General features: G+C 48.6%; 49 protein-coding genes and 2 tRNA genes (1 of these 51 only partly in view). 36 read left to right on the top strand and 15 right to left on the bottom strand.

The features are described from left to right. The 5 genes from HMPREF9441_RS08790 to cysQ all read left to right on the top strand — a co-directional run. A protein-coding gene (locus HMPREF9441_RS08790) for a TolC family protein (protein WP_008620266.1) crosses the window boundary here: on the top strand, positions 1-514 show its 3' end. Its footprint begins 827 nt before the window's first position; only the last 514 of its 1,341 coding nucleotides appear in the window; its start codon lies beyond the left edge, outside the window; the stop codon is at positions 512-514. Positions 515-681: 167 nt separating this feature from the next. Continuing rightward, positions 682-755: transfer RNA gene (locus tag HMPREF9441_RS08785), tRNA-Asp, on the top strand. A gap of 121 nt (positions 756-876) precedes the next feature. Further along, complete coding sequence (locus tag HMPREF9441_RS08780) at positions 877-1,365, top strand: GNAT family N-acetyltransferase (protein ID WP_008620263.1); 489 nt, start codon at positions 877-879, stop codon at positions 1,363-1,365. 49 nt (positions 1,366-1,414) lie between these two features. Continuing rightward, entirely contained in the window at positions 1,415-2,929 is a 1,515-nt protein-coding gene (locus HMPREF9441_RS08775) for a TrkH family potassium uptake protein (RefSeq protein ID WP_008620261.1), read from the top strand. A 260-nt stretch (positions 2,930-3,189) separates the two neighbouring features. Further along, positions 3,190-3,999, top strand: a complete 810-nt coding sequence (gene cysQ, locus HMPREF9441_RS08770) for a 3'(2'),5'-bisphosphate nucleotidase CysQ (protein WP_008620258.1) — start codon at positions 3,190-3,192, stop codon at positions 3,997-3,999. A gap of 15 nt (positions 4,000-4,014) precedes the next feature. Here the strand turns inward: cysQ and tatC are convergent, their stop codons facing one another. From tatC to HMPREF9441_RS08730, 8 genes are all read right to left on the bottom strand, one after another. Next, positions 4,015-4,815, bottom strand: a complete 801-nt coding sequence (gene tatC / locus HMPREF9441_RS08765) for a twin-arginine translocase subunit TatC (RefSeq protein ID WP_008620257.1) — start codon at positions 4,813-4,815, stop codon at positions 4,015-4,017. After that, positions 4,808-5,026, bottom strand: a complete 219-nt coding sequence (locus tag HMPREF9441_RS08760; RefSeq protein WP_008620256.1) for a Sec-independent protein translocase subunit TatA/TatB — start codon at positions 5,024-5,026, stop codon at positions 4,808-4,810. The genes tatC and HMPREF9441_RS08760 overlap by 8 nt, the downstream gene beginning before the upstream one ends. A 5-nt stretch (positions 5,027-5,031) precedes the next feature. After that, positions 5,032-5,541 carry a hypothetical protein gene (locus tag HMPREF9441_RS08755; protein ID WP_008620255.1) on the bottom strand — a complete coding sequence of 170 codons (510 nt, stop codon included), beginning with the start codon at positions 5,539-5,541 and terminating at the stop codon, positions 5,032-5,034. Positions 5,542-5,579: 38 nt separating this feature from the next. Further along, on the bottom strand, positions 5,580-6,002 hold the full coding sequence (locus HMPREF9441_RS08750; RefSeq protein WP_008620254.1) for a DUF1893 domain-containing protein: 423 nt from the start codon (positions 6,000-6,002) through the stop codon (positions 5,580-5,582). Continuing rightward, positions 5,999-7,399, bottom strand: coding sequence for an aldo/keto reductase (locus tag HMPREF9441_RS08745; RefSeq protein WP_008620253.1), 1,401 nt, complete (start codon positions 7,397-7,399; stop codon positions 5,999-6,001). The genes HMPREF9441_RS08750 and HMPREF9441_RS08745 overlap by 4 nt, the downstream gene beginning before the upstream one ends. 15 nt (positions 7,400-7,414) lie before the next feature. Next, complete coding sequence (locus HMPREF9441_RS08740; protein ID WP_008620252.1) at positions 7,415-8,920, bottom strand: 4Fe-4S binding protein; 1,506 nt, start codon at positions 8,918-8,920, stop codon at positions 7,415-7,417. Between the two features lie 20 nt (positions 8,921-8,940). Beyond that, complete coding sequence (locus HMPREF9441_RS08735) at positions 8,941-9,501, bottom strand: flavodoxin (RefSeq protein ID WP_244949703.1); 561 nt, start codon at positions 9,499-9,501, stop codon at positions 8,941-8,943. Positions 9,502-9,604: 103 nt separating this feature from the next. Then, positions 9,605-10,498 (bottom strand): helix-turn-helix domain-containing protein, encoded by an 894-nt coding sequence (locus HMPREF9441_RS08730; RefSeq protein ID WP_008620249.1) that lies wholly within the window; start codon positions 10,496-10,498, stop codon positions 9,605-9,607. A gap of 171 nt (positions 10,499-10,669) precedes the next feature. On the opposite strand from HMPREF9441_RS08730, the gene HMPREF9441_RS08725 reads away from it, so the two are divergent. The 5 genes from HMPREF9441_RS08725 (at position 10,670) to HMPREF9441_RS08705 (ending at position 17,684) form a co-directional block, all read left to right on the top strand. Then, entirely contained in the window at positions 10,670-11,737 is a 1,068-nt protein-coding gene (locus HMPREF9441_RS08725; protein WP_008620247.1) for an efflux RND transporter periplasmic adaptor subunit, read from the top strand. Further along, positions 11,734-14,868, top strand: coding sequence for an efflux RND transporter permease subunit (locus tag HMPREF9441_RS08720; protein WP_008620244.1), 3,135 nt, complete (start codon positions 11,734-11,736; stop codon positions 14,866-14,868). Before HMPREF9441_RS08725 ends, HMPREF9441_RS08720 begins: the two co-directional genes overlap by 4 nt. Beyond that, positions 14,865-16,214, top strand: coding sequence for a TolC family protein (locus HMPREF9441_RS08715; RefSeq protein ID WP_008620242.1), 1,350 nt, complete (start codon positions 14,865-14,867; stop codon positions 16,212-16,214). The genes HMPREF9441_RS08720 and HMPREF9441_RS08715 overlap by 4 nt, the downstream gene beginning before the upstream one ends. 11 nt (positions 16,215-16,225) lie before the next feature. Next, positions 16,226-16,453, top strand: coding sequence for a winged helix-turn-helix domain-containing protein (locus tag HMPREF9441_RS08710; protein WP_008620239.1), 228 nt, complete (start codon positions 16,226-16,228; stop codon positions 16,451-16,453). Positions 16,454-16,631: 178 nt separating this feature from the next. After that, positions 16,632-17,684 carry a YeiH family protein gene (locus HMPREF9441_RS08705; RefSeq protein WP_008620237.1) on the top strand — a complete coding sequence of 351 codons (1,053 nt, stop codon included), beginning with the start codon at positions 16,632-16,634 and terminating at the stop codon, positions 17,682-17,684. 71 nt (positions 17,685-17,755) lie between these two features. On the opposite strand, the gene HMPREF9441_RS08700 is transcribed toward HMPREF9441_RS08705, so the two are convergent. Next, entirely contained in the window at positions 17,756-18,112 is a 357-nt protein-coding gene (locus tag HMPREF9441_RS08700; RefSeq protein ID WP_008620235.1) for a MarR family winged helix-turn-helix transcriptional regulator, read from the bottom strand. A 7-nt stretch (positions 18,113-18,119) separates the two neighbouring features. Beyond that, positions 18,120-20,582, bottom strand: coding sequence for a DsrE/DsrF/DrsH-like family protein (locus HMPREF9441_RS08695; RefSeq protein WP_008620233.1), 2,463 nt, complete (start codon positions 20,580-20,582; stop codon positions 18,120-18,122). A 205-nt stretch (positions 20,583-20,787) separates the two neighbouring features. Between HMPREF9441_RS08695 and HMPREF9441_RS08690 the strand changes: the two genes are divergently transcribed. Together HMPREF9441_RS08690 and HMPREF9441_RS08685 are read left to right on the top strand one after the other, a co-directional pair. After that, positions 20,788-21,828, top strand: coding sequence for an asparaginase (locus tag HMPREF9441_RS08690; RefSeq protein WP_008620232.1), 1,041 nt, complete (start codon positions 20,788-20,790; stop codon positions 21,826-21,828). 26 nt (positions 21,829-21,854) lie between these two features. Beyond that, the gene (locus HMPREF9441_RS08685; RefSeq protein ID WP_008620231.1) at positions 21,855-22,634 is read left to right on the top strand and encodes a ZIP family metal transporter; all 780 of its coding nucleotides are present in this window, start codon (positions 21,855-21,857) and stop codon (positions 22,632-22,634) included. Here the strand turns inward: HMPREF9441_RS08685 and HMPREF9441_RS08680 are convergent. Then, positions 22,626-23,501, bottom strand: coding sequence for a helix-turn-helix domain-containing protein (locus HMPREF9441_RS08680; protein ID WP_008620230.1), 876 nt, complete (start codon positions 23,499-23,501; stop codon positions 22,626-22,628). The genes HMPREF9441_RS08685 and HMPREF9441_RS08680 overlap by 9 nt on opposite strands. Before the next feature lie 219 nt (positions 23,502-23,720). Here HMPREF9441_RS08680 and HMPREF9441_RS08675 point away from each other — a divergent pair, with 219 nt between their 5' ends. The 11 genes from HMPREF9441_RS08675 (at position 23,721) to HMPREF9441_RS08625 (ending at position 43,818) form a co-directional block, all read left to right on the top strand. Continuing rightward, on the top strand, positions 23,721-26,288 hold the full coding sequence (locus HMPREF9441_RS08675) for an endonuclease MutS2 (RefSeq protein WP_008620229.1): 2,568 nt from the start codon (positions 23,721-23,723) through the stop codon (positions 26,286-26,288). Positions 26,289-26,429: 141 nt separating this feature from the next. Further along, positions 26,430-28,091, top strand: a complete 1,662-nt coding sequence (locus HMPREF9441_RS08670) for an AMP-binding protein (protein ID WP_008620227.1) — start codon at positions 26,430-26,432, stop codon at positions 28,089-28,091. A gap of 41 nt (positions 28,092-28,132) precedes the next feature. Next, a complete protein-coding gene (locus HMPREF9441_RS08665; RefSeq protein ID WP_008620225.1) occupies positions 28,133-30,952 on the top strand; it encodes a M16 family metallopeptidase in 2,820 nt (939 codons plus the stop codon). A 906-nt stretch (positions 30,953-31,858) separates the two neighbouring features. After that, the gene (locus tag HMPREF9441_RS08660; protein ID WP_244949702.1) at positions 31,859-33,124 is read left to right on the top strand and encodes a DUF3575 domain-containing protein; all 1,266 of its coding nucleotides are present in this window, start codon (positions 31,859-31,861) and stop codon (positions 33,122-33,124) included. Continuing rightward, complete coding sequence (locus HMPREF9441_RS08655; protein WP_008620217.1) at positions 33,121-34,323, top strand: hypothetical protein; 1,203 nt, start codon at positions 33,121-33,123, stop codon at positions 34,321-34,323. Before HMPREF9441_RS08660 ends, HMPREF9441_RS08655 begins: the two co-directional genes overlap by 4 nt. A gap of 32 nt (positions 34,324-34,355) precedes the next feature. Next, positions 34,356-35,663: a hypothetical protein gene (locus HMPREF9441_RS08650; RefSeq protein WP_244949701.1), complete on the top strand. Its 1,308-nt coding sequence runs from the start codon at positions 34,356-34,358 to the stop codon at positions 35,661-35,663. Between the two features lie 57 nt (positions 35,664-35,720). After that, positions 35,721-37,121, top strand: a complete 1,401-nt coding sequence (locus tag HMPREF9441_RS08645; RefSeq protein ID WP_008620214.1) for a fimbrillin family protein — start codon at positions 35,721-35,723, stop codon at positions 37,119-37,121. An 18-nt stretch (positions 37,122-37,139) separates the two neighbouring features. After that, complete coding sequence (locus HMPREF9441_RS08640; protein WP_008620212.1) at positions 37,140-38,357, top strand: fimbrillin family protein; 1,218 nt, start codon at positions 37,140-37,142, stop codon at positions 38,355-38,357. Between the two features lie 117 nt (positions 38,358-38,474). Next, positions 38,475-39,008, top strand: coding sequence for a DUF3575 domain-containing protein (locus HMPREF9441_RS08635; RefSeq protein ID WP_008620210.1), 534 nt, complete (start codon positions 38,475-38,477; stop codon positions 39,006-39,008). A 42-nt stretch (positions 39,009-39,050) separates the two neighbouring features. Beyond that, positions 39,051-41,687 carry a hypothetical protein gene (locus tag HMPREF9441_RS08630; protein ID WP_244949700.1) on the top strand — a complete coding sequence of 879 codons (2,637 nt, stop codon included), beginning with the start codon at positions 39,051-39,053 and terminating at the stop codon, positions 41,685-41,687. A gap of 61 nt (positions 41,688-41,748) precedes the next feature. Further along, entirely contained in the window at positions 41,749-43,818 is a 2,070-nt protein-coding gene (locus HMPREF9441_RS08625; RefSeq protein WP_244949699.1) for a hypothetical protein, read from the top strand. A gap of 91 nt (positions 43,819-43,909) precedes the next feature. Here HMPREF9441_RS08625 and HMPREF9441_RS08620 read toward each other — a convergent pair whose 3' ends face one another. Both HMPREF9441_RS08620 and HMPREF9441_RS08615 read right to left on the bottom strand, forming a co-directional pair. Continuing rightward, positions 43,910-44,602 carry a hypothetical protein gene (locus HMPREF9441_RS08620; RefSeq protein ID WP_230315486.1) on the bottom strand — a complete coding sequence of 231 codons (693 nt, stop codon included), beginning with the start codon at positions 44,600-44,602 and terminating at the stop codon, positions 43,910-43,912. 82 nt (positions 44,603-44,684) lie between these two features. Further along, positions 44,685-44,758: transfer RNA gene (locus tag HMPREF9441_RS08615), tRNA-Thr, on the bottom strand. A gap of 285 nt (positions 44,759-45,043) precedes the next feature. Between HMPREF9441_RS08615 and HMPREF9441_RS08610 the strand changes: the two genes are divergently transcribed. Genes HMPREF9441_RS08610 through HMPREF9441_RS08560 form a run of 11 tightly spaced genes read left to right on the top strand, consistent with a single transcriptional unit; the run spans position 45,044 to position 54,858 of the window. Beyond that, on the top strand, positions 45,044-45,604 hold the full coding sequence (locus HMPREF9441_RS08610; protein WP_008620199.1) for a DUF4199 domain-containing protein: 561 nt from the start codon (positions 45,044-45,046) through the stop codon (positions 45,602-45,604). Positions 45,605-45,606: 2 nt separating this feature from the next. Next, positions 45,607-46,560, top strand: a complete 954-nt coding sequence (locus tag HMPREF9441_RS08605; RefSeq protein ID WP_008620197.1) for a glycosyltransferase family 2 protein — start codon at positions 45,607-45,609, stop codon at positions 46,558-46,560. Between the two features lie 18 nt (positions 46,561-46,578). Next, positions 46,579-47,079 (top strand): DUF6452 family protein, encoded by a 501-nt coding sequence (locus tag HMPREF9441_RS08600; protein WP_008620195.1) that lies wholly within the window; start codon positions 46,579-46,581, stop codon positions 47,077-47,079. After that, entirely contained in the window at positions 47,036-47,737 is a 702-nt protein-coding gene (locus HMPREF9441_RS08595; protein WP_009392507.1) for a DUF6048 family protein, read from the top strand. The genes HMPREF9441_RS08600 and HMPREF9441_RS08595 overlap by 44 nt, the downstream gene beginning before the upstream one ends. Positions 47,738-47,759: 22 nt before the next feature. Beyond that, complete coding sequence (locus tag HMPREF9441_RS08590; protein ID WP_008620192.1) at positions 47,760-48,338, top strand: manganese efflux pump MntP; 579 nt, start codon at positions 47,760-47,762, stop codon at positions 48,336-48,338. Then, complete coding sequence (locus HMPREF9441_RS08585; RefSeq protein ID WP_008620191.1) at positions 48,329-49,360, top strand: FAD:protein FMN transferase; 1,032 nt, start codon at positions 48,329-48,331, stop codon at positions 49,358-49,360. Before HMPREF9441_RS08590 ends, HMPREF9441_RS08585 begins: the two co-directional genes overlap by 10 nt. Before the next feature lie 11 nt (positions 49,361-49,371). Continuing rightward, the gene (locus HMPREF9441_RS08580; protein WP_008620190.1) at positions 49,372-50,046 is read left to right on the top strand and encodes a Crp/Fnr family transcriptional regulator; all 675 of its coding nucleotides are present in this window, start codon (positions 49,372-49,374) and stop codon (positions 50,044-50,046) included. Positions 50,047-50,063: 17 nt separating this feature from the next. Next, the gene (locus HMPREF9441_RS08575) at positions 50,064-52,142 is read left to right on the top strand and encodes a M3 family metallopeptidase (protein WP_008620189.1); all 2,079 of its coding nucleotides are present in this window, start codon (positions 50,064-50,066) and stop codon (positions 52,140-52,142) included. A gap of 7 nt (positions 52,143-52,149) precedes the next feature. Continuing rightward, positions 52,150-52,599 (top strand): deoxycytidylate deaminase, encoded by a 450-nt coding sequence (locus HMPREF9441_RS08570; protein WP_008620188.1) that lies wholly within the window; start codon positions 52,150-52,152, stop codon positions 52,597-52,599. A gap of 14 nt (positions 52,600-52,613) precedes the next feature. Continuing rightward, positions 52,614-54,263, top strand: coding sequence for a S41 family peptidase (locus tag HMPREF9441_RS08565; protein WP_008620187.1), 1,650 nt, complete (start codon positions 52,614-52,616; stop codon positions 54,261-54,263). Positions 54,264-54,321: 58 nt separating this feature from the next. Then, positions 54,322-54,858, top strand: a complete 537-nt coding sequence (locus HMPREF9441_RS08560) for a 5-formyltetrahydrofolate cyclo-ligase (RefSeq protein WP_008620185.1) — start codon at positions 54,322-54,324, stop codon at positions 54,856-54,858. Between the two features lie 7 nt (positions 54,859-54,865). Here the strand turns inward: HMPREF9441_RS08560 and HMPREF9441_RS08555 are convergent, their stop codons facing one another. Together HMPREF9441_RS08555 and recF are read right to left on the bottom strand one after the other, a co-directional pair. Next, positions 54,866-55,156 carry a DUF721 domain-containing protein gene (locus HMPREF9441_RS08555; RefSeq protein WP_008620184.1) on the bottom strand — a complete coding sequence of 97 codons (291 nt, stop codon included), beginning with the start codon at positions 55,154-55,156 and terminating at the stop codon, positions 54,866-54,868. After that, positions 55,153-56,250, bottom strand: a complete 1,098-nt coding sequence (gene recF, locus HMPREF9441_RS08550) for a DNA replication/repair protein RecF (protein WP_008620182.1) — start codon at positions 56,248-56,250, stop codon at positions 55,153-55,155. The genes HMPREF9441_RS08555 and recF overlap by 4 nt, the downstream gene beginning before the upstream one ends. 177 nt (positions 56,251-56,427) lie before the next feature. Between recF and HMPREF9441_RS08545 the strand changes: the two genes are divergently transcribed. After that, positions 56,428-57,105, top strand: coding sequence for a tetratricopeptide repeat protein (locus tag HMPREF9441_RS08545; RefSeq protein WP_008620179.1), 678 nt, complete (start codon positions 56,428-56,430; stop codon positions 57,103-57,105). A 22-nt stretch (positions 57,106-57,127) separates the two neighbouring features. Continuing rightward, the gene (gene ribH / locus HMPREF9441_RS08540; RefSeq protein ID WP_008620175.1) at positions 57,128-57,622 is read left to right on the top strand and encodes a 6,7-dimethyl-8-ribityllumazine synthase; all 495 of its coding nucleotides are present in this window, start codon (positions 57,128-57,130) and stop codon (positions 57,620-57,622) included. Positions 57,623-57,671 lie beyond the last annotated feature (49 nt).

The following is a 57,671-nucleotide window of genomic DNA, read 5'->3' as shown; positions in this document are numbered from 1 at the left end:
GGCCGACTATAAAAAAATCATGTCCCGCGACTATCCTTACGTACGTCTGAATGCAGGATACGGATACACTTTAAACCGCTATGAACTGTCCTCTACGAAGAAACGGGACAACTGGGGGCTGAATGCAGGTATCACCATCGGTTTCAACCTGTTCGACGGCAAACGGAAAATGCAAAAAAGAAATGCGCAACTGGCCATTGAATATGCCGAACTGGAACGGGAAGACCTGAAACTGTCTTTGAAATCGGATTTGAGCGACTTGTGGCAGGCCTATCGCAACAACTGGCAGGTGATGCTGATGGAACGCCAAAACCTTGTGGCCGCCCAGGAAAATTATGAATATGCCAATCTGCGCTACATGAAAGGAGATCTTTCCGGATTTGAAATGCGAGAAGCCCAACAAAGCCTTTTGGATGCGGAAGAACGACTTCTGGTTTCGGAATACGATACCAAAATGTGCGAAATCTCTTTGCTCCAACTCAGCGGAAAGGTTCTGACTTATTTAAATGAATAAAGACAGCAAAAACGAAAAGAGGACAGCGTAAAATCTAAGTTTGCGGAGGAAAAACGACAGAAAAGACAAACGAAGCGAAGAAAAAAACGCCAAAAAGTTTGGTTCATCCATTCGTTTTATCTACCTTTGCACTCGCAATCAGGAAATCGCCTGATTCCTCTTTTAAAGGTGCGTTAGTTCAGTTGGTTAGAATACATGCCTGTCACGCATGGGGTCACGGGTTCGAGTCCCGTACGCACCGCTTAAAACTCTGAAGTACAGTTACTTCAGAGTTTTTTGTATCCTCTTGGCGAATAATTCCTCCCGAAAGGCTGTAATGACAGGCGTTTTTCGTATTTTTGCATATCAAATAAAAATCAGTCATGATCAGATATGCAAAGCTTAGCGACGCTAAAGCCATCGCAGACATCTATAATGAATATATCCTACATAGCGTGGCTACCTTTGAAACTGAAGCCGTTTCTGAAGACGAGATGCGCCGACGCATTGCCGACATCTCTTCCCAGTTTCCTTATTTGGTATTCGAAAAGGACGGACAGGTCGTCGGATATGCCTACGCCCATTTGTGGCAGGAAAGGGCCGCTTATTGCCATACGTGGGAAACGACCGTCTACGTCTCTTCCTCGTCCGCCCGCCAAGGCATAGGACGACTATTGATGTCACGGCTGATTGAGGAATGCCGGAAATCAGACTGCCATGTGCTCATTGCCTGTATCACCCACGGAAATGAATCCAGCTATGCCCTGCACCGCAAACTCGGATTTAAACAAGTAGCCTTTTTCGAAAAAGTAGGTACCAAATTCGGAAAACGTTTGGATGTCACAGACTGGGAGTTGATACTACGCCCGTGAGCCTGTTACCCAATACTTCTATTTCATATTCCATATCCATTCACCTTATATGAGCCAAACGACTTACGACTTTCAATCCAAGGAAAACAACGGCCATGCGCCCCTCAACAATATCATCAACGCCAAACTCATCGCCTACGTAATCGGCATCCTGCTTTGGGTGGAGGGCGGCATGCTCCTCGTCTGCATGGGTGTCTCCTTGCTGTACCGCGAAGACAGCTACAAATATTTTTTGTACGCTGCGGGTATCAACTTGATTACCGGAGGAGGACTGACGGCTTACGGCAAAGGTGCCAAAACCTGGATGACACGCCGCGACGGCTATTGTATCGTAACCCTCACTTGGTTGATGTTCACCATTCTGGGCATGCTTCCGTTCCTGATGAGCGGTGAAATTCCGTCCGTAGCGGGTGCCTTCTTTGAAACGATGTCTGGTTTTACAACTACCGGCTTCACCGTGCTCGACCATATCGACTCCATGCCCAAAGGTATGCTTTTCTGGCGTGCCCTGACTCAATGGGTGGGCGGTTTGGGTATCGTATGCTTCACCATAGCCTTGCTGCCCATATTCGGCGGAGGCAACCTACAGCTTTTCAGTGCAGAAGCCACGGGCGTGACACACGACAAACTGCACCCCAAAATCAGCATGACCACTAAACTCATCTGGACCGTGTACATCATCCTGACCGGTTTGTGTATCGGTTTACTTTGCCTCGGAGGCATGAACCTGTTCGACGGGGTGTGCCATTCGTTCAGCATTATGGGAACCGGAGGCTACTCTACCAAACAAGACAGCATAGCCTACTGGGACTCTCCTTTCATTGAATACGTCACCTCAGCCTTTATGGTCATCGCCAGTCTGAATTTCTCCCTGCTGGTTTTATGCCTGCAAGGCAAATTCGGCAAATTCTTCAAAGACGGTGAAACACGATGGTTCCTGGGTTCCGTATGTGTCATCACACTCCTCATCACGGTCAGCCTGTTCTTCCAACGACAATACCCACTCGAAGAAGCTTTCCGCAAGGCACTCTTCCAAGTCTCTACCATCCATACCTCTTGCGGTCTCGTGACCGACGACTATACTTTATGGCCTCAATTCACCTGGCTGCTCCTGATTTTTGCCATACTGGCCGGAGGATGTACAGGTTCCACAGCCGGCGGTATCAAGAACATGCGTATCATGATTCTGTTTCACGCCATTAAGAACCAATTCAAAAGGCTTATTCACCCCAATGCCATTCTGCCGGTACGAATCAACAAACATGTTGTGCCCCTGCCCTTATTGAATACCGTCACGACTTTCACGCTTTTTTATCTGTTATGTGGCTTTGCAGGATGTTTCCTGCTTACATTTTTCGGAATTGACTTTCTGGAAGCCCTGACCTCTTCTCTCTCTGCCATGGGCAATACCGGTTTAGGCTTCGGCTATTATGGTCCGGCTTACACCATGAGCAGCATGCCCGACGTGTGTCAATGGATCATGTCTTTCCTTATGCTTATCGGTCGTCTGGAACTGTTCAGTGTGCTGATTCTGTTTAGTCCGGTTTTCTGGAAAGAGTGGTAGTATTTTCGTTTTTTTCATTCCGAACCCATTCAGAAGGTATCCATAAACGTTTTGAATACAGATTTTGTATTTCAAGTCCGAGTTTTACACCGATTTTCATTATCTTTGTTCACACGAAGATAGAATGCGGCTCGGCATAGCCAAATCAGAAAACTTCGTTTTCATTTGTCTCTGCACTCGCCTTTCACTATCTTTGTAAGTATGGAGATCGTGCGCTTACCTTTTGCCGTCTTTACTAAAACATTTACAACAGAAACATCATGCAAAACGAATTATTATCTTGTGCTATCAGGGCTGCCCTACTTGCCGGAAAGGACATTCTGAACATTTACAATGACCCCAAGGCAGATTTTGCCATCGAACGCAAAGCAGACAACTCCCCACTGACCATAGCCGACAAACGTTCCCATGCCCGTATCATGGACGAACTGGATGCCACCTCCATTCCCGTATTGAGCGAAGAAGGCCGGTTGACAGACTATAATATACGAAAAGGATGGAAAACCTTATGGGTGGTAGACCCTTTGGACGGCACAAAAGAGTTTATCAAACGGAACGGAGAATTCACGGTCAATATTGCACTGGTAGAAAACGGCATCCCCGTATTGGGGGTAATTTATGTACCGGTCAGCCGTACGCTCTATTTCTCGGAAGACAGTATCGGAGCTTACAGGATAGAAGGGATTGATGCCCGTTCCGCCGGCCTTTCTCCCGACGATCTGATGGAAAAGGCAGACCGGTTGCCTCTGGAACAGGCCGACACGAAAGGCTTTGTGATCGTAGCCTCCCGCTCCCATCTTTCTCCCGAGACGGAGGAATACATCCGTAAGCTGGAAAGCGAATACGGACACGTAAACCTCATCTCTTGCGGAAGTTCACTCAAAATATGCCGGGTGGCAGAAGGCTCGGCAGACATCTATCCGCGTTTCGCCCCCACGATGGAATGGGATACGGCAGCCGGACATGCCATTGTACGGGCTTCCGGAAAAAATATATACTTGACGGATGAAAGAACACCGTTACATTACAACAAGGAAAACTTATTGAACCCGTGGTTCATCGTGAAATAAGAAAAGAGGCGTGATTCAACGCCTCTTTTCCGTTAAAGCCACCAAATAGATACCGGCCTCGTAAAGCATCCACATAGGCATGCCTACCAATAATAGCGTAAACACATCGGAGGTTGGAGTGATTACAGCGGCCGCCACCAAAATCAATACGATGGCATGTCGACGGTACCTACGCATAAATGAAGCCGTAAGGAATCCAAGACGTGCCAAAAGCCAACAGAGAATAGGTATCTCGAACACGATACCCATCGTAAGCGTCATCATCAGCAACGTATCCATATACGACTCCAACGTAATGGTATTTTCTACTTCCGCACTCACTTGATAAGTGCCGAGAAAACGAAACGTGAGCGGAAAGATGAGAAAATAATTCAAAGCCGCACCCGAAAGAAACATCAGATACCCCGCCCCTACCGTGCGTACGGCATACCGTCTCTCGTGGGTGTACAAAGCAGGGGAGACGAAACGGAACAACAAATAAAGCAAGTAAGGCGAAGCACAAAATACTCCGGCATACAATGCCGTCCGCATGTGGACGACAAACTGGTTCGCCAATCCCGTATTAATCAGTTTTACCGAAAAATCATCGGGTATCATCCCTTCCACCCCCAAAAACTGGCCTCTGTCGCCCATCAACCGATAGGTAACGAAACCGGCCTCTTTCGGTGCCAACACGACCCGAAAGAGACTTTCCTTGAAGAAGAACGCCACAAGCGCACAAACCACCGTCACAGCCAATGCCTTGAGCAGACAGTCGCGCAAAGCATCGAGATGTTCCCAAAATGTCCCGGTAGCCCCTTCGTCCGGATTATTCATCTTTTGCTTTCCGTTCTTCCGTTTTTTCACTCTCGACCTCTTCGACCTTGTCACTCTTGTCCTGCGGAGTTTCCACCCCGTTCATCCCGTCTTTAAAGCTCTTCACACCCTTTCCCAAACCTTTCATCAATTCGGGAATTTTCTTACCTCCGAAAAACAGCAAGACAATCAACAGGATAAAGAGAATTTCTTGCGTACCGATTCCAAACATAACCTTTATTTATAAATTACATATTTCACCATCCAATAACCACCCGCTATCTGTAAAGCCATTCCGGGCAAGCCGATACGAAAATCCTGTACGGCCAAGCCGAAATCTCCTGTCATAGCCCATTCTCCCAAGGTACCAAGCACTTGATAGAACAACACTACCGATGCCAAAAGCAGGACACTGACCCGGCGGAAACGGGAAGCCGCATAACCTGCCGCCAAAGCCAACAGCACCGACTTCAACAGAATAGCCGGTAATACCGCTGCTGCGGGCATACCGAACCACCACGAGTTGACGCACGGCGAGAGAACCGCTGTCAGCAATCCCACGCGCCAACCGTATTTATAAGCCCCAACCAACGTGAAAAAATAAATAGGCAACCAAGTCACGCCTCCTTGCGGAACCAAATGAAACAGTTGCGGCAATACGATATTGCCGACAGCGAACAACACGGCCAGCCAATAAGTCCGCTTCTCGGTATAGCCCGGAGCGTAAAGTCTTACAGTATTTTCCATATTCTTATTCCTTCTTTATGTTATTATATTATTGTATTTCATATCCGCAGACGTTCCACAAAACCGGCTATCAGAGGCAGGCATTCTTCTGCCGTCTCCTTATCGCGGCAAAGCGTTTCCACCGGGCACCAACCGTTTCCCGCACGATTCCGTATAGCGGAAACCAACCGTCCGTAAGACACTGAGATTCCCGTTTGAAACAACAGTCCGTAAGCCGGCTCGCTAAGCACGTCGGCATATACTCGCCTTACCCGTCCCAATACCATGAGTGCAGCAGCTCCCTTCCCTACGACCTTATCGGCCACATCGGCACCGAGAAGCAGGCCGGACTGTTCCCGCAACAGGGCATACAGGTCTTCCACTCCCCGCCGCTCAAAGGTGTAGATTTCCCCGTTACGAAGCACACAAGAACACTTCCGCTCATGCAACAAGTCTATCAAATCTTGCAACTCTTCTTTCATAAAGTCCCCTGTTTCAGTTGTTCCACAAAACGGTCTATACGATGCAACTCAGCCGGAATGTCGATACTTTGCGGACAATGAGGCACGCACTGACGGCATCCGATACAATGGTCGGCCTGCCGCAAACGCGGCACACTCCGGTCATACCCTACCAAAAAAGCACGGCGCGCCTTCCGGTAGTTCTCTTCTTGCGCACTTTCCGGCACGTTGCCCTGATTGACGCACTTGTTATAATGTACCAAAATAGACGGAATATCAATGCCGTAAGGACAAGGCATACAATATTTGCAATCATTGCAGGGCACAGTGGGATACTGCATCATCAGGTCTGCCGTGTCGAATAAGAATGTCATTTCCTCGTCTGTCAAAGGTTGCAACGGGCAGTACGTATGCAAATTATCCTCCAAATGTTCCATATAGGTCATGCCACTCAACACCGTAAGTACATCGGGAAAAGTCCCGGCAAAGCGGAAAGCCCACGAAGCTACACTGCGCTCCGGCTCACGTTGCTTGAGACGAGCCACGACATGGTCGTGCACCTTTGACAAACGGCCTCCTAAGAGCGGCTCCATGATTACAGCCGGGATCTTGCGCTTAGCCAATTCGTCATACAAATATTCTGCATTCGTATTCCGCTCGTTGATTTCCTTGGCATGCCGCCAGTCCAAATAGTTTAACTGTATTTGCACAAAATCCCATTGATACTCGTCGTGCCGTGAAAGCAAATAATCGAACACCTTGATGTCGCCATGATAGGAGAATCCCAGATTACGGATACGCCCGGCTTTCCGTTCTTCGAGCAGGAAATCCAGAAGCCCGTTGTCCATGTAACGGGCATTGAACTCCTTCATACCGTCTCCCATCCCTACACCGTGCAACAGCATGTAGTCTATATAATCCACTTGCAATTCTTTCATCGAGTTACGGTACATGGCCAACGAAGCTTCACGACTCCACGTGGCCGGAGCGAAATTGGAAAGTTTCGTGGCAATGAAATAACTCTTGCGCGGATGGCGACTCAAAGCAATTCCCATGGCACGCTCCGAACGCCCTTTGCAATAAGCGGGGGAGGTATCGAAGTAATTCAACCCGTGAGCCAACGCATAGTCCACCTGGCGGTTCACCATTTCCTGGTCTATCTCGTCTCCGCCCTCTTCTCCTTCCTTTTCAATCGTCGGGAGGCGCATGCACCCGTAGCCCAATATCGAAACTTTGTCTCCGGTAGAAGGATTCGTACGATAAGTCATTTTGTCCGTAGGTATTTCTCCCGACAGGCTGCCGGAAGCCGTTTTCCGCTCCGGACGGCAACCGTAAAACGCAGCCGACGTGACTGCCGCACCGACTCCCAAAAGCTTCAGAAACTTACGTCGGTCCATATCTTTTTTAGTCTTTTCCATGTTGCAGCACTTTGATTAAATGAAACGATGGGTCTCATGTCCCTCTACATAAATGGCACTGAACGGGCGTGCCGGACAAAGATTTTCACAGGATCCGCAACCGATGCAACGCTCTTCATTCACGACCGGGAGTCGGGGAGAATCAGGGATTCCGGACACGGACGGCACCATTTGGATGGCTCCCGACGGACAATGACGGGCACAGTTTCCGCATTCCACACCGTCTGTATTCACCACACAATTCTCATATACGAACACGGCATGACCAATCTGTACGGACGATTTTTCAGCCACCGTCAGGGAGCGTATGGCACCGTTCGGACAAACCTCGGTACATCTTACACATTCCGGACGGCAATACCCGCGTTCGTAAGACATTTCAGGCTGCATCCACGTTTCTATCGAAGAAGAAGGACGCAAGACATCATTGGGACAAGCCGATACACACAACTGACAGGCCGTACAATGCGAAGCAAAATTGTGTACTCCTTGCGCTCCTGCCGGTTTTAAGTGCACCTTACGCTCCGGAATCTTTTTCTCCTCTATCACGGCCAACCCACCGTCTACTTTCTTTTCCTGCGCCCTTATCCAGGAACCGGCCGCAAACCATGAAGCTACGGCCAGAAAACTGCGGCGGCCATTATCCGGTCCCCCCTTTTCCGGAGCCACTTGGGCTACAGCCGACGGACGGACATAATGTATAGCTTTCTTAGGGCATTTGTCTATGCAGTTCATACAAGCCACGCAACGGCTGTAATCTATCTTATGTTCCTTAATATGGATGCACGACGCCTTGCAATTACGTTCACACAAATTGCAATTCACACACTTTGAAGTGTCTATCACCGGTTTTAACCAGGCATAACGGGACAGGAAACCTAATAGCGTGCCAACCGGGCAAATCGTGTTACAATAAGTACGCCCGTTCCGCCAAGCCAACACGGACAGCACAACGAAAGTCAGCAAAGCCACGCCTAATACGGAAAGCCCTTTCATCCAGACCTCCGCTTCATAAAAAGCATAACTGTCCATACGCTCGGCCATATAGGCTAACAAATTGTTTCCCCAACGATAAAAAGGAGCCAGCAGATTGGAAGCCATACGTCCGTAAGCACTATACGGCTCCAACAGGCCTGCCCACCCCATAAGTCCAGTTGCACCGGCCCAAAGTCCGGCACCACAAACGGCTACAAACAAAGCCAACACCCCGTATCTCAACCATGACAGAGCCGGAGAATAGCGGAAACGGTTCTTTTTGTACTTGCCTCCCATACGGGAAACCACGTCCTGAAACACCCCGAGCGGGCAAATCACGGAACAATACACCCGTCCGAAGACGCAAGTGAGCAGCACCAAAGCTACAACCACTCCGAGATTCAAAGCCAACAATGCCGGAATGAATTGTATCTTGGCCAACCATCCGAACCATCCCTGCACGACTCCCGTAAAGTCAAGAAATAACAGTGTGACAAGGACAAAACAGATACATGCCGCAACTTGCCTGATTCTTTTCAATCTCATAACCACTTTTTTAACCCTTTCTATTTCATACCGATTTCTTCCAACCATCGTTCCACCTTCGGGCGAGCATCCCCCACCGTCCCACCATGGCAAATAAAGCCTTTCTTCAAATCAGCCTTACCCGCATGCCGGGCAAAATCACTAAAGCATTTTTGCTCCCCACCGCCGCCATGCGTACAGAAAGGTATCACCGTTTTTCCAGTCAGGTCATACCCCTCCAAGAAACTCCAAATAGCCATTGGTGCCGTTCCCCACCAGTTCGGAAAACCCACATAAACCACGTCATAGGCATCCATATCTTTGACTTTGCTTTTCAAAGCCGGACGCGCATCAGCCTCCTTTTCCTTCTTAGCATACTCCGTACACGACCGATATTTTTCCGGATACGCTTTTACAGTCTCTATCTCGAAAAGGTCTCCACCCGTCAGTTCTTGAATCTGATGAGCCAAATTACGTGTATTCCCCGACCATGAAAAATACGCAACCAACACTTTCTTCGCATTTGCCGTATGCTGTGCACCGGCTTCCAAGCCTATCATCGCCCACATCATGAGAAATACTCCTAAGAATTTTGTTTTCATACCCAATACTTTTTTCGTTCGTCGATTCATTTCTTTACACCTGCAAAAATAGAACATAATCCCCAACGCTCCGATATACGGATTACGGATATCCTTACCCTTTTTACTGATTGTCAAAAACAACCTCTTTCCGAGGATAAAAAGAACGTTCACGATATTCTTTCGGAGACATACCTACATATTGCTTGAAATACTTTCCGAAAAACGATTGCGTACAGAAATTCAACCTGACTGCAATTTCCTTAATGCTCAACTCCGAACACTCCAATAGCTGTTTGGCTTCTGAAATCACCATCTGTATGATCCATTGCAAAACACTACGCCCGGACTTTTCTTTCACAACCGAAGAAAAGTAACGTGCCGAGAGGTTCTGTCTTTCCGCATAGAAAAGAACTTCGCGCTCTGCCCGGTAATGATTGAACAAATCAACAATGAAACGTTGAAAAATAATATCTTTCTGTGTCCGTTGTACAGGATGCATCGGCCGGTTGGTATAGTATATCATCAGCAATTCATAAAATAATGCTTGCCCGCCGGCTTTGATCAACTCGACTTTCAAGGAACGGCATTTTGAACTGCCCACTTGCCCATCTCCTTCTTTTATCCTACGCATATAAAGTTCCAAAAGTTTATCCACATACCGACACTGCGCATCTGTCAGCGTAATACAAGGATGGTCGCGCATGAACAAAATATCCTGTACATTCAACACTTTATTACTGATAGGCAAAATATAATCCACATCCACCTCTACCACGACACCGTCTATTTCTCCACCGACACGCAATACGCGTACCAAAGCCGAAGCCACATAAAAACAAATATCTCCCGGCTTTATTATATAAGGTGTATTGTCTATTTCCAATTCCACTTCTCCCGCACGACAAAAGAACACACCGCATCGATCAAGCGTGGAACGCAAATGTCCCCACTGAGAACCATATATTTTCCAATCGGACAAACGGCTTACCCGTATAGGAATCATAGCTTGCTCCATCCTTAATTATTAATAAAACTATTCATTGGAACAAAATAAATATAATTCTGAAAAACTTTAGTCACATCGGTAGTTAAAAACATACAAATCAGACAAAAAATAAGCCCTTTAGAACTTTCAAATATCCGACAAACCCGATATATTTGCATGTAGAACCAGAGAACTATTTTTATGAAGAAGTTTAATGTTATCATAGGAGGATTTATCCTTTTTTTATTCACAGCTTGCTCACACACGCGACAGGAAAGTAGTCGTTTACAAACCGTAAAAACAGACACCGTGATTTCCGCCGCCGAACAGAGTATCCTTCAATATCCGGGTAAAGTAAAGGCAGCGGAAGACGCCAGCCTGTCATTCAGAGTCAGCGGAACCATCCGTAGAATATACGTAAAAGACGGAGCACGGGTACGAAAGGGGCAACTCCTGGCAGACCTCGACCCTACGGATTACCAAATACAACTGGATGCCACGGAGGCAGAATACCTACAAGTGAAGAGTGAGGCAGAACGAGTCATGGCTCTCTACAAAGACGGAGGTACCACACCGGCAGCAAACGACAAGGCAGAATATGGACTAAAACAAATCACAGCCAAATACAATCACCATAAAGACCAATTGTCCTACACGCGATTGTGTGCACCTTTTGACGGCTATATAGACAAACATCTATTCGAACCCTACGAAACAGTAGGTGCAGGCATGCCGGTCATTACCATGATCGGCGACGGACGGACGGAAGTGGAAATCAATCTGCCTGCTGCCGAATATATACGCCGCGGGCAATTCAAACAATACTATTGTACATTCGATATCTATCCGGACAAGCATTATAGTCTTCAACCACTCTATATCATTCCGAAAGCTAACGCCAACCAATTGTATACCATGCGCCTAAGACAGGAAGATACCGACCAGCCTCAACCGTCTCCCGGCATGAACACCATGGTGACCATCCTCTGCGATACAGCAGAAAATGCCCCGATGTCAATCCCGGGAAGCGCCATATTGTACGAAGACGGCAAAACAAATGTTTTCCTTTACGATGCCGCACAAAAGAAAGTTTATAAACGTAACGTAACCCTCATCGGGCTACAAACCGACGGCAGAGCGACTATCATTTCGGCACAAATCAAACCGGGAGACCTCATCGTCTCTTCGGGCATCCATCACATTCAAGACGGAGAAAGCGTAATGCCCCTACCGGCCGTCAGTAAAACCAATATCGGAGGATTGTTATGACAGACATCAGCAAATGGGCTTTTAAAAACCGTAATCTGGTCTATTTCTTTATTGCGGTTCTTTTGGTCGGCGGAGCATGGTCATGCTACGAAATGAGTAAATTGGAAGATCCCGAAATCAAAGTCAAAACGGCCATGATTGTCACCACTTATCCCGGTGCTTCCGCCCACCAGGTAGAACTAGAAGTGACCGATGTTTTGGAAAAAAATATCCGTAACATGGGAGGCATTGACAACATAGAAAGTTATTCTTATAACGACCTCTCACTCATTCAAGTGGAACTGCTGACCACCGTCAAGGACGACGAAGTGGAACAATACTGGGATCTTCTCAGACGCAAAGTAGAAGACGTACGGAATACGTTGCCCGCCGGAGTCTCCGCACCGATAGTAAAAGATGATTTCGGAAATGTATACGGCATGTTTTATGCCCTCACCGGAGACGGTCTGAGCGATCGTGAACTGTCTGACTATGCAGAACTCATCAAACGAGAACTCACTGTACTGAAAGGAATTGACCGCGTAGAACTGTATGGCAAGCGACCGGAATGTATCAACATATCTCTACTACAAGACCGTATGGCCAACCTCGGTGTAAAACCGGCTGAAGTGTTGGCAACTCTAAATGGACAGAACCAAACCACTTACACCGGATATTACGAAAATGGAGACAACCGTATCCGTGTTACGGTAAACAATAAGTTCCAAACAGTGGAAGACATCGGCAACATGCTCATACAAGGACATGACGACGACCAACTTCGCCTACGAGACATTGCCCGCATCGAAAAAAATTACGAATCGCCCACACGGAATGAGATGTTCTACGACGGCGAACGTTCCATCGGTATCCTGATAGCAGCTTCCACAGGATCGGATATCGTCAAAGTGGGAAGTGCCGTTGAAAAGGAACTATCCCAACTGAAGGACAAACGTTTGCCGGCAGGAGTTGACTATCATAAAGTATTCTATCAACCGGAACGTGTCGGAGATTCTTTAGGAACTTTCGTCGTCAATCTGGTCGAATCTGTCATTATCGTAGTGTTCATCCTCATGCTGACCATGGGATTCAAAAGCGGATTGATTATCGGAATCAGCTTAATCGTCACAGTATTCGGTTCCTTCTTATTTCTGGAAACCATGGATGGCACCATGCAACGTGTGTCATTAGCTGCATTCGTATTGGCGATGGGGATGCTTGTAGACAATGCCATCGTCATCGTAGACGGCATCCTGGTAGACCTGAAAGCCGGGAAAAACAGAATGGAAGCCATGACGGCCATCGGACGGCAAACATCAATGCCTCTATTGGGAGCTACACTGATAGCCATTATCGCTTTCCTCCCCATCTTCATGTCTCCTGACACGGCTGGCGTCTACACGCGAGACTTATTTATCGTTCTGGCCGTATCCTTACTATTAAGTTGGGTGCTGGCCCTGGTGCATGTACCCTTAATGGCCGAACGCCGTCTTCATCCAGAAGTAGAGCAAAACGTCTCCGGCAAACGGGTTTACAAAGGTTGGCCGTATGCCCTTTTGCGTAAGTCACTCTCTTTCGGCCTGCACCACCGCTGGAGCTTTGTGCTGTCCATGATTGCTTTGTTAGGATTGTCAGCCTGGGGCTACCGTTACATGCGGCAAGGTTTCTTCCCCGACATGGTGTATAACCAAATGTATATGGAATACAAATTACCGGAAGGTACCAACTCATCCCGTGTGGCACATGACCTGGAAGAGATAGAAACCTACCTGAAAAGCCGCAAAGAAATCACGCACGTAACCCGTTCAGTAGGAGGAACTCCCGGCCGTTATAATTTGGTGCGCAGCATTGCCAACCCCTCATTATCGTACGGAGAATTGATTATCGATTTCACCTCACCGGAAGAGTTGGAAAATCACATGGACGAGATTCAAGACTACCTGACAGCCCACTATCCTGACGCTTATGTCAAGATGAAACGCTACAATCTGATGTTCAAGAAATATCCTATCGAAGCACAATTCTTGGGTCCGGATCCAGCCGTACTTCACAGGCTGGCCGACAGTGCACGGGTCATCATGGAAAAAAGTCCGGAGGTAAGACTTATCACCACCAACTGGGATCCGCAAATACCGGTACTCACAATCGAATACGACCAACCGGCTGCACGTACATTAGGATTAAGCCGAAATGATGTCAGCATGTCATTACTTACAGCAACCAGCGGCATTCCCATCGGTTCATTTTATCAAGGTATTCATCGGGACAACATTTACCTACGTTGCCTAAACGAAAAAGGGAAACCTATAGAAGACCTGAACAACGCCCAAGTGTTTTCTTCCTTACCTTCGCTGAACGGGCTCCTCAACGAGGAAACCATGGTGAAACTGAAATCCGGAACCTTGTCAAAAGAAGAACTCGTGGAAAGCCTGATGGGCAGTACGCCATTAAAGCAAATCAGCAAAAAAGTAGATATACGTTGGGAAGATCCGGTCATTCCACGTTATAACGGACAACGTAGCCAAAGCGTACAATGTTCTCCGGCTCCGGGAATAGAAACGGAAAAGGCTTGGCAAAGCATCGCCCCTTTAATAGAACAGATCGTTCTTCCAGAAGGTTATAGTTTGGAATGGCAAGGAGAAAAAGCGGCCAACAACCAGTCTATGGAGTACTTGTTCCGCAACTTCCCTTTCGCCATCATCCTCATGATTACCATCCTGATTATGTTATTCAAAGACTATCGGAAACCGCTTATCATCTTCTGCTGTCTGCCTTTCATATTAGTCGGTGTCGTAGCGGTCATGCTCATAACCGGAAAGACCTTCAACTTTGTTGCCATCGTAGGTACCTTGGGACTTATCGGTATGCTTATTAAAAACGGAATTGTACTGATGGACGAAATCACATTGCAGCTCAATCGAGGGACAGAACCTACCACAGCACTCATCGACAGTGCACAAAGCCGGTTGCGACCGGTCATGATGGCTTCGCTTACCACGATTCTGGGTATGATTCCCCTGTTGACGGATTCCATGTTCGGCTCATTGGCAGCTTCCATTATGGGCGGCCTGTTGTTCGGCACACTCATTACCCTCTTATTTATTCCTATACTTTATGCTTTATTCTTCCACATCAAACAGACTGACGCATGAAAAAGATCATCATTTCTATCCTATATATAACATGTCTCATTCCCCAACTTCGTGCACAAGAGACATTAAGCCTGAAACAATGTAGGGAAATGGCTTTGACTCATAACAAAGAAATGGCAGCTTCTTTCCAACAGACGGAGAGTGCACGCTACACGATGAAAAGTTATAAAGGAAATTTCTTTCCTAATTTAACTGCCAATGCCACCGGCTTGTATAGCACCGCCGACGGTGGATACAGTTCCGGAAGCGGACAACTCCCCATCTTCTCTTCCACGGGACAACTCCAACAATTCGCCTTCTTCCCGGGTATAAACCTCGACTATAAAATCGGACCGATGTTTCTGGGTGGCATACAATTGGAACAACCACTCTATATGGGCGGAAAGATTCAAGCAGCCTACCGGATGTCTGTATTGGGAAACGAAATGGCACAAATTAATGAAACACTGACGGCCACCCAAGTCATCATGAAAACAGATGATGCCTACGTCTCGATGATAAAAGCACAAGAGATGAAAAAAGTGGCAGAAAAATACCAAACCGTCCTCACAGAACTTTTGAACAATGTAGAAAGTGCACACCGTCACGGCCTAAAGCCGCGTAACGACGTACTCAAAGTCCAAGTCAAACTCAATGAAAGTGAACTTGCCGTCCGCAAAGCCGATAACGCCCTCCGGCTGGCTACCATGAATCTCTGTCATCTGATAGGCAAACCGTTAGATACCCCCATCCGTATTTCAGAAGATTTCCCAGAAATTGAGCAACGAATGGAAATACAAATCTCCGACATCTCTGCACGCCCGGAATATGTACTACTCGACAAACAGGAAGACATGGCACGGCAACAAATCAAGCTGAACCGCAGCGAATTAATGCCCAAAGTCGGATTGCAAGGCGCATTCAACTACCTGCACGGCTTTGAACTAAACGACGAAACCTTCTTCAAAGACGGCAGTTTTTCCGTCTTGCTGAACGTGAGTCTCCCATTGTATCATTTCGGTGAACGTTCCAATAAAGTCCGGGCAGCCAAAGCCAAACTGGAACAAACCCGGCTGGAAAAAGAAAATCTGAACGAACAAATGCTTCTCGAACTGACGCAAGCAGCACACAACCTGGATGAAGCCAAAATGGAATGTCAAATTGCAGACCGCTCCTTGGAGCAGGCAGAAGAAAACCGGAAAGTAAGCCATAGCCAATATACCGTTGGATTGGAATCCCTATCCGACCATTTGGAGGCACAAGCCCTTTGGCAACAAGCATACGAGACCCAAGTAAACGCCCACTACCAACTATACCTGAGTTACGTCAAGTATAAGAAAGCAGCGGGTACATTATACCAACACTAATTCAATAAATTATGTACAAAACAGAAATTGGGACCAATGCCGGAAAAGTCTGGCGTATCCTGAAAGAAACGCGTGAAATCACCCTACAAGACCTGGCAGGGAAGTTAGAACTCAGTGTAGAAGACACGGCACTGGCCGTTGGTTGGCTGGCCCGTGAAAACAACATTTTCATTCAAAAAAAGGACTCTACATTCTGGGTGTCGGATGAAGAAGAAGACATTATGTTCAAATTCGGATAAATACCCGCCCCACCTTTAAACTAAAAAACGCCGATGCCATAAATACAAGCATCGGCGTTTTTGTCGAATCCCTGACAATACTAAAATATGTATATAAATCTACGTGCTGCAATATTTTTATCGTATCTTTGCAAACGGATAACCCTTATTATTTTATAACTAACATTTTCACTGATTTATGTTTAAGGAAAACAAAGGAGAAGTCCTGCATGGAATTTTACTTATCGTTTTATTTTCGTTTTCTGCCTTTTACATTACAGAATTCGAGTTCGTCAAACAACTTTCCTTCAGCCCGCTGATTGTCGGTATCATCTTAGGCATGCTATATGCCAATAGCTTACGCAACAAACTGCCCGAGACATGGGTTCCGGGAATCAAGTTTTGTTCCAAACAAATCTTGCGCACAGGCGTAGTACTCTACGGCTTCAAGCTGACTTTTCAACAGGTACTGGCCATAGGACTACCGGCCATTACGGCTGATTTGATTATCGTCGCCGGTACATTGGCCTTAGGAATATTAATGGGAAAATTACTCAAAGTGGACAGCCAGACAGCTTTAATGACTTCTACCGGTAGCGCCATCTGTGGAGCTGCAGCCGTACTGGGAGCCGAACCGGTTGTGCGCTGCGAAGCCCACAAGACTGCGGTCGCCGTATCCACCGTGGTGATATTCGGAACACTTTCCATGTTCCTCTATCCCATCATGTACCGTGCCGGATGGTTGGACGGCTTGAGCGACCAAGCCATAGCCGTATATATAGGTTCAACCCTGCACGAAGTAGCTCATGTAGTCGGAGCGGGTAACGCCATCGATGCTGCGGGAGGCAATGTGGCAGATGCCGCCACCATCACCAAAATGATACGCGTCATGCTGTTGGCACCCGTTTTGGTCATCATGAGTGTATGCCTCTCCGGAAAACAAAAAAATAAAGGCATAACCGGAAAGAGTAAAATCACAATACCTTGGTTCGCTTTTTATTTTTTAGTCGTCATCGGTATTAATTCCCTGTTACAATCTGCCACTTTCATTCCTCAGGAAACTTTGCAGGCAGGTATAGGGTTCATCAATAACGTGGACACGTTCTTACTTACCATGGCCATGACGGCACTCGGTGCAGAAACCAGCATAGACAAATTCAAACAAGCCGGAGCCAAACCTTTCTATCTGGCCGGCATCCTCTATGTTTGGCTGGTATTCGGTGGATATGCCATTGTAAAATTGTTGTTCTGAAAAGAATTCGGACATCTGAAAATCCCCATGGTCCTAACCGACCATGGGGATTTTCAGATATGTTCCGTCTCTTACTGGAAGAAAGGAAGCAGCAAATCGGGAATCTCTATTCCATGCTTTCGGATGTCTTCCAACTTCTCCTTGGCCTTATCAGTCAGGGCAAAATACATCTGGCGCTTGTCTTTCTCCCCCAAAGTCCGAACCAACAAGCCTTTTTCTTCTACCGAACGTATCATTTTGGAAGCATGTGAGGCCGTCAGTCCCGTACGTTCCACAACCACGCCTGCCATCACGGTTTCTTCCCCAATGCTACACAGGACCATCGCTTCATTCAATGATAAACCGTATGTTTCCGACAGACGGGTTTCCAACAAAGCAAGAGAACGATAAAGGTCCCTCATGACACAAATACATTTGATTTTCTCCATGGCAGCGCTAAATAAACAAGTTTACATTAGCCTCTTCGGCACGTCCCATATACGTAGCTACTCCGCCGATCGTCACATGGTCCAACAACTCTTCCTTTTTCACCCCCATCACATCCATCGACATTTGACAGGCTATGAATTCCACTCCGTTTTCAATGGCCTGCCGGCGTAATGACTCTAAAGAATCAATGCCTTTACGTTTCATAATATGACGCATCATCCGTGCTCCCATGCCTCCCATATTCATTTTTGAAAGTTGCAGTTTCATGGAATCGGATGGCAACATCACACCGAACATCTTTCCAAACCAATCTTTCTTCACTTTTGGCTTTTCTGTCTTTTTAATGGCATTCAATCCCCAGAAAGTGAAGAAAATGGTCACTTTCTCTCCAGTAGCCGCTGCACCGTTAGCCAAAACAAAAGTAGCTAATACCTTATCCAAATCATCACTGAACAGAATAAAAGTCTTACCTTTTGCCGTCGAGACCGGATGTGAAACCTCCATCGCACAAGGTGTCGCTTTCTCTACTCTGACTATGTATGTACCATTTTCGGTTTGAGCAGAAACAAAACGGTTTCCTGTCATCCGGCACCAGGCTTCGGCATCACGGGGAAAACCGGCATCCGTAGCACGTATCTCCAAACATTCACCAGATTGCAATTGCTCCATACTCTTCTTCAATTTCAGAATAGGACCGGGACATTGAATACCACAAGCATCTATTCGGACAATACGGGCTACCGGCACCTTTTCCTCCTGACTTACACAACACGTGTTACTCGATTTCCGAACACAAACGTCTTCAGGCGCACCAGGAATACAAACCGGAGTTACAGCCGCTTTATAGGTCTTAAGCCCTCCTATCAGATTCCTCACGTCATATCCATTTTCTTTTAGGATATTAGAGGCCAGATAACCACGCAAGCCCACGCCACAATACACCCACACAGGTTTATCAAGAGGTAACTCTGCCAAACGTTCCCGCAACTCATCCAACGGTACATTCACCGCGCCGTCTATCCCTCCCAGTGCATATTCGTCGGGCGTACGCACGTCCACCAATGTCACGCGGTTCAAATCAGCCGTTTTTAAATCCCTCCAATAAAGCGGATTCATTTTCCCGTTCAATATGTTCCCGGCCACATAACCTGATACCGCCACCGGATCCTTGGCTGATGAAAAAGGTGGAGCGTAAGCGTGCTCCAACTCCATCAAATCGTACACTGTACCTCCGCGCTTAATGACCATAGCGTATTCATCTATCCGCTTATCCACACCGTCATAACCGACGATTTGTGCTCCGTAAAGTTTGCCTCCATCGGGAGAAAACGTAATCTTTATAGCCATCTGCAAGGCACCGGGATAATATCCGGCATGAGAACCTGAATGTATCGTAGCCGAAAGATAAGGTATCCCAAACTGTATTAAACGTTTGGCCGGAAGACCTGTTGAAGCCACGGTCTGGTCGAACACCTTGGCAATGGCTGTTCCGACTGCCCCTTCGTATTTTACTTTATTGCCGAACACCATATTGTCGGCCACAATACGTGCCTGACGGTTGGCAGGACCTGCCAAGAAATTCAGCCAAGGCTTACCTGTCAGCGGGTGAGGAAATTCTATCGCATCACCGACCGCATACACCGATTCATCCGATGTCTGCAAATACTCATTCACACGGATACCTTTCATCTCTCCCAACTCCAATCCTGCAGCGGAGGCTAACGATGTCTCAGCACGTACCCCAATGGAAAGAATCACCAAATCCGTCTCTATCGTGATACCGGACTTGAACTTTACCGTCACTCCGGAAGCGGTTTCCTCAAAAGATTCCACCGCCTGTTCCAAATAAAGCTTCACCCCTTTCTGCAACAGATGTTCATGCACTAAAGCCGCCATAGAAAAATCTATAGGCCCCATGACCTGAGCTGCCATTTCCACCACAGCCACTTCTGCCCCTGTATGTTGTAAATTTTCAGCCATTTCCAAACCGATGAAACCGCCACCTACGATAAGTGCACGTCTGACCTGATGTTGTCGTACGTAGTCTTTTATACGGTCGGTGTCTTGTACATTACGCAACGTAAAGATTCCACGACTGTCGATACTTGTCAAAGGAGGACGTACCGGGGAGGCTCCGGGCGAAAGCAAGAGTTTGTCGTAAGTTTCCACATATTCCCGACCGTCAGATGTTCTTACCGTAACTTCTTTTCGGCGTACATCTATTGCCGTCACCTCGGATGCAGTACGGACATCCACACGGAAACGACGTGCAAAAGCCTCCGGAGTTTGCACGAAAAGCCGTTCTCTATCACGAATCACTCCACCTATATAATAAGGTAAACCGCAATTGGCATACGATATATATTCTCCCTTTTCAAACAAAATTATTTCCGCTTTTTCCGTATTTCTACGAATCCGGGCTGCCGCAGTCGCACCACCAGCCACTCCTCCCACAATTACATACTTCATATTCTTCCTTCTTATTTTATATTATCATTATTTTCCAATAGAAACTTTTGCAAAGAACGCCTTTAATTTACAGCGAAACAAATTTCCAACGGAAAACTTTCCAAGTTTAAGATTTTTTAGAAAACACAAACAAAAGCAATTCACTCCACCTCAAAATCCAGAATTTATCGTTATATTTGCAAATGAACCGCAAAACCATGGATATATGACAGACTTTGCCCCCTCCGTATTGCTGATTTATACAGGTGGAACTATCGGAATGATAGAAAACCCGGAAACAGGAGCATTGGAAAGCTTCAACTTCGACCACTTGCTGAACTTCGTTCCGGAGTTGAAACGTTTTAATTATCATATCAACACCTATTCTTTCGATCCCCCCATTGATTCTTCCGATATGGAACCTTACCATTGGGCAAGATTGGCACGAATTGTAGAACGGAATTACGAACAATACGATGGTTTTGTCATTCTACATGGAACTGACACCATGGCTTATACGGCTTCTGCATTGAGTTTTATGTTGGAAAACCTGTCTAAACCGGTTGTATTGACCGGTTCACAACTCCCGATGGGTATGTTGCGGACAGACGGCAAAGAAAACCTGATTACCGCCATAGAGATTGCTGCGGCCAAACATCCGGACGGTACGGCCATGGTGCCGGAAGTCTGTATCTACTTCGAAAGAGACTTGATGAGGGGCAACCGTACCACGAAAATCAATGCAGAGAAATTTAATGCTTTCAAGTCGTATAATTATCCGTGTCTGGGGCATAGTGCCATCGACATTAAAATCAAACCGGAACGCATACGCCGGCCTGACGCGTCACGCCCCCTGAAGGCACACTACCTGTTCGATACCAATGTAGTGGTTCTCACGCTTTTTCCGGGGATACAGGAAAGCATTATTACTTCTGTCTTCAACATTAAAGGATTGAAAGCCGTAGTTATGAAAACCTTCGGTTCGGGCAACGCCCCACAGAAACCCTGGTTTATCAAACTCATCAAAGAAGCTGCAGAACGCAACATCATTATTATCAACATCACCCAATGCCAGTCGGGAAGTGTAGAAATGGAACGTTATGAAACAGGCCGTCAGTTACTGGAAGCCGGAGTGATCAGCGGATATGACAGCACTCCGGAGTGTGCATTGACCAAATTGATGTTTCTTTTGGGCCATGACCTGCCCCCCGAAGAGGTCAGGCGTCTCATGAATACCAACCTGGCCGGTGAAATCACGTTGGAATAATACCCACAAACGACAAATATAAAATTATGGACGGACTAATCATAGGATTATTATTACCTTTTGCCGGTACTACTTTAGGTGCCGCCTGCGTTTTTCTGATGAAAAAACAAATGCCGGACTTAGTGCAGAAAACCTTATTGGGATTCGCTTCCGGTGTCATGGTAGCGGCTTCCGTATGGTCGCTGCTGATACCTTCTATAGAAATGAGCGGTACGGAAAATGCTACCCGGGTTATCCCGGCCGTAAGCGGCTTCATAGCGGGTATTGCATTTCTCTTGCTGATGGACCGGATCACTCCGCACCTCCATTTAGGCAGCCCTTCACCCGAAGGACCGCACAGCAAATTGTCACGGACAAGCATGTTGGTATTGGCCGTCACCTTGCACAATATTCCGGAGGGAATGGCTGTAGGAGTAGCATTAGCCGCCGCCATGGAACACAGCACTTATCTTCCCATGGCCGGTGCATTGGCTTTATCTTTGGGAATCGCCATACAGAATTTCCCGGAAGGCGCCATTGTCTCCATGCCTCTGCGTAGTGAGGGAAACAGCAGATTGCGCGCTTTCGGCATCGGTACATTGAGCGGTGTCGTAGAACCTATCGGAGCTATCCTGACGATTCTGTTGGCAGCCTACATCACCCCCATATTGCCATATTTACTGTCGTTTGCCGCTGGCGCTATGATTTATGTGGTCGTAGAGGAGTTGATTCCGGAGGCTTCTCAAGGAAAACATTCCAACGTAGGAACGGTAGGCTTTGCACTGGGCTTCGTATTAATGATGATTCTGGACGTCGTATTAGGATAAACGTTTGGAGCGATATTCTTTAGGCCCGACACCAAAATGCTTTTTCACATATTTACCGAAGAAAGAAAGAGAAGGAAAATCCAACTCCACCATAATTTCCTTAATGCTTTTGTTTGAATAAGACAACAAATCCGCGATGTCTTTCGTCACCGCTTTATGAATCAGCATCGAAGCCGTCTCGCCACAAGTCGCTTTACAGACAGAAGACAAATACTTAGACGTTACATTCAATGTCTCCGCATAAAAAGATACGGAACGAGGTTTAGGATAGACCGATGTAAGCAAATCCAAAAATCCTTTGAACAGATTATGTCCTTGAGAGTAATTGACCGCACCGACCGAAATATAACGTCCTATCACGCCATACAATTCACACATAAACGATTTCAACAGACACTGCATGGATTCCCTATATCCCAACTTGTTCTTATCCCCAATCTTGACAGATATCAAAGAATAATACAATGATAAACAAGTATATTCCATATCCGTGAGCGACAGTATCGGATGAGCTATCAGAAATGAAACCACATCCCAATTATATGAAGAAAATGAAATGGCTTTTTGAAATAAAGAACGAGAGATACAAAGACTGTTTACAGACAAATCATCCGTCTTTTTCTGCCGTTCCAATACATAATTGGGCAAGGACATGATTATATCATGTGCCTTGACGTTATAATTCTTTCCATTGATGGTACATTCGGCTTCTCCCGAAACGACAATAGAAACAATCACCCATTCTACTTTTATCGTATCTGATGTCATCCGAGACAGATTCCTCCCAGCCTCCAAGCCATACATGAGAGCATCCTTCTCACGTACTATCATAAAATCATCACTAACTAACAATACGTCACTTTCCATTTTCTACTGTTATTTTCCGATTGCAAAATAAATATCTTCATTCTTATAAACTGACCTGATTATTCACAAAGAGTGTTCTGAATAACATTAAAACTATCCTATAACAGACTTATAATACTCTCCACTGACACTTGCAACGGAGAAAGACAGAAAAGCCCCGGACAAAGAAACTTTTATGCCGCTTTTTCTTAACTTTGCACCCGCTAATCCAAATGAAATATGATTTATCCACAGAATTTTGAACAGAAAATAGGATTTGACGAGATACGTACTTTATTGACGGGACATTGCCTGAGTACACTTGGCATAGAGCGCGTCGGACAGATGAAATTCCAGACGGATTTGCATCTATTGCGCGAATTGCAAGAGCAGACACGGGAATTCCTGCGCATTCAGGAAGAAGAAGAGGACTTTCCGGAGCAGGATTTCTATGATGTACGCCCGGCCATCAAACGCATCAGAATAGAAGGTACTTATCTCGACGAAACGGAACTGTTCGATCTGAAACGCTCGCTTTGCACGATTATCAACATCGTACGGTTTCTCAACAAGGATACCGAAGAAGATAACGGCACGGAGGAAAACCGCCCCGGCGATGATGCCTCCGTCCCCTATCCGGCCTTACGCCGTCTGACGCAAGGGGTCTCCGTCTACCCTCAACTGGTGCGCCGCATTGAGAGCATACTCGACAAATACGGCAAAATCAAAGACTCGGCATCCGCCGAACTATTACGTATCCGCCGCGAACTTGTCGCTGCCGAAAGCGGAATCTCGCGCACACTGCACGCCATCTTGCGGAACGCGCAACAAGACGGCGTGGTGGACAAGGATGTCACTCCCACCATGCGCGACGGACGCTTGGTCATTCCTGTGGCTCCGGCTTTAAAGCGGAAAATTAAGGGAATCGTCCACGACGAATCCGCCACGGGGCGTACGGTCTTCATCGAACCGGCCGAAGTAGTGGAAGCCAACAACCGCATCCGTGAACTGGAGGGGGAAGAACGACGGGAAATCATACGCATATTGCAGGAATTCACGGCTGAGGTCCGGCCTCATTATCAGGAAATCCTGCAATCCTACGAATTTCTGGCCGAAATAGACTTCATCCATGCCAAAGCCGGACTGGCCCGCCAATTCAATGCCACGACACCGGACATCAAAGGGGCACCGCTGATAGACTGGACGCTGGCCCGTCATCCCTTGCTATACCTGTCCCTGACCCGTCACGGGAAAAAAATCGTGCCGCTCGACATCGAACTGAACGGGCATCAGCGTATTCTCATCATTTCCGGTCCCAACGCGGGCGGAAAATCCGTATGCCTGAAGACCGTAGGCCTCATCCAATACATGTTGCAATGCGGACTTCCCGTTCCTATCGGGGAAAACTCACGCACCGGCATTTTCGGCAGCATCTTCATCGACATCGGGGACGAGCAGAGCATAGAGGACGACTTGAGCACCTATTCCAGCCATTTGCTCAACATGAAAAACATGATGAAAGCTTGCTGTGGCACCAGCCTTCTGCTCATCGACGAATTCGGAGGCGGCACGGAACCGCAAATCGGCGGCGCCATAGCCGAAGCCGTCCTGAAACGTTTCAACCAAAAAAAGACCTTCGGCATCATCACGACACATTACCAAAACCTGAAACACTTCGCCGAGGACCATGAGGGCGTAGTGAACGGGGCCATGCTCTACGACCGCCAACACATGCAGGCCCTGTTCCAACTGCAAATCGGCAATCCGGGCAGTTCTTTCGCCGTGGAAATCGCCCGCAAGATAGGTATTCCGGAGGAAGTAATAGCCGATGCTTCCGAGCTGGTGGGCAAAGAGTACATCAACGCGGACAAGTACCTGCAAGACATCGTAAGAGACAAGCGGTATTGGGAAAACAAACGGCAGAACATCCACCTCCGGGAAAAGGAAATGGAGAAAACCATAGCCCGTTACGAAACGGAAATCGCAGAGTTGCAACGCAGCCGGAAAGAAATCTTGCGCAAAGCCAAAGAAGATGCCGAACAACTGCTCCGGGAATCGAATGCCAAGATAGAGAACACCATTAAAACCATCAGGGAGGCACAGGCTGAAAAAGAAAAGACCCGCAACGTACGCCAGGAATTGGATGATTTTAAAAAGACTTTGGACGACATCGAAAAGCAACACGAAGCGGACAAGATAACCCGTAAAATGCAACAACTGCAGGAACGGAAAAAAAGACAGGCCGAACGGAAAGAGAAAAAAGCATCCGAAGCCGCCATGCGGAAAGCACAGCCCGATGCCTTGCTGCAAGCCGCACGGGAAGCGGAAGAACGCAACCGTCCCCTGCAACCCGGCGAGACCGTACGCATCAAAGGGCAGACCACCGTAGGCACGATAGAGGAAATAGACGGAAAGAACGCCATCGTCACTTTCGGCATGATGCGCACCAACGTGAAACCGGAACGGCTGGAACGTGCCGCCGCCCCCGATCCCCCGGCACGGAACCAGGCCGCCACCTTCGTCAGCAAACAGACACAAGACAGCGTGTACGAGAAAAAACTGAATTTCAAGCAGGATATCGACGTACGGGGCATGAGGGGGGACGAAGCCATCCATGCCGTCACTTATTTCATCGACGATGCCATATTATTGGGAATATCCAGGGTACGCATCCTGCACGGAACAGGTTCGGGCATCTTACGCACGCTGATTCGCCAGTATCTGCACACGGTGCCCGGCGTAAAAGATTTCAAGGACGAACACGTGCAGTTCGGAGGGGCAGGCATCACCGTAGTGGATTTGGCCTGACTTCAGACCGGCAAATATGCACTGTAAACCGAATTTACATGTTATTTTTCCAACGGGACAAGGACTAAATAGACCATTATTTATTACCTTTGTACCCAATTAAGTACATATTGCGACTTTTTAGACTTTAAGAAAAAGATTATGCTGGAGAGATTTTTAAGTCAAACGACGTTCACGTCGCAAGACGACTTCATCCAAAATTTCCATGTAAAAGTACCGGAGAACTTCAATTTCGGATACGATGTAGTAGATGCATGGGCCGCAGAAGCCCCGGACAAGATAGCCTTATGTTGGACGAACGACCACGGCGTACACCACGATTTCACTTTTTCCGAGCTGAAAGACTACACCGACCGCACGGCTTCTTATTTCCAATCGTTAGGCATCGGACACGGAGACATGGTCATGCTTATATTGAAACGGCGGTACGAATTTTGGTTCTCCATCATCGCCCTGCACAAGATTGGAGCTGTGGCTATCCCGGCCACCCATTTGCTGACCGGAAAAGACATTATCTACCGTAACAATGCCGCTGACATCAAAATGATTGTCTGTGCTGGTGAGGAAGTTATCCTGAACCACGTCAAAGACGCTCTCCCCTATTCACCCTCCGTCAAACACCTCGTCTCGGCCGGACCGATCGTGCCCCATGGTTTTGAAGACTTTCAGAAAGGCGTTTTAGGAGCCGCACCGTTTGTCAAACCGGAACATCCCAACCGGAACGACGACATATCCCTGATGTATTTCACTTCGGGAACTACCGGTGAACCGAAGATGGTGGCTCATGATTTCACCTATCCGCTCGGACATATCGCGACCGGATGTTATTGGCATAACCTGCACGAAGACAGCCTGCATCTGACCGTAGCCGACACGGGATGGGGAAAGGCCGTGTGGGGAAAACTGTACGGCCAATGGATTGCCGGAGCTACGGTTTTCGTATACGACCATGAAAAGTTCCATCCGGCCGACATCCTGCAAATGATACAAAATTATCATATCACATCGCTCTGCGCTCCTCCCACCGTCTTCCGCTTCCTTATTCGGGAGGATCTGACGCATTACGACCTTTCTTCCCTGCAATACTGCACGATTGCAGGCGAGGCACTGAACCCGGCCGTATACGAAACCTTCCGCAAGTTGACAGGCATCAAACTGATGGAAGGCTTCGGACAGACGGAAACGACCCTGACCATCGCCACTTTCCCCTGGATGGAACCCAAACCGGGTTCCATGGGAGTGCCCAATCCGGAATACGTGGTAGACTTGCTCAAGACAGACGGTACGTCGGCCGCACCGGGCGAGCAGGGTCAGATAGTCATCCGTACCTCCCAAGGCAAACCATTGGGATTGTTCAAGGAATACTACCGTAACCCGGATCTCACCCGTGAAGTATGGCATGACGGCATATATTATACAGGAGACGTAGCCTGGAAAGACGAAGACGGTTATTTCTGGTTTGTAGGACGGGTAGACGATGTCATCAAAAGTTCCGGCTACCGCATCGGCCCCTTCGAGGTGGAGAGCGCATTGATGACGCATCCTGCCGTAGTGGAATGCGCCATCACAGGCGTACCCGACGAGATTCGCGGACAAATCGTAAAAGCTACCATCGTATTGGCAAAAGACTATAAGGATGTAGACAAAGAGCATTTGGTCAAGACCCTGCAAAACCACGTCAAACAAGTCACTGCACCTTATAAATACCCGAGAGTCATCGAGTTTGCAGACGAACTGCCCAAAACCATCAGTGGCAAAATCCGAAGGGTGGAAATCCGCAACAAAGACAATCAGAAATCTTAATCACAGGCTGCTCATACAGTCTGATTTTATACTTTTAAATTATGAAACAAAAAATTCTATTGCTGTCATTCCTGTTTCTCAGCCTGATAGGGTATGCACAACCCATCGACTGGAACAAGAAACTTCCGGCAGACCCGAATGTCCTGATCGGCAAGCTACCGAACGGTATCACTTATTACCTCCGGCATAACGAAGAACCTAAAGACCGGGCCAGTTTCTTCATCATCCGCAACGCAGGCGCATTGCTTGAGAATGACGATCAGGACGGCTTGGCCCACTTCTTGGAACACATGGCCTTTAACGGCAGTAAGAACTTCCCGGGCAACAGCATGATTTCCACACTCGAACGTCATGGAATCTCTTTCGGTGGGAACCTGAATGCCTACACCACACAGAACGAAACGGTTTACAATATCAGCGATGTGCCGATGGCAGACGAAAGCCTGACGGACACGTGCCTGCTTATTCTGCACGACTGGTCTTATTACCTGACCCTCGACCCGAAAGACATCGACGAGGAACGTGGGGTCATCACCGAGGAGTGGCGTACGCGCAACAACAGCGCAACCCGTATCTATAACCAGAAAAGACCTGTACTCTACAAAGGCTCGAAATATGCCGAGCGCGATGTCATCGGCGACATGGATGTCATCCGGACGTTCAAGCCCGAAACCTTGCGCGACTTTTACCACAAATGGTACCGCACGGACTTGGAAGCCATTGCTATCGTAGGAGACTTCGATATCAAGAATATGGAAGAAAAGATAAAGAAAGTCTTTTCATCCATTCCCGTTATCCCTAATCCGGAACCACGTCCGTTTTTTGAAATTCCTTCCCATGACGAAACTTATTTCTGTCTGGCCACCGACAAGGAAGCCACTTCGTCCAACGTACAGGTTATCCGTATCTTCCGCGACAAAGAATACGACGGCAAGGGATATGCCACGTACCAGGACGTGAAAAACGGTCTGATGATCGGCTTCTACAACAGTATGGTGGGTGAACGTATCGGAGAGATTATTCAACGCGGACAAGCCCCTTACGTAAAAGCTTCGGTCGGCTTTTTCGGTATGGTAAAAGGATACTATGCTTATTCCATCAGTGCTACAGCCAAGCCGAATCAGGAAAGAGAAGCGCTTATCGGAGCCTTAGAGGAGCACGAACGTATATTCCAGCATGGGTTCACCGAAGATGAACTGAACCGTGCGAAAGCCAATATGCTGACCAGCCTCGAATCCATGGTGAAAGACAAGGACAAAACATCCAATGACACCTATGCTGAAGAAATGCAATCCCATTTCTTAGGCAATGAAGCCATCATCAACATAGAGGATTATGCCGAGGCAGTCAAGGAAATCCTTCCGACCATCACGGCAGAAGAAGTTTCCGAACAAGCCAAAAGATGGTGGAAGACAGACAACCGTACCATCGTCATCAGCGGCCCAAGCGAAGGCGTCACACACCTGACGGAACAAGAGGCCCGGGACATCCTTGCCGAAATGGAAGGAAAGGAAGTCTCTGCATACGAAGACAATAGCGTAAAAGGCAATCTCATCGAAAAAGAGCCCACAGCCGGAACGATCACAAAAGTGAAGGAACTGCCGCAATTCCAAGCCGAAGAATGGACTTTAAGCAACGGGGCAAAAGTAATCTACCGCAAGGCCGATTATGAAAAAGACGAAGTGGCACTGGCCGCTTACAGTCCCGGCGGTTCTTCTTTATATACGGATGTCAATTTCCTTCCTGCGGCATCCAATGCCGGACAATTTGCTTCGAACTACGGTTTGGGTACCTACGACGAAATCGCATTGGGCAAGCTGCTGACAGGTAAAAAGGCCGGATGTGAGGTTTCTATCAGCGGATTGTATGAGAACGTCAACGGAAGTTCTACGCCCAAAGACTTCGAAACGATGATGCAACTGATGTACCTCCGTTTTATGGAACCTCGCTTCGATACACTGGCACATAAAGTCATCATCGAACGCAACCATATCTATGCCAAGCAGATTGCCGGGCAACCGCAGACCATCATGCGCGATTCTCTCTCATTGATTTCCGCCAACTACAGTCCGCGCGTACAATTGTTCAACGACGCATACGTAGACCGGTTGACGCTCGACCGTATCGAAAAGGCTTACCGTGACCGTATCTGCGATGCCAGCGATTTTACTTTCTTCATCGTCGGAAACGTGGACAAAGACACGGCGCGGGTCATGGCTCAGAAATACATCGGTTCTCTCCCCTCCCTCTACCGGAATGAGAAGTGGGTGGACCGTCAGGTCAGGGCACCGAAAGGCAAGGTGGAAAAGAACATAGAAATACCGTTGGAGGTTCCGAAGTCCACAGTCATAGTCCTGTTCAACAGGGAAATGAAGTACACCTTGAAAGAGGCTTATACCATCAACATACTGGGTAATATCCTCACCAACCGCTACACCAAGACCATCCGCGAAGAACAAGGCGGAACCTACGGCGTAGGGGTAAGCGGCTCAGCCTCACGCGAACCATACAACAATTATAATATGTATATGACCTTCGAATGTGACCCTGAAAAGGCGAATGAACTGAAACCCTTGCTTTATAAGGAAGTGGACAATATCATCCGTGAGGGGGTTACGGAAGAAGAGCTCAGCAAAGTGGTCAAGAACACGCTGAAAGAGGCAGAACAAAGCAAACAGCACAATGCTTATTGGCTGACCACCTTAGTTACATATTATAAGACCGGAGTGAACCTGAACGACCCGAAAAACATGGAAACCCTTGTGGCTTCCATCCAACCGAAGGACGTGCAGAAATTCGCCAAGAAATTCTTCAAGGATGCGGATGTCATCGACCTGATATTCTCACCGCAACAGAAATAAACAAGAATGGGAGGAACGCAAGACAAGCTTTCCTCCCATTTTTTAATTACACGTTTCCCCTCCCCGGAGTTTTTCAGAAAAGCCCTTTCATCCTTCAGGCCATAGGCCAACTACCTCTCACATAATATATTATGGAATGAAAGATAGGAAACTCATCTTTCAGTTTCCTTTCATTGTAGAGACCCATAAAAAGTTCTGCGCCAAACGATTTTTCAGTCTCAGCCGAACGATTTTCAAATCTCAGGCGAATGATTTCCCAATCTCTGGCGAACGGAATGAAACGTGACTGAAAGATACCTGAAACATCCTTCAGCTTGTAACATCAATATTATGAGAGAATTACCATACAGCCTGAAAGATGAAGGATATTTTTGTAAAATCCCTGTGTAGGGGATGTTCCCACAAAGTTTTTACGCCCCTATCAAAACACTGCAAAAAACGTTTGATTTAAATTAACGTAATTCCGATACAACTTTGCCGACAACAGAAGCCTGATATTCCCCTTCCACAAGTTATCGTGACAACACCGGTTAAAAATATATGTATCCGGTTTATCTCTTACTAAGAGAGCGATTTTCGACCGCTAAAATAGGTAAAAGGAAGCAAATGAACAAGTTTCTTTTGTTAAAAATGACCCTTTCCTAAAATGAATAACAAAATACGCAAACCTTTTACAAAACATTTTCCAATTATAATAACTGTAACATAAGGAGTTACGTAGTTGTACGCTCTCTTAGTAAGAGATAGACCTTGTAAAAGGCTAAAAAAGTGTTGATAACCGAATTGTACGATATTGTTTGAATGCAAAAGTTGATCATTAGGACACTCTTGATGTGGGTTTGTTTGACACCCGCTATTTTTTACGGGCAAGCCTTATCCGGAACAAAGGACGTAAGACATGACACCGTGCCCTTTCTTAAACGTTGGTCTATCATGACCAACGCCGTGGACTGGATAGTAGCCACTCCCAACCTCGGAGTGGAGTTTGACTTGGCTGGCAATGAAAAGACCCGTTTCTCTATACTTATGAACGGCAAATATAATTGGAATACCCACCATTCCATACAGCCGCGCATCGTGTACAACGTGGCGGCCGGGAGTGTGGAAGCCCGGAAGTATTGGCGTACGGGCGGTTCTATCAGAGGAGCCATGGAACGCTACACGAAAGATAACCGCGACACCACCATCTCCCTGCCGCTCTGGGGCTTCAGGCGTTTCAGGCGCAACGTGCTCTCGGGACGTACCTTCATGAATCCTCGGGTTTGGCGTGCCTACTACGTGGGCGTGTATGCCGGTTATGAGAAATACACCATCAGCCTGGGACGGAAAGGCAAACAGGGTGACAGTTATAACTTCGGTTTCACCGGAGGATGGAGTGTTCCCCTTTATCCTTTCAAGGATGGCCGAAGCGTAGACTTGGACTTAGGCTTGGCCGTCGGTGCCAAAATGACGGCGTACGACAAGTTCGGCTATGACGAAGAATACGGATGTTACACTTACCAAGGTTCGAAGGGACGGCATATCGTACCTTTTCCGGTGGTACAGGACATACATCTTTCATTCGTCTTTCGCTTCCGCTCTATCGGAAAGAAGGTACAGGGGGGTGCCGAACGTTACGATGAATGGGATACCCGGCAAAAAGAAAAACGCAACGAACGCTCACGCGTACGGCAACGCAATTGGGAAATCCGCGACTCCATGTACAAGGTGCGCCGCAAAGAAGCGGAAGCTGAGAAATTCTCACGCGACTCGCTCCGCCGCACACTGGAGCTGAACGACTCATTAGAAGATGTAGCAAAGGAGAAGGCCAAGGCTGAAGAAAAAGCCAAGGCAGAGGCCGGGGAGAAGGGCAAGTCCCGCCGTAAGAGGAAAGGAAAGAAAACGGAAGGGGAAGAACAAGTGACGGCTACGCCCCAAGCCGCAACGGGCAACGGCACCTCCGAAACACCATCCGGAAGCGCCAAGGCCGACACGCCCGAAGACACCGGCGACAAGAAAAAAGCAAGCCGGAAAGAAAAAAGACGTAAGAAGAAAAATAAAGAATCCAAAGAAGAAGACCCCGTGGAAACCTATTTTCACATAAAAGGCAGACCATCCGGCGGATATCGGGCCGACAAAGGAAGACTACGGCACAGTATCCCCGAGGAAACAAGAAAGGAGGGACGCGTATGAAACCATGTAGCAGTCTGATTGCCGTACTCCCGCTCCTCTGCGCCATGGCTTCATGTACAGAAGTGGACTTATGCCAGGCGGAACACCCTCACCGTTCCTTCATGGATTTCCGTTTCCATTGGAAAGAGGAATACCAAGGAAACCGTCCCGACAGCATGGGAGTAATAGCCGTGCGTCCGGTCAACATCCTGCGGTATGAATTCCGGATAACCGCTGAGGAAAGCCACAACAACGGCATCCTCATGCAGCCCGAAACGGAAAGACAGCCTTCGGCCGACACATTAGCTCCGGCCGGAACGCACAACCTATGGGTACGCAGTGGTGAATATAACTTCGCCACATTCGGATGGGATGAAGGTGAACTGGTAGATGCCACCGACATCGTGGACACGCAAGGCGACGCGGCCACATTGGGAAGCGGCCTGACCCCACTCTACCTTACCTACCGCCACTACCCCGTGGACGATCCGAAAGTGGCGGGGGCGTATGGTGAATGGAAGGATTACAACGCTTACTCCGACTTCATCTCCAGTGAGGGTGTCCCCGTGTTCTATGCCCGGGTAGACCATGTGTCCGTCCCTTTGGCCCAAGAAGGGACAGGCCAGGTGGTAGTGGACTTCACGCCCGAACCGCTCACACAGGACGTGTCGTTCGTATTCCACATCGAAAAGACGGCAGACGTGGTAGTGGACAGCCTTACGGCCGAAATCTCCGGCATACCATCCACCATGGAACTGACCACGGGACTGATTCTGGCCCAAAAGACCTACAAACTGTTGTTCAGGCCGACATACGCCGCCCTGCCTTCAGCGGCCGACAGCGCCTCGGCGGAAGCGTTGCGCTGTGAAGCCTCCGTCAACATTCCCGGTATCGTACGGAGCCATACCGAAGACATGGTCACGGGGCCGGGCATCCTGCAAATCGCCATTTACACCCACTACGACTACGAAGAGGAAGGAACGCAAAGGAAAGCAGCCAAAGTGTTCCATGCAGGCATCAACCTCTACCATACCTTGAAAGAGCGCAAATCGCTGCAATGGGACGAAGAGGAGAACGGCTACCGGCAAGCCAGCCGAAGCATCACAGTGGAAATCGGCTCACCACTGAATATCGACAAAGACGGTATCCTGAACGGTGGCAGCACCTCGACCGGACTGGACCAATGGATACCCGGCGAAACGTTTGAAATTGAAGTGTGAAACGTATGAAGAGGAAAAGCAAACATACTGAAATGAAAAGATACATCGCAGGAATAGGTTTGTGCTGCGCGCTCGCAGCCTGCAACGAATCCTACCCCGGACTGTATGCGCCCGTCTACGACGCAGACAACCCGAATCCGGAAATGACGGCAGACAGTATCCCCGTCACCCTGTCGCTCACCGACCCGGCCTACGCCTTAGTGACGGGTAAACGGGGCCAAGGGTCTTTCGGCTTTTGGGACGACGAAGAGGAACGTGCCAAATGGATGGCAGCGGAATTCGGCGTCTACGCATTCCTGACGCGCAACCATGTGTACGACGGAACTCCTGACCTCACAGCCGACGAAACTTCCACTGGGGGCGGTGCACCCCTTTGCCTGGTAAACGACCGCAAAGCACGGATTTCAGCCGCCTGCGAACTGTTATGGGCCGACGGCGAGCCGCCGTATTACAGCGCGGTTTACCCGGAGCATAAATACAATTTCTTCCTTTATTATAAAGGAGATGCAGAAGAATATGCCCCGGAACAACGAACACAAGGCAGCATCACCAAGTTCTTCCGGATTGACGGCACACAAGACCTGATTTCGGCATACGCCCGTCCCGGCACGGAAGATGCCGAAAGGCTGCCGGACAATGATGAAACCAAATATCTCATGAATCATGCCGGGGATTTGGTATACAGCACGAAAAGTGCACGCCTGCACGTCGAACCGCATCTTCGCGTGAAACACGAAATGGCACGGCTCAACTTTCTGGTGCAGGCTTACGATACCCTGAAGCAACAAGGACGGGAAATACGCATACAGTCCGTTGCCTTAGTCATCCCCACGAGGGCGCAATTCACGGTAGCTGCCGACTGGGCCGGCGTTTCACACGACTGGACGGACGAGACCAACGTTCCCCCGACGGGCATTTCGTGGGAAGCTACGTGCGACACGGTCTACGTACCCAACGAAAACACACCTACCGAATTCGGGGCGACACTGAAAAGAGAAAATGCCACTTTCGACCCGGAACCCGGCGTGAGCGACCCGGAAGAAGAACCTGTCAAAATCGGCAAGCCACTGTTGATTCCTCCCATAGACCAATTGGGCGTAATCATCCACTACCGTTTTCTCACGGCTAACCCGGAAGACAAGATTCCTTCGGGTTCCATATTCATTGCCAAATACAGCAACTTGCGTTTTGAAGGCGGCTTCCAATCCGGTAAGACGCATGATGTGCTGTTGAAAGTCTACGGCCCGCGCAAAATAGAACTGACCGTAGACGGCAAAGGATTGGGATGGATTTCGGGAGGCGACATCACCGTTGGAGAAGAAGAGGAAGATACAAACTGACGCAATGCTGACACAATGCGTGTAATTAACATATTGTTTTACTAAATTTTTTATTTTATGAGAAAATTATTTTTTGCATCTGCTTTAGTAGCAGGCATGGGTATGTTGGGAAGTTGTTCCAACGACGACGTTGCCGTAACCAACGGCACGCCCGGTGTAGGAAATGGCAACGGACTGGTGCCGGTAGAACTGGCTCTGAACGGCCCCTCCGTAACGGTTGAAAAACGTGGAATCGGTACCGTCGGCGACATCGAAGGAGAAGAAGCCAATAAATGGCAGGGAGAAAAGTTATACCTTCTGATGATGCAACGCTCCAAGTCCGACCAAGCCCAGACTAACCCGTGGGGGTTCACCACTTGGACTTATCAGAGTGCAGCCGCTTCCGGTGAAGACGACCCGAACATCGATGACACTGAATATGACGGAACAACACCAGAACATACGAATCCGACAGCCACCATCGTCAATTTTCCCAACGTAGAAGTCACAGCTCCTACCAATGTAGCATCCGGGGCACTGTCATTGACGGAAGAGACGTCTCCAAAGTATTATCCCGATGAGGGCATACATGATTTCTTCGCATATAATATCGACGATGCCGCAACGATTTATACCAATCCTGCTTGGAAAACGAATAAAACGGATGTAAGTGCAAATACAGATTTCATGGTACGCGACTCATTAGTGGAAGGACAAGTTAAGATGAAATATGTATGGTTCAAAATTGACGGTTCACAAGATCTGATGACAGGCGTAGCCACAAATGAAGGAGAAGAGGATGAAGTGGGCAAGAACTTAGGTTTCTCTGCCCAAACGGCCCGTGCCGGTATCAAGCCTGCTATCAACATGCAACACTTGCTCACCCGTTTCACTTTCACCGTACAAGCTGCAGCAGAATCAGCCGTAGGACTCAAAGTTACGAACATCGCGGTAAAATCCAAGACCACGGGTAAGATGATTGTGGCTTACGACTTGGCCGACGGAGTATTCAAACCGGAGAAAATGTTGGAATGGACGCTTCCTGTCGGTAGTGAACCAGCCACAGAAGAACCTGTAAAGCTCGATTTGAAGAGCCGTACTGGTGCCAACACTGACGTGACAGCCCTCGAAGCTGTCACAATCCAAGAGGGTACCGGTAGTCCAGACAAGACGTATGAAAAACAACCGATAGGCCATGCGTTGATGGTAGCGCCGGGAGAATCAGAATATACGATGTATATTACCATAGAACAGACATTCGAGGAAAATGATCCAGACCACGATGCCGTAGGTTCAGTCACCTTGGAAAAAGCCATCGATTTGACTAAAGGTGGAACAGCAGAAGGCGCAATAGCCGAAGCGGGTTCTTCTTATGCAGTCAATGTGAAGGTCTATGGCATGGCCAAGGTTGAAGTCGATGCCACACTTACCGGTTGGAAGGACGGTGGTGACCTCGAAGTGGATACAAACGTCAACTAATAAACCAAACAGAGACAGATGAAGTTACATCATTATCTTTGGGCCGTGGCGGCAGCTTGCATGCTGCTGCCCGGCTGTTCCAACGAAGACCTGTCGGATCATGCGTCCGCCCCCGTATTCATCCCCGGAAACAGCGAAGTGGAAATCCGCTTCGCCGCCCATTCGGATGAGGTGTCCACTTCCGTGGACAAGCGGGCCACAGTGGACGAAGACGGCAATCTGGACGAAATGGGGGTGTTCTGTCTCGCACGTGGGAAACAGGAGAAAAACGATGGCGCACCCGATATTTCGTGGTTCGACCCTGAAGACAACTACGCTTCCTGCCTGATGAAAAACGTGAAAGCGAAGAAGGAAGGCAGCAACGTGACGTGGGAGGAACACTACTTCTACCCCATCAGCCAATTCTACATGTATGAGTTCTACGGCTACTATCCGTATGCAGAGGATGCCCATATCACGTATGAAGCGTCGGCAGACGGAGACGGCTCCGGCGGCCCGCGTCATCGCGCCACAGTGCATTATACGATAGACGGCACACAGGACATCATCTGGGGAAGAGCCACACTCCTGGACAAGTATGCTTACAGCGCACGCTACTTCCGGGAGAACAAGGACGCAGCCATGCCCTTAATCGGCTTGCAGCACATGCTGACACGTTTACAGTTCCAAGTGAAACCCGGAGAGGATCCGCTAAACAAAGGTTCCGTATTCGAGGATGCAGGCAAGATTTCCGTGAAGTCCATCAAGATCCTCGATGCGCATTCCAAAGTAGACCTCATCGTGGCCGACTTGGAAAAGCGCGAACAATGGGGCGAGGATCCGAGCAAGAGACTCACGTTGGCTGAAAGAATCCAACCATCGGCCGACGAAACAAGGGCAGATTTCACGCTCAAGGATGCGCAAGACGGAGACTTGCAGCCTGTAGCCATCGGTACGACCTTGGACCAGGCCACGAGAGTGGGCGGCAGCCTGATGCTGTACCCGGAAAAGAAATACCGTCTTGAAATCACGCTACACAAAGATGGAGAAGCCCCGGAAGACGGTTTCGACATCACTACGGAAGAATGGCTCACCGTAGGGCCTCCTTACGGTGCTTCCGAAAGCGACACCAACCTGTTCCGCCAAGGAATCTCTTACATGGTGACCATCACGGTGAACGACATAGAAGAAGTGAAAGCAAATGCCAGCCTCACCGATTGGCAGGATTCCGTCAACGGCCCCTCCGTCGAGCTATGACATGCCCCTCCCTTCTGGCATAAAAGCCCGACGGCACATCTTCCGGCCGCATACCTCGCAACCGTGTGCGCCGGAGGATGTTTTTTCAAAAAAGAACAAACCAATCGAAAAGAACGAATGAAACGCCTTTTATCAACAATCATAACCGTAGCTGTAACAGCCGGACTGAAAGCGCAGCTATTGGCCCTGAAGACCGACGCACTGTGGGATGGACTGATGACCCCTAACTTAGGCATGGAAATCGTTACGGGCAACAAGACCAGCTTCGGCTTGTCCGTGTTCGGCAACTACAAACCGTGGGGTATGGACATGAAAATGGTGGGTGCCATCCCCGAATTCCGCTATTGGTTCGGCGGACGCCCCATGATGCGCGAATTCATCGGAGTGGCAGCCCTTGGCACGTCTTACGACATCACGTGGGGCAGCGAGACCTATAAGGGCGACGCCTGGGGCGGCGGACTGACTTTCGGCTACGCTTTCTTCCTCTCGCCCCATTGGAACATAGAATGTTACGGGAGTGTGGGTGCCGTCTACTACGATCACAAACATTACTACCGCGACGACCATTATTCCGAAAACCGCCGCACAGCGCACGGCTACGCCTTCATCCCGTTCAAACTCGGCGTTTCCTTCGCCTATATCATCAAGTAAACCCACAACTTGCATATCACCATGTATAAAACGAATTTCTATATGATTATACGCCGCCTGCTATTCCTGCTGTTCATCGTAGCGGTCCATATCCCCGCAGAAGCCCAGGTGAAGAACATCAATATCACGGTCCGCAAAGCGGAAGACCTGAACAGCAAGGATGTAGCCCCTTGGCCGAATGTCATCGTATATGGCTTTTTCAACGCGAGCAAGGCCAACGCCTTCGTGAAGAAAAGCCAGGAGGCGGAAGCCAACGGCTCGACCTATGTTCCACAGTCAGAATCGGAGTACGACGCTTTGGGCGAGACCGACCAGGACGGCTACTGCCTGATGCAGCTTCCATTGACGGGCTATATCGTCGTGAAACCGGAGGGGGCCACCCTCGTGAAACGGGAATTGCGCGGCATGATGGACATCAAAGTGACCTGCCTGGCCGCCAAGCAGATGGGCACGGTGACCAAAACCGCCAAACGCAAACGGAAGAATGAGCCGCAAATCCCCAACATGTGCGGCAACCGCATGGTGGTCGGTCCTTTCTACTATTATCTGTCGACCGACGACACGGACGACAAATCACGCATCATCGTCAGCCCCGTGGTCAAGGCGATTCCCATCAGCGAAGAGGTGAACCTGGACGAGAATGAGGAAGAAGGCAACGGCGAGATAGTGGGTCATCTGGTTCCCTTCGTGAAAGACGGCGAAGATTTCCAGAGAGGCAACCTGCGCCGCATGGGCTTCGACGAAACCCGCGACCCCTTGTTCAAATACCGCGAAGGGACGTTCATGCGTTCCCATGTGGAAGATTCCCTGCTCATCCACTTCGTTCTGGAACCCGTAGACCGCAATACGCGTTACCGGGTGGATGCCCTTCAGGCCTACGGCATGAATTCCAACACCCCCTACCGGCAGGACAGCGTCTGCCTGAGCGAGGGTTACGTAAAAGACCCTATGCGCTTCTTGGATTACAGCCTCATCGAGCTTCCCATCAACCGCGAGCGTTATGCACGAAGAGGACGGGCGGAATTCAGTAAAGACCACGAAAAGCTCGATTTGAAATTCGTGGTAGGAGAAGCACGCCTCGACCCGACAGACACGTTGAACTTCAAACAAATGAACCAACTCAAAGACAACATGTCGCGCTATATGGGTGCCGATGCGGGCATCACCAGTGCGGTCATCCACGGGTCGGCCTCGCCCGAAGGAGGACAAGCCATCAATGCCCGGCTCTGCCGCGAACGTGCGGAATACCTGCGCGGCGAATTGAGCCGTTTCCCTGCCTTGCAGGATGCCCGCCGTACGGGCGAAATCAAAACCACCCACAAGGTGGCCACATGGACTGATGTGGCGAACCTCTTGGAAGCCGACTCGCTAAAAGAAGAGGCTGCCAGTGTGCGGGCCGTACTCTCCACGACGAAAGACATGGGGCGGCAGGAGGCCGCCATCCGTAAACTGCCGTGCTGGAGCATCATCGAACAGCAGATCCTGCCGCAATTGCGCATCGTGGACATCGAATACCAATACTACACCAACCGCGTGAAAACACGCGAAGAGATATGGGAACTCTACCAGACCGATCCCGGATACCGCGCCGGGCAAAAACAAGTACCTTACGAGTTCTACGAACTGCTCGACATGATTAAAGACCCGAAGGAAAAGGAGACCATAGCCCGGGCCGCCTACACATCGGTCAAAGACGAGGACGGCCTGCGCCAATGGCCGTTGGCCGCCTACGAACTGGCCCGGTGTTATGCCCAACGCGGCGTGGCGGACACCAACCTGCTCAAACCTTACATCGACGTGCAACTGAATTTGGAATACCACAAACAAAAAATGGACGACTTCGGCAACGCAAGCTGGCAGGGATGGTACAACGACGAAGCCATCGTCACATCCCACATCAAGATGCTGGCCAACGCCGGTGCCTTCGCCTCGGCCTATCGCGTAGCGGAAATGCTCCTGCCTGACGGCAAACCGGAATATCGCAGACTGAAAATGTTCCTTCGCTGCCTGAACTGCGAATGGAACGACCCGGAGGTCATGGATACCGTATCAAACTCCTCATATTGGAACAAAATCGTCATATTGGCGGCGCAGGAAGACCCCGGATGCTGGGGCACTGCGCTCTACATGCTGGACGATGCCACACAAGTAGACCCCGCCGACCCAAGGGCGCTTTACCTCAAGGCACAACTACGCTTTAACTTGGATGCACCTAAACGTACCACGACGGGATACATGGACGACAATTTCATGTTCGATGAGTTCTTCGAACCATCGGACGATGACCCCACGGTGAACAGGCTCGGTGATAAACGTATGGACTGGGGGTTACCGATGGTGCAATGCTGCCTGAAGGATGAGCGCAACCTGAAACACATGCTCAACGACGGCACATTCAACAAGGACTACCGCAAAGCGTTCAAAAAATACTGGAAAAAACTCAAAGCCGACCCGGAACAATGCCGCAAGATATTGGCTGATTTGGAGAAGTCCGCAGCCCCTCAGCAAGCAGTGCAGCCCGCAGCATCCGGAGATGCCGGCGCACCCGCCACCACCCCATCTGCCGGTCCGGCATCCGGAACGGAAAGCCCGACCGACAGTGCTGCCACGGCCAGTCCGCCAGTCGTGCCGACACCCGTGCCGGTACAACAACCCGCCGCAACACCCATGGAGGAATGAAATGAATATGAAAAAGGCATTATAGAACCAGGGCGACACAATATAACGAATACAAGACAAGATGATGTACGGAAAATATAAAATAATATGCACATGCCTGTGCCTGTGGTACATGTCACCGGGACAGGCGCACACGATGGTGACAGCGGTACGGCCTGTTGTGGAAGCACCGGACAGCACGGCGACATCCTCCACACCGGAAGCAGCCGACACCACAGCGGTACAGCCCGTCAAGGAAACTCCGGTTTCCACGGCGGTATCCACCTCCTCCAAACCCAAACTGGACCACACCGTGGACTTCAACCCCTTGGACTACCTGTACCCAGACCGTTATGTGGAAAAAGGCGATACTTTCCGCAACCGTTTCCTTGACCATCTGTACGTAGGATTCACGACAGGCTTCTCGCAAGTCGCCCCGAAAGGCCGACGGGCCATGAAGAACGGAATACCTTTCGGCGGTGTGGCCGGATATGACTTCAACCGGCTACACGGCCTACGCGCCACACTATTGCACACGAACTATGACATGAAGGACGGCGATGGCACCGTGAAACAATGGGAAACCGATATAGACTATGTATTCCATCTGTCCGATTACCTTTATGGCTACGACAAACGACGCATATTCCGCATCTCTCCTACTCTCGGCGTGGGCTATATACATTCCGTTTTCCAAGGAGAGCGCGCTTCCATTTTTAAAGGACAGGCAGGCATAAACGTCGGTATAGGTCTCGGACGCAATGCCAAATTCTTCATAGAACCATTCTTTTCCGCACTGACCGACCAAGCCGACCATTCCGGCCATACGAACGTGTCAAAGTATGACATACAATATGGCGTGAAAGCCGGTCTGACAGTCAATATGGACAATACCAATGACTTTTATAACAGCGACGTGGTCTATACACGCGGATTTTTCTACGAACTGGCACAGGGTGTGACTTTTTATGACAGCGATGACTTGGGCTTCTTCAAAACGACCGGTACGGGCTACAAGATTTCCGTGGGCCGGTGGTTCGACCCCATCGTGGGACTCCGCCTCTCGGCCACGGCTTCCGAATATTATTGGAGCTACAACACCACAGCGGCCACCGAAGCCCGCCCCTCCTACGAGACACGTTACAAAGGCAGCATGTTTGCCGGACGGCTCGAAGGATTGGTCAATCCTCTCAACTTCTTCCCCTATTGGCGGCAAGTACGCCATCCGTTTGAGATGAATATCGCCGTGGGAGGCGAATACGGTTGGCTGACCAAATACATCCCGGGAACGGACAACGGCCTGAAATGCAACTACGCCGGTTTCACGGGTGCCGCCACTTTCCTGTACAGCATGGACAAAGAGACTTCTTTTTTCGTGGAGCCCCGTGTGGTTGTGGCCAATTTCCGTGAACCATACGTGAATGTGGCTCGCGAAGCGTCCTTCACCGAAACTTCGGCCTCCATATCGCTCGGCGTGCGCGTCTGTGCAGCCAACCGGAAAGAACGCGCCTCGTGGCCCCCTTATATCTTCGAGCCACGCCTGTTCTCCGGCGTGCAAGTAGGAGGGTTAAAACACATGCGTTCGGTGAACACCGTGGGTGACTTCGCCCTGAACTACTCGGGACAGTTTTACGTAGGCTACCACCTCGGGCCTTACGTCTCGCTCAAGGCTGCCATAGAGTATGAAACCCTCAACGAAAACAAGTATGGGAGTTATGTGGTGGATTTCATGGGCGTGGAAAAACAATTCACCGCACTATGGCAATACCGCTACAACCTGCTGAACATCAAACTGGCCTATATGCTTAATTTATCCAACGTCTACCAGAAATATGACTTAAACCGGAAGTTCAACCTCTTCGTGGAAGGCGGTGCCTTGTACAGCAAGTGCATGTCGGACAATGCCCGGATATACAGCGGCGAACTCGAAGTGGGTTCCTCCCCCCGTCCCCTGTCCGCCGCGAACCCTGGCGGAGCACCTGCATTGTTGCTCGGTGCCGTGGCGCAATACCGTATCAACGACCAATGGAGCCTGCTACTCGAACCGGAAGTCCATTATTACTTGAAAAACGGTTTCATCGGCGGTGAAGTGTTGTCACCGTTCAATGACGTAGTGGCCAAGGTCAGTCTCGGCACGAGCTACACATTCTAACAATTGTTTTTAGCACAAAAGAATATCTGTGAGGTTATCATTCATAAATTACATAATAAAAGACATCCCTTGGGCGGATGTCTTTATTTTTTCACGATATGCTCTTCATGACCCTACAGAAACTCTCGAACGAAGCATCGAGGCATCCTAACTGATAAGGAGCGAGATGCAAGGAGAAGGTACCCTTCACCGATGTCAGGTCGAAATATAGCTTGGCCACGCTGGCCAGATTGAACGACAAGGCATCACCTTTTTTCATCAGGAACTGGCAACAACGCACTAAGAAATCACGTTCATGCTCCAACTGACGCATACACTGGAACAATAAATAATAACAGGCCATTCCTCGGCCCTGCAACAAATATTGCACACGTTCGCGCGGCATATCTACATGAAGGCTTCCGAATAAATAAGACAATTCCTCCGTATCTTCCCCGAATATTTCCACCATAAACCGGATAAATTTGGCACGGTCCAATTCCGTCCCGGCATCGTTCAGGAACTTCGCTACCGGCACATAGCCATCTTGCCGCAATGTAAAACCGGATTTTTGCTTCCGAAGAGGAACAGACTTGAGCAAAGTCACCAAAAAAGCTTTGGAATGGTACACCAAAAGGAAACGAAACGCCTCCCAAAACACCGTATCCGGCACACGAGGCATAATTTGTACGCTGATGATTTCACCGGCCATACGGAACTCTCGATGGGACAAGCTGTCCAGATACACAGCCAATCCGTCCCAGTCGCCCGCCTCGAAATAGGATTCAAGACGTGCTAAAATCAATGGATTATAATATTTTCCATACGCCATAAGCCCGATAAAATAAAAAGGCGAAACTTTTCCGGTTTCGCCTTTGTGCTTTTTGAGCCTCTTGTCGGATTCGAACCAACGACCCCGAGATTACAAATCACGTGCTCTGGCCAACTGAGCTAAAGAGGCGGGTGGGAAAGCTTACTGCATCGCGCCGCTACAACCAACTACCCTTGCTGCGATCAAGCCCTGGGGGATTCGAAGGGAGCTGGCCGTACAGGACTTTCCCGTTTGCGGTTGCAAAGGTAGGAACTTTTTCTTTCCGTTCCAAACATTAGTATATACTTTTTTAATGCACTCCTGAAATAAAACTCATTTTCAACCGCTTAGATTTTACAAAAATAAAGAAGTTTAGTTCACTGTATTCCGCTAATTTTTCGTATTTTTGCACGCTAATATGTAATATATATCATAATGAATGCAATAAGCTACAAGCAACTCCGTGCTTTTGCCGCCCAATACGGTGCCGTGGTGGGTCTGATGTGGATTGTCAGTTTTGCTTTTTATATTATCGGGCTGACCCGTCCGCTCGTAGGCAACGTGGGGCTCATCATCGGATTGTTGTCCGTGGTGACAGCCGGTTTCCTGATACGGAAGTTCAGAGGTGAAGTGTTTCCCCTTCGTTTCGGCCAGTCGTGGTGGATGGCGACGCTGATTTTCATGTATGCCTCCTTGCTCATGGCAGTTGCCCAGTTTGTTTATTTCCGCTACATCGACAACGGATTGCTCCTCCAAACTTATTCCACCATCATGCAACAGCCCGAAGCTGTAGCCATGATGCAAAGCATGATGCCAGGAGAGGACGCGGCCGAAGTCAGCCGCCAAGTCATAGACCTACTTAAAAGTATCTCTCCCATACAACTGACTTTCGAATTCTTAGTATATAATCTCATGTTCGGCTTCCTGCTGGCCATCCCCACCGCGTGGATCGGATTGAGCGGAAAGAGCCGTACGACTCACAGTCAAAACCGATAAATATGGATATTTCAGTCGTAATTCCTCTCTTCAATGAAGAAGAATCCATTCCGGAATTATATTCATGGATTGAACGCGTAATGAATGCACACGGCTTCACATACGAAGTCATTTTCGTCAATGACGGCAGCACCGACCGTTCTTGGCTACTGATTGAAGACTTGCAGGAAAAGCATAGTTGCGTGAAAGGCATCAAATTCCGCCGTAACTATGGAAAAAGCCCCGCCTTATATTGCGGCTTCAAGAAAGCGGAGGGCGACGTGGTCATTACCATGGACGCCGACCTTCAAGACTCCCCCGACGAGATACCGGAACTTTACCGTATGATTGTGACAGACGGATTCGATTTGGTGTCGGGATACAAGCAAAAACGATATGACCCGTTGTCTAAAACGCTCCCTACCAAACTGTTCAACGCCACCGCACGCAAGGTCAGTGGTATCAAAAACCTGCACGATTTCAACTGCGGATTGAAAGCTTACCGCAAGGAAGTCGTGAAAAGCATTGAAGTCTATGGGGAAATGCACCGTTATATTCCTTATCTGGCCAAGAACGCCGGCTTCGATAAAATAGGGGAAAAGGTGGTACACCATCAGGCACGCAAGTACGGCAAGACCAAATTCGGCGGCCTGAACCGCTTCTTCAACGGTTATCTGGATCTGATTTCCCTTTGGTTCCTGTCTAAATTCGGGGTTAAACCGATGCACATCTTCGGCTTTTTAGGTTCCATCATGTTCATTTTAGGTTTTATCGCAGCCGGCGTCATCGGGGTCAACAAACTGTACGATATGTATTGCGGAAACTCCTACCGTCTGATTACCGACTCACCATACTTTTATATCGCCCTGACCACAATGATACTGGGCACGCAACTCTTCCTGACCGGCTTCTTGGGAGAACTCATCAGCCGCAATTCGCCGGAACGTAACAACTACTTGATTGAAAAAGAAATATAAAGATTACATCTTTTGAAGATGAAGAAACTAAAAGGTATAACCCGCACACTGGTTTGCATCGGTGTTTTCATTGCTGTCGCGGCCTGCGAATCTACCGACTGTCCGATAAACAATATCGTTTACAGTACGTATGGATTCTATGCCGCCACGGATGAAGGGGAAAGCAAAATCCAAGTGTTGGACACACTGACGGTCACAGCAGCCGGAACGGATTCCATTTTGATCAATCGTCTGGTACGAGGAAGTGAGGTGGAACTTCCGGTAAGTTACAGTGCAGCAACCGACACGCTCATCTTTCACTTTACTGATACGACGAGCCGTACACGGAGAGACACCATTTGGATTGACAAAGAAAATATTCCGCATTACGAATCCCCTACTTGTCCGGCTTCGATGTTCCACCATGTGACCGCCGTTCGCTGGACCCGACTGCTTGTAGACTCCGTTTCGATTGTAAATCCGAACATCAATTATAATGTATCCGAAAATTTCAAAATATATTTCCGTAGCGGTAATTAGCTTGCTTCTTCCTTTCGCATCGTACGCCCAACAGACCGAAAGCGAGAAGGCCCAGCAAACCGTAGAAGACCTGACGAAGAAAGAAGCTCCCGTATTCGGAGGTGTGGCTCTGTCGGGCGACCTCGTAGGCGTTGTTATGAAATCCCTCAATTCGGATTACTCGCAAATGGAAGTGGCCGCACATTTGAATTTCAAGGAGAAATATTTTCCGGTTTTTGAATTGGGATATGGGGAAAGCAACTGTGAGGGTGAGGAAACTGGCAATACCTACAAAACCAAGGCACCTTATTTCCGCATCGGTATGGACTACAACTTTACTAAAAAGTGGTACACGGGCAATCGGTTGTATTTAGGCATACGTTATGCTTTCACGTCTTTCAAATACGATATAAGTTCTCCGGGATTCGCCGATCCGGTGTGGGGAAACGAAGTCCCGTTCGTATTCAACGGGCTTTCGGCCAATTCCCATTGGGGAGAAATCGTCTTCGGCATAGAAACACGAATATGGAAAATTTTCCACTTAGGATGGAATGTACGCTATAAAATCCGTATGAGCCACAGCGAGGCTCTGCAAGGTTCTCCGTGGTATGTGCCCGGTTTCGGTAAATACGGCAATTCATGTATCGGCGGTACTTTCAACATCATATTCGACATTTAAACCCAGGCAAAAACATGCAAACATGTACATCACAGAGGCTATATTGTTAGGACTGGCACTCGCCATGGATTGCTTTGCCGTAAGCATCACCTCGGGTGCAATCGTCAAGCACATCGTCTTGCGCCCCATGCTGACCATGATTCTTTCGTTCGGCCTCTTTCAGGGAGCAATGGTCTTGGCCGGATGGTATGTCAGCACGCTCTTCAGCCGTATTCTGGCTCCCATAGACCATTGGATTGCTTTCGGATTGCTCTCTGCCATCGGCATCCAGATGATTCGGGAAGGCTTCGGAAAAAAAGAAGAAACCAAATTCGACCCGCTAAGTTATAAAGTCATCCTGACACTGGCCGTAGCCACAAGCATAGATGCCATGGCCGTAGGGGTTTCCATGGCTTTTATGCAAATAGGCAGCAGTTGGGACACCATCGCTATTCCGACCGTCCTCATTGCCGCCATCTCGTCTGCCCTTACCATAGCCGGATTGGGAACAGGCATATTCATCGGACGCAAGATCCCATGCTCCATAGCCCCCGTCGGAGGTCTTATCCTGATAGGTATCGGTATTAAAATCATTATAGAACATTTAGGTTTATGCTCATGAACGATAAAAGAAAAAAACTACGCTGGCAACTGCCTTTTCTCATCCTGCTGGTTATCGGCACGATATATGCCATACGCAGCCCACATTCCAACATTCCTTTCCAACGGGAAGAAGGAGCCATTTTCGGCACGTTTTACCACGTAACCTACCAATGCGATTCGAGTCTGCAAAAGGAAATCGAAGCCGAATTACGAAAAGTGGATGTCTCTCTCTCCCCCTTCAATAAAGAATCGGTCATTAGCCGAATCAACCGGAATGAGGAAGTTACCCCGGACAGCATGTTCGTCCACGTATTCCAACTGGCCAAAACCATCAGCGAACATACCTACGGCGCATTCGACATAACCGTCGCACCGTTGGTCAATGCCTGGGGGTTCGGCTTCAAAAACGGGCAGGACCTTACTCCTGCACAAATCGACAGCATTCTTTCGTTCGTAGGATTTGAAAAGGTGGCTTTGGAAAACGGAAAGATTGTGAAACAGGATCCTCGGGTAATATTGGATTGCAGTGCCATTGCCAAAGGATACGGCAGTGATGCGGTAGCCCGCCTGTTCGACCGTAAAGGCATCCGGAACTACATGATTGAAATCGGAGGGGAAATCGTGGTGAAAGGTCTCAGTCCAAAAGAACAAAAATGGAAAGTGGGCATCAATAAGCCCATAGACGACTCATTGAATGTCAACAATGAAATCCAAACCATATTGAACGTCACGGACCTCGGTATTGCCACTTCCGGAAATTACCGTAACTTCTACTACAAAGATGGAAAAAAGTATGCACATACCATAGACCCGCACACAGGTTATCCTGTACAGCATTCCATTCTGTCGTCCACCGTACTGGCCAAAGACTGCGCTACCGCCGACGCATACGCTACGGCATTCATGGTTTTGGGATTGGAACAGGCTAAAAAGATATTGCAGTCCACTCCCGACATACAAGCTTACCTTATCTATGCGGACGAGAAAGGGAAGAACCAAGTGTACACAACCCCGGCCCTCCAAACGATGATGGACCGATAAAACAGACAGATATGGAAAACTTTACATTGGACACTTTGACCGCCCTCCCCTTGTTTCAAGGCATCGGAAAAAGTGAATTGACACAATTTTCCACGTCTGTCCCTCACCGGATCGTCCAATATGCCGAAGGAGAGAACCTGGCAGAACAGGACCACCCCTGCCGACAGTTGATACTGGCTTTCCGCGGTACCATCGGGATGCGTACCCGGTCGGACAACAACCGTTTCGCATTCTACGAACGGCTACAGTCGCCGGTAGCTCTACAACCGGAAGCTCTGTACGGCATTACTCCACGCTACACGCATACTTATACGGCACAGACAGACATACGCGCCCTGATCATTCCCAAAGACGGGGTAACCTTGTTGTTCAGCCGTTTCGAGGTATTCCGGCTTAACATGATCAACCTCTTGTCTACCTATATCTACCGTCAGGGAAGATGGCTATGGCATAACCTTTCAGGGAATACGGAGAAACGTATCGTCAATTTCATTCACTCCCGCAGCGTATACCCCGCCGGAGAAAAGATTTTGGAAATCAGCATGGAAGACCTTGGATTGCAAATCAATGAACCACGCATGAACGTGTCACGCGCTCTGAACCGTTTACAAAAAGAAAACTTAGTCTTATTAAAAAGAAGGAAAATTATCATACCGGCCTTGGAGAAATTGATTCAGGCCTCCTAAAAAATACAAATATCGACATGGACATCATACAAGAAAACAAAACCGAAGAAAGAAAAAATCCGTTTTTCAGCTCTTCCTACGGAACGCCTCACGACACGGCACCTTTCGACCGGATACACCTCGAAGATTACGAACCGGCTTTCATGGAAGGCATACGGCAAGATGACGAACTGACGGACACCATCATCCAAAATCCGGAACCGCCCACGTTCGACAACACCATATCATTCAGCGTCCCCGACAACCTGCTGAGCCGGGTGAGCAATGTGTTCTTCAACCTGCTGAGTGCAGAAACCAACGACGAGATGGACGAGTTGGCACAGAAAATGTCACCGATATTGACGGAACATGCCAACAACATCCTGCTGAACGAGAAACTGTTCGCCCGGATAAAGGCCGTGTACGAAAACCACCGTGAATTGACGCCTGAAGAACAAATGCTTTTAGACAAGAGTTACGACGGCTTCATACGCAACGGAGCTAACCTTCCGGCCGAGGACAAAGAAAAGTTCCGCGCACTCAGCAAGGAACTGAGCCAGTTGACTTTGCAATTCTCACAGAATAATCTGAAAGAAACCAACAATTTCCAACTCCACCTGACAGACGAAAAGGATTTGGCCGGCCTTCCGGAATCTGCTGTCGAAGCTGCCGCATTGGCTGCCAAGGAAAAGGATTTGGAGGGATGGGTCTTCACCCTGCACGCCCCGAGCTACAATCCGTTCATGACCTACGCCGACAATCGGGAACTCCGCCGGAAAATGTATATGGCACGGAATACCATCTGCACGCACGACAACGAATACAACAACCTTGAAATCGTCAAGCGTATCGTCAACCTGCGACGCGAACGGGCACAACTGTTGGGCTACCCCACCTACGCCGACTTCGTATTGAAAAAACGTATGGCAGAAAACAGCCGGAATGTTTACCAACTGTTGAACGACTTGTTGGAAGCTTACCTGCCCACGGCACGGGAAGAAGTGAAAGAAGTGGAGAGAAAGGCCCGTGAAAAAGAAGGAGAGGATTTCGTCCTGCAACCTTGGGATTTCGGTTATTATGCCCATAAATTACAACTGGAGAAGTACAATCTGGATGCCGAAATGCTACGCCCGTATTTCGAACTGTCACGCGTCAAACAAGGCGTCTTCGGACTGGCTTCCCGCCTGTACGGTATCACCTTCAAGGAGAATACCGACATTCCGGTATACCATCCGGACGTGACGGCATACGAAGTGTTTGACAAAGACGGAACTTTCTTAGCCGTATTGTACACGGATTTCCATCCCCGGAAAGGCAAACAAAGCGGTGCCTGGATGACTTCCTACAAAGACCAGTGGATAGACGAGGAAGGCATCAATCATCGTCCTCATGTGTCCGTCACCATGAATCTGACCAAGCCGACAGAGAGCAAACCGGCCTTACTCACTTTAGGAGAGGTAGAAACATTCCTACACGAATTTGGACATGCCTTACACGGCATATTCGCCAATACGCGCTTCGAAAGTCTCAGCGGTACGAGTGTCTATTGGGATTTTGTGGAACTTCCGTCACAAATTATGGAAAATTTTGCCGTAGAACGCGATTTTTTAAATACCTTTGCCCAACACTACCAGACGGGTGAACCGCTTCCGGAAGAGTTTATCGACCGGATTATCAAGAGTCGCAATTTCAACGCGGCTTATGCTTGTATCCGCCAGGTCAGTTTCGGTCTGTTGGACATGGCTTATTATACACAGGACAAACCTTTCGAGGAAGACGTGCTTTCGTTTGAAAAACGCGCGTGGGAAGCGGCACAGTTGTTGCCGCAACCGGAAGAGACCTGTATGAGCGTACAGTTCGGACATATCATGTCCGGAGGCTATGCAGCCGGATATTACAGTTACAAATGGGCGGAAGTCCTGGATGCGGACGCCTTCTCCCTGTTCAAGGAAAAAGGTATATTCAACCGGGAGGTAGCACAAAGTTTCCGCGACAATATCCTGTCGAAGGGAGGCACGGAACCTCCTATGACATTATATAAACGGTTCCGCGGACAAGCCCCCACCATAGACGCCCTGCTACAACGAAACGGTTTCAAACCCATAAACAAAGCTTGAGAGAAACATGAAAACTCCGGAAGAAAAAAAGCATGAATTGGACCTGCGCTATTTGCGTATGGCCCGGATATGGGCGGAAAACAGTTACTGTGAACGACGCAAAGTAGGAGCCCTCATCGTGAAAGACAAAATGATTATTTCCGATGGCTACAACGGCACACCGGCAGGATTCGAAAACGTGTGCGAAGACGAAAACCATCTGACCAAACCCTACGTACTACATGCCGAAGCCAATGCCATCACCAAGATCGCACGGTCTGGAAACAACAGCGAAGGAGCCACCTTGTACGTCACAGACGCTCCTTGTATCGAATGCTCCAAGCTTATCATACAGTCCGGCATCAAGAGGGTTTTTTATGCCCGACAATACCGGCTAACAGACGGTATCGACCTGCTCCAAAGAGCCGGTATAGAAGTACATTACCTACCATTGGACACTCCGACAGAAGAACTTTAAAAAAACATGTATTTATGAATCAGAATAGTTCATCGCGATTTACGCCTATCCTATTGGCATTATGCCTTGTGGCAGGAATATTGATAGGAACGTTCTATGCCAACCATTTCTCGGGAAACCGGCTGAACATCATCAATACGAACAGTAACAAGGTGAACGACTTGTTGCGTATCATCGACGACCAATATGTAGACACGGTCAATATGACCGAACTCGTGGAGCAAGCCATGCCCCGCATATTGGCGGAATTGGATCCGCACTCGGGCTATATCCGAGCCAAAGACGCGGAAGCCTCGGTGGAAAGCCTGAAAGGAAGTTTCTCCGGTATCGGGGTATCATTCACCAAACAAAACGATACGGCACGTATCATCAGTGTCATTAAAGGCGGGCCTTCTGAAAAGGTAGGATTGCTGGCAGGAGACCGTATTGTCAATGTGGACGGAAAAGACATCACGGCCAAAGAAATCACGGCCGAAGACTGCATGAAACTCATGAAGGGCAAAAAAGGAACCAAAGTAAAATTAGGCATCCAGCGCATGGGAGAGAAGAAGCCCCTCTACTACACCATCACACGAGGTGACATTCCGGTACACAGCATAGAAGCTACTTACATGCTTACCCCCGAAACCGGATATGTCAAAATCAAAAGTTTCAGCGAAACGACCTACCCCGAGTTATTGGTCGCTTTGGCCGAACTGAATCAAAAAGGCTTTAAAAACCTGGTCATAGACCTGCGTGATAACACAGGGGGAATCATGCAGACCGCCATACAAATGGCCAACATCTTCTTACCCAAGAACCGTTTGATTCTCTACACGGAGGGACGCAAATTTCCTCGTGAAGAATACAAAAGCGACGGACGCGGGGCCTTCCCCAATCTGCCCCTGACGGTATTGGTCAACGAGGGGTCGGCATCGGCCAGCGAAATCTTCGCCGGTGCCATACAAGACAATGACAGGGGGACGATCATAGGCCGCCGTACGTATGGGAAAGGATTGGTACAGCAACCCATAGAATTCCGTGACGGCAGCATGATTCGCCTGACTATCGCGCGGTATTACACACCTTCGGGACGGTGCATCCAAAAGCCTTACGAAAAAGGACACGGAGAGGAATATGAAAACGACCTGATAGAACGTTACGAACGTGGAGAGTTCTTCTCGCAGGACAGCATCAAGCAGAGCGGCCCTCAATTCAAGACACGCTTGGGACGCACGGTATACGGTAGCGGAGGCATCATGCCGGACATCTTCGTACCCGAAGACACTTCCGACGTGACTTCATACTACAAAGAAGCATTAATAAGCGGATTGATATACCAGTATGCGTTCAACTTCGCCGACAGCCATCGCCAGGAATTGAACGAACTGGAAACGAACGAAGAGCTCGTCCGTTATCTGGACCGGCAAAATATAGTCGGCAAATTTGCCGACTTCGCCCAACACAGAGGATTACGCCGGCGCAACCTGATGCTCTACAAGTCACGTAAACTTTTCAGAAAAAGCCTCTACGCCTCTATCATCAATAACGTAAAGGAAACAGAACAATTCTACGAATTCATCAACAGCGATGACGCTGTAGTAGAACGTGCAATTAAGGTTCTGGAGGAAGGAAAAGCTTTCCCGGAAGCTCCTCAAAAGGCACCCTCAGAAAATAAAAAATAAAAAATTATCGGGAAAGCTATGGCATCCTGCGATACCATAGCTTTCCCGAGTTTTGACTATGCTTATGGATAAAAAAGAACTAAGGACGCTTATCGCCCAGAATAAGAAAGAGACCTCACGGGCTGCCATACTCGATCTTTCAGGTCCTATTTTGAGACGTTTGGCGGTTCATCCGCGCTTTATCGCGGCACGTACCGTATTGCTATACCACTCATTGCCGGATGAAGTGGATACGCAAGATTTCGTACACTACTGGAGTTTGCGCAAATGTATATTACTCCCAACCGTAAAAGGAAAAGATATAGAATTGCACCGTTATGCTGCCGAGGACCACCTCGAAACGGGGGCTTTCGGCATTCAGGAATCTACGGGAGAGGTTTTCACTGATTACGCTTCCATTGATTTAGCCGTCATCCCGGGAGTGGCCTTCGATACAGAGGGGAATCGCTTGGGACGCGGACAAGGTTTTTACGACCGCTTACTGACGCGGTTGCAACATTACAATATATATAAAATAGGAGTTTGCTTCGATTTCCAGCGGGTAGAGCATGTTCCTACCGAGCCTCATGACATCCCTATGGACGAGATTCTTTGAGTCTTTGTCAACGGAACACAATACTCTGAATGACTTGTGCTCCCACGTATTCATTCAGTTTGCGCACCAATGCTTCCCGTCCCATCATCAGATTGGCTCTGAGAGCAGGCGACTTTAAATGAACGTATAACACCTGATTTTTCACGAAAACATCCCCAGTGTACCGGGCAATAGCCTGCCCCATCACTTCGGACCAAGCCGCCGCCATCCGGGTCTCATTCAACGGTGTCTCCAACCCTTCCTGCCGAAGATATTGCCGGATGATGTCGCCTATGCATTCCGCCTTGTTCCGTCTCATGCTTTGATTTCCCCGTTTTCCACATAAAAGAGCTTGTAGTCTTCGTCCGTCTTCTCCAAAATACGGTCCAGATGTTCACGATTGGTATCCGTCACGAAGATTTGCCCGAACTGTTCGCCGGAAACCAATTTGACAATCTGCTCCACGCGGTCGGCATCCAACTTGTCGAAAATATCGTCCAGCAACAATAAAGGAGTGGTACGGCTTCCCGTACGGCGCAAGAAATCAAACTGCGCCAACTTCAAAGCAATCAAATAGGTTTTGTTCTGCCCCTGAGAACCCTCCCGTTTTATCGGGAACTCTCCCAAGGTCATCTCCAAATCATCCTTATGGACACCATGCAGGGAATATCCCATAATCCGGTCCTTGGCACGGTCGCGACGAATGACGTCCAACAGTTCCCCACGCTGGCCATGCGAAATATAACGCAGTCCCACATGCTCTTTTCCACGGGAAATCCGCGCATAGAAATCCTGAAACACCGGAATGAATTCCTCCACGTAAGCCTTTCGCTTCTCGTATATCTTCTCCCCTTCCTGAGCCATCATTTCTTCCCATAGCCCCATCAAGGCTTCGTCGGGTTCTTCCTCCTGTTTCAACAATACGTTCCTCTGTTGCAAAGCCTTGTTGTAACGCACTAACGCGTCGAGATATTCATGGTCATATTGCACGATCACCATGTCCATAAAACGGCGGCGCTCCTCACTTCCCCCCGAAATCAAATCGGCATCGGCCGGAGAAACAAGCACTACCGGCACCAACCCGATATGCTCCGACAATCTTTTATACTCTTTCTTATTACGCTTAAAACGCTTTTTCTGTTTACGTTTCAATCCGCAATATACCTCTTCCGGCTCTCCCGACTCATGTTCGTACTCCCCCTGCAACATGAAGAAGTCTTCACCGTGCCGGATATTCTGGGAATCCACGGAATTGGTCGCACTCTTACAAAAGGAAAGAAAATACACAGCGTCCAGCAAATTGGTTTTTCCTTCACCGTTATGCCCGATGAAACAATTCATCTTCGGAGAGAAGGCCAACTCGGCCTGCGCTATGTTCTTATAATTCAAGACAGAAATTTTTTTCAGTATCATCCGTAGGTTTTCCCGTTAAATCACCCTGCAAAATTAAGGTTTATCCCCCGAATCCTAAAAATAATAGCCTATAAATTTCATCAAACGGGAGAAATTCGCTACTTTTGCTCCGCTTTATTCCCGTACCATGCACTACGGGACGAAAAACAGGAAATAATAATAAAACCATCAAATAAAATGACGAACAAAAAGACACAGCATGATTCACTCAACGTGGAACAGACTTTGATTTCTTCCGAGGCTTTCATCGACAAATACAAGAAGCCTATTATGTACGTTTTCATCGCCATCGTCGTATTGGTAGGCGGATACTTCCTTTATCGGAGTTTCGTAAGCGAACCGCGCGAGGCCAAAGCCAATGAACTGATGTTCAAAGGACAGCAATATTTTGCTTCGGACAACTACGAAAAGGCGTTGAACGGTGACGGACAAGGCTTTCCCGGTTTCTTGAAAATCGCAAACGACTACGGAAGCACGAAAGCCGGCAATCTGGCACAGCTCTATGCCGGATTAAGTTATGCCAAATTGGGTAAATATCAGGAAGCTGTTACCCGTCTGGAAGATTTCAAGAATTGCGGCGATGCCATGGTGTCTCCTGCTGCCATCGGTGCATTGGGCAACTGCTATGCAGAATTGGACCAATTAGACAAAGCGACTTCCACTTTATTGGAAGCAGCCAAAAAGGCAGACAATAACAGCCTCAGCCCGCTCTATCTGATTCAGGCCGGTGAGATTTTCGAATCGCAAGGAAAGAAAGACAAGGCTTTGGAATGCTACAAAGAGATCAAAACCAAGTATGTGAACTCTATGCAGTATGCCGAAATCGACAAATATATCGAACGCGTAAGCGAATAAAGTCCTAAAGCACAAAGCGAAAATGGCAACGAATTTACATAACTTGTCAGAATACGACCCCAAGTCCGTCCCCTCCGCCAAAGGCATGCGTTTCGGCATTGTGGTCAGCGAATGGAATCACCACATCACCGGTCCGTTGTTGGAAGGTGCGCAAACCACCTTGCTCAAACATGGAGTCAGCGAAGAAGATATTCTGGTCATGACCGTGCCGGGCAGTTTTGAATTGGTATTCGGTGCTGCTCAAATGGCAAAAAGCGGTAAAGTAGATGCCGTGATAGCCATCGGTTGCGTGATTCGCGGCGACACCCCTCACTTCGATTACATCTGTGAGGGAGCAACCCAAGGATTAGCTGAACTGAACACGACTGGCGACGTGCCTGTCATCTACGGTCTGCTCACTTGCAACAATTTGCAACAGGCACAAGACCGTGCTGGAGGCATTTTGGGAAACAAAGGCGACGAATGTGCCGTAACGGCCATTAAAATGGTGGACTACAAAAGACGCATCAAGGGCTAAAGCCATAACTTATATGAACGGCGGCCGTAATCTCTTAGGATTACGGCCG

This window comes from Paraprevotella clara YIT 11840, assembly GCF_000233955.1.
Taxonomy (GTDB): domain Bacteria; phylum Bacteroidota; class Bacteroidia; order Bacteroidales; family Bacteroidaceae; genus Paraprevotella; species Paraprevotella clara.
The sequence above is the reverse complement of the archived record's forward strand: the minus strand, read 5'-3'. Positions and strand labels throughout refer to the sequence as shown.

Bases quoted from the DNA above. Each gene is read 5' to 3' on its own strand.
- HMPREF9441_RS08780 (WP_008620263.1), top strand. From the start codon at position 877: ATGATCAGATATGCAAAGCTTAGCGACGCTAAAGCCATCGCAGACATC.
- HMPREF9441_RS08775 (WP_008620261.1), top strand. From the start codon at position 1,415: ATGAGCCAAACGACTTACGACTTTCAATCCAAGGAAAACAACGGCCAT.
- cysQ (WP_008620258.1), top strand. From the start codon at position 3,190: ATGCAAAACGAATTATTATCTTGTGCTATCAGGGCTGCCCTACTTGCC.
- tatC (WP_008620257.1), bottom strand. From the start codon at position 4,815: ATGAATAATCCGGACGAAGGGGCTACCGGGACATTTTGGGAACATCTC.
- HMPREF9441_RS08760 (WP_008620256.1), bottom strand. From the start codon at position 5,026: ATGTTTGGAATCGGTACGCAAGAAATTCTCTTTATCCTGTTGATTGTC.
- HMPREF9441_RS08755 (WP_008620255.1), bottom strand. From the start codon at position 5,541: ATGGAAAATACTGTAAGACTTTACGCTCCGGGCTATACCGAGAAGCGG.
- HMPREF9441_RS08750 (WP_008620254.1), bottom strand. From the start codon at position 6,002: ATGAAAGAAGAGTTGCAAGATTTGATAGACTTGTTGCATGAGCGGAAG.
- HMPREF9441_RS08745 (WP_008620253.1), bottom strand. From the start codon at position 7,399: ATGGAAAAGACTAAAAAAGATATGGACCGACGTAAGTTTCTGAAGCTT.
- HMPREF9441_RS08740 (WP_008620252.1), bottom strand. From the start codon at position 8,920: ATGAGATTGAAAAGAATCAGGCAAGTTGCGGCATGTATCTGTTTTGTC.
- HMPREF9441_RS08735 (WP_244949703.1), bottom strand. From the start codon at position 9,501: ATGAAAACAAAATTCTTAGGAGTATTTCTCATGATGTGGGCGATGATA.
- HMPREF9441_RS08730 (WP_008620249.1), bottom strand. From the start codon at position 10,498: ATGGAGCAAGCTATGATTCCTATACGGGTAAGCCGTTTGTCCGATTGG.
- HMPREF9441_RS08725 (WP_008620247.1), top strand. From the start codon at position 10,670: ATGAAGAAGTTTAATGTTATCATAGGAGGATTTATCCTTTTTTTATTC.
- HMPREF9441_RS08720 (WP_008620244.1), top strand. From the start codon at position 11,734: ATGACAGACATCAGCAAATGGGCTTTTAAAAACCGTAATCTGGTCTAT.
- HMPREF9441_RS08715 (WP_008620242.1), top strand. From the start codon at position 14,865: ATGAAAAAGATCATCATTTCTATCCTATATATAACATGTCTCATTCCC.
- HMPREF9441_RS08710 (WP_008620239.1), top strand. From the start codon at position 16,226: ATGTACAAAACAGAAATTGGGACCAATGCCGGAAAAGTCTGGCGTATC.
- HMPREF9441_RS08705 (WP_008620237.1), top strand. From the start codon at position 16,632: ATGTTTAAGGAAAACAAAGGAGAAGTCCTGCATGGAATTTTACTTATC.
- HMPREF9441_RS08700 (WP_008620235.1), bottom strand. From the start codon at position 18,112: ATGGAGAAAATCAAATGTATTTGTGTCATGAGGGACCTTTATCGTTCT.
- HMPREF9441_RS08695 (WP_008620233.1), bottom strand. From the start codon at position 20,582: ATGAAGTATGTAATTGTGGGAGGAGTGGCTGGTGGTGCGACTGCGGCA.
- HMPREF9441_RS08690 (WP_008620232.1), top strand. From the start codon at position 20,788: ATGACAGACTTTGCCCCCTCCGTATTGCTGATTTATACAGGTGGAACT.
- HMPREF9441_RS08685 (WP_008620231.1), top strand. From the start codon at position 21,855: ATGGACGGACTAATCATAGGATTATTATTACCTTTTGCCGGTACTACT.
- HMPREF9441_RS08680 (WP_008620230.1), bottom strand. From the start codon at position 23,501: ATGGAAAGTGACGTATTGTTAGTTAGTGATGATTTTATGATAGTACGT.
- HMPREF9441_RS08675 (WP_008620229.1), top strand. From the start codon at position 23,721: ATGATTTATCCACAGAATTTTGAACAGAAAATAGGATTTGACGAGATA.
- HMPREF9441_RS08670 (WP_008620227.1), top strand. From the start codon at position 26,430: ATGCTGGAGAGATTTTTAAGTCAAACGACGTTCACGTCGCAAGACGAC.
- HMPREF9441_RS08665 (WP_008620225.1), top strand. From the start codon at position 28,133: ATGAAACAAAAAATTCTATTGCTGTCATTCCTGTTTCTCAGCCTGATA.
- HMPREF9441_RS08655 (WP_008620217.1), top strand. From the start codon at position 33,121: ATGAAACCATGTAGCAGTCTGATTGCCGTACTCCCGCTCCTCTGCGCC.
- HMPREF9441_RS08650 (WP_244949701.1), top strand. From the start codon at position 34,356: ATGAAAAGATACATCGCAGGAATAGGTTTGTGCTGCGCGCTCGCAGCC.
- HMPREF9441_RS08645 (WP_008620214.1), top strand. From the start codon at position 35,721: ATGAGAAAATTATTTTTTGCATCTGCTTTAGTAGCAGGCATGGGTATG.
- HMPREF9441_RS08640 (WP_008620212.1), top strand. From the start codon at position 37,140: ATGAAGTTACATCATTATCTTTGGGCCGTGGCGGCAGCTTGCATGCTG.
- HMPREF9441_RS08635 (WP_008620210.1), top strand. From the start codon at position 38,475: ATGAAACGCCTTTTATCAACAATCATAACCGTAGCTGTAACAGCCGGA.
- HMPREF9441_RS08630 (WP_244949700.1), top strand. From the start codon at position 39,051: ATGATTATACGCCGCCTGCTATTCCTGCTGTTCATCGTAGCGGTCCAT.
- HMPREF9441_RS08625 (WP_244949699.1), top strand. From the start codon at position 41,749: ATGATGTACGGAAAATATAAAATAATATGCACATGCCTGTGCCTGTGG.
- HMPREF9441_RS08610 (WP_008620199.1), top strand. From the start codon at position 45,044: ATGAATGCAATAAGCTACAAGCAACTCCGTGCTTTTGCCGCCCAATAC.
- HMPREF9441_RS08605 (WP_008620197.1), top strand. From the start codon at position 45,607: ATGGATATTTCAGTCGTAATTCCTCTCTTCAATGAAGAAGAATCCATT.
- HMPREF9441_RS08600 (WP_008620195.1), top strand. From the start codon at position 46,579: ATGAAGAAACTAAAAGGTATAACCCGCACACTGGTTTGCATCGGTGTT.
- HMPREF9441_RS08595 (WP_009392507.1), top strand. From the start codon at position 47,036: ATGTATCCGAAAATTTCAAAATATATTTCCGTAGCGGTAATTAGCTTG.
- HMPREF9441_RS08590 (WP_008620192.1), top strand. From the start codon at position 47,760: ATGTACATCACAGAGGCTATATTGTTAGGACTGGCACTCGCCATGGAT.
- HMPREF9441_RS08585 (WP_008620191.1), top strand. From the start codon at position 48,329: ATGCTCATGAACGATAAAAGAAAAAAACTACGCTGGCAACTGCCTTTT.
- HMPREF9441_RS08580 (WP_008620190.1), top strand. From the start codon at position 49,372: ATGGAAAACTTTACATTGGACACTTTGACCGCCCTCCCCTTGTTTCAA.
- HMPREF9441_RS08575 (WP_008620189.1), top strand. From the start codon at position 50,064: ATGGACATCATACAAGAAAACAAAACCGAAGAAAGAAAAAATCCGTTT.
- HMPREF9441_RS08570 (WP_008620188.1), top strand. From the start codon at position 52,150: ATGAAAACTCCGGAAGAAAAAAAGCATGAATTGGACCTGCGCTATTTG.
- HMPREF9441_RS08565 (WP_008620187.1), top strand. From the start codon at position 52,614: ATGAATCAGAATAGTTCATCGCGATTTACGCCTATCCTATTGGCATTA.
- HMPREF9441_RS08560 (WP_008620185.1), top strand. From the start codon at position 54,322: ATGCTTATGGATAAAAAAGAACTAAGGACGCTTATCGCCCAGAATAAG.
- HMPREF9441_RS08555 (WP_008620184.1), bottom strand. From the start codon at position 55,156: ATGAGACGGAACAAGGCGGAATGCATAGGCGACATCATCCGGCAATAT.
- recF (WP_008620182.1), bottom strand. From the start codon at position 56,250: ATGATACTGAAAAAAATTTCTGTCTTGAATTATAAGAACATAGCGCAG.
- HMPREF9441_RS08545 (WP_008620179.1), top strand. From the start codon at position 56,428: ATGACGAACAAAAAGACACAGCATGATTCACTCAACGTGGAACAGACT.
- ribH (WP_008620175.1), top strand. From the start codon at position 57,128: ATGGCAACGAATTTACATAACTTGTCAGAATACGACCCCAAGTCCGTC.